Source organism: Ferruginibacter profundus, from assembly GCF_054783275.1.
In genome coordinates this window covers 1,463,130-1,520,800 of sequence record NZ_BAAGQW010000003.1, presented here as the reverse complement: position 1 = coordinate 1,520,800, position 57,671 = coordinate 1,463,130, and the positions used below count along the sequence as shown (strand labels likewise).

General features: G+C 39.3%; 49 protein-coding genes and 1 tRNA gene (2 of these 50 cut by a window edge). 33 read left to right on the top strand and 17 right to left on the bottom strand.

The genetic code is table 11. The features are described 5' to 3' along the window. The 7 genes from ACYVM0_RS26215 to ACYVM0_RS26185 form a co-directional block, all read left to right on the top strand. Positions 1-934, top strand: the 3' portion of a protein-coding gene (locus ACYVM0_RS26215) for an OprO/OprP family phosphate-selective porin (RefSeq protein ID WP_460562300.1). 428 nt of this gene lie to the left of the window's left edge; only the last 934 of its 1,362 coding nucleotides appear in the window; its start codon lies off the left edge, out of view; the stop codon is at positions 932-934. Between the two features lie 19 nt (positions 935-953). After that, the gene (locus ACYVM0_RS26210; RefSeq protein WP_460562298.1) at positions 954-1,784 is read left to right on the top strand and encodes a lamin tail domain-containing protein; all 831 of its coding nucleotides are present in this window, start codon (positions 954-956) and stop codon (positions 1,782-1,784) included. Between the two features lie 17 nt (positions 1,785-1,801). Beyond that, on the top strand, positions 1,802-2,443 hold the full coding sequence (locus ACYVM0_RS26205; RefSeq protein WP_460562296.1) for a hypothetical protein: 642 nt from the start codon (positions 1,802-1,804) through the stop codon (positions 2,441-2,443). A 10-nt stretch (positions 2,444-2,453) separates the two neighbouring features. Then, the gene (locus ACYVM0_RS26200) at positions 2,454-2,945 is read left to right on the top strand and encodes a CYTH domain-containing protein (protein WP_460562294.1); all 492 of its coding nucleotides are present in this window, start codon (positions 2,454-2,456) and stop codon (positions 2,943-2,945) included. A 167-nt stretch (positions 2,946-3,112) separates the two neighbouring features. Next, positions 3,113-4,723: an SLC13 family permease gene (locus ACYVM0_RS26195; protein ID WP_460562292.1), complete on the top strand. Its 1,611-nt coding sequence runs from the start codon at positions 3,113-3,115 to the stop codon at positions 4,721-4,723. Between the two features lie 81 nt (positions 4,724-4,804). Next, positions 4,805-5,797 carry an inorganic phosphate transporter gene (locus ACYVM0_RS26190; protein WP_460562290.1) on the top strand — a complete coding sequence of 331 codons (993 nt, stop codon included), beginning with the start codon at positions 4,805-4,807 and terminating at the stop codon, positions 5,795-5,797. Between the two features lie 10 nt (positions 5,798-5,807). Beyond that, complete coding sequence (locus tag ACYVM0_RS26185; protein ID WP_460562288.1) at positions 5,808-6,434, top strand: DUF47 domain-containing protein; 627 nt, start codon at positions 5,808-5,810, stop codon at positions 6,432-6,434. Between the two features lie 87 nt (positions 6,435-6,521). Here the strand turns inward: ACYVM0_RS26185 and ACYVM0_RS26180 are convergent, their stop codons facing one another. Further along, positions 6,522-9,683, bottom strand: coding sequence for a WD40/YVTN/BNR-like repeat-containing protein (locus tag ACYVM0_RS26180; RefSeq protein ID WP_460562286.1), 3,162 nt, complete (start codon positions 9,681-9,683; stop codon positions 6,522-6,524). Between the two features lie 204 nt (positions 9,684-9,887). Between ACYVM0_RS26180 and ACYVM0_RS26175 the strand changes: the two genes are divergently transcribed. From ACYVM0_RS26175 to ACYVM0_RS26165, 3 genes are all read left to right on the top strand, one after another. After that, positions 9,888-11,945 (top strand): transglutaminase-like domain-containing protein, encoded by a 2,058-nt coding sequence (locus ACYVM0_RS26175; protein ID WP_460562284.1) that lies wholly within the window; start codon positions 9,888-9,890, stop codon positions 11,943-11,945. Next, entirely contained in the window at positions 11,945-14,149 is a 2,205-nt protein-coding gene (locus ACYVM0_RS26170) for a DUF3857 domain-containing protein (protein ID WP_460562282.1), read from the top strand. The genes ACYVM0_RS26175 and ACYVM0_RS26170 overlap by 1 nt, the downstream gene beginning before the upstream one ends. A gap of 82 nt (positions 14,150-14,231) precedes the next feature. Beyond that, a complete protein-coding gene (locus ACYVM0_RS26165) occupies positions 14,232-14,735 on the top strand; it encodes an OmpH/Skp family outer membrane protein (RefSeq protein ID WP_460562280.1) in 504 nt (167 codons plus the stop codon). A 93-nt stretch (positions 14,736-14,828) separates the two neighbouring features. On the opposite strand, the gene msrB is transcribed toward ACYVM0_RS26165, so the two are convergent. Beyond that, entirely contained in the window at positions 14,829-15,368 is a 540-nt protein-coding gene (gene msrB / locus ACYVM0_RS26160) for a peptide-methionine (R)-S-oxide reductase MsrB (RefSeq protein ID WP_460562278.1), read from the bottom strand. 144 nt (positions 15,369-15,512) lie between these two features. Here msrB and ACYVM0_RS26155 point away from each other — a divergent pair, with 144 nt between their 5' ends. From ACYVM0_RS26155 to ACYVM0_RS26125, 7 genes are all read left to right on the top strand, one after another. Continuing rightward, on the top strand, positions 15,513-16,088 hold the full coding sequence (locus tag ACYVM0_RS26155) for an adenylate kinase family protein (protein ID WP_460562276.1): 576 nt from the start codon (positions 15,513-15,515) through the stop codon (positions 16,086-16,088). Positions 16,089-16,171: 83 nt separating this feature from the next. Then, entirely contained in the window at positions 16,172-16,639 is a 468-nt protein-coding gene (locus ACYVM0_RS26150) for a DinB family protein (RefSeq protein ID WP_460562274.1), read from the top strand. 18 nt (positions 16,640-16,657) lie between these two features. After that, on the top strand, positions 16,658-17,701 hold the full coding sequence (locus tag ACYVM0_RS26145) for a hypothetical protein (protein ID WP_460562272.1): 1,044 nt from the start codon (positions 16,658-16,660) through the stop codon (positions 17,699-17,701). Between the two features lies 1 nt (position 17,702). After that, the gene (locus tag ACYVM0_RS26140; protein ID WP_460562270.1) at positions 17,703-18,131 is read left to right on the top strand and encodes a type II toxin-antitoxin system death-on-curing family toxin; all 429 of its coding nucleotides are present in this window, start codon (positions 17,703-17,705) and stop codon (positions 18,129-18,131) included. 12 nt (positions 18,132-18,143) lie between these two features. Further along, positions 18,144-20,219, top strand: a complete 2,076-nt coding sequence (gene paaZ / locus ACYVM0_RS26135) for a phenylacetic acid degradation bifunctional protein PaaZ (protein WP_460562268.1) — start codon at positions 18,144-18,146, stop codon at positions 20,217-20,219. 19 nt (positions 20,220-20,238) lie between these two features. Next, positions 20,239-21,000, top strand: coding sequence for an enoyl-CoA hydratase/isomerase family protein (locus ACYVM0_RS26130; RefSeq protein ID WP_460562266.1), 762 nt, complete (start codon positions 20,239-20,241; stop codon positions 20,998-21,000). 1 nt (position 21,001) lies between these two features. Next, positions 21,002-21,688, top strand: a complete 687-nt coding sequence (locus ACYVM0_RS26125) for a DUF4197 domain-containing protein (protein ID WP_460562264.1) — start codon at positions 21,002-21,004, stop codon at positions 21,686-21,688. Positions 21,689-21,744: 56 nt separating this feature from the next. On the opposite strand, the gene ACYVM0_RS26120 is transcribed toward ACYVM0_RS26125, so the two are convergent. The 11 genes from ACYVM0_RS26120 to lptB all read right to left on the bottom strand — a co-directional run bounded on the left by ACYVM0_RS26120 (position 21,745) and on the right by lptB (position 33,737). Continuing rightward, positions 21,745-22,380, bottom strand: a complete 636-nt coding sequence (locus tag ACYVM0_RS26120) for a carbonic anhydrase (protein ID WP_460562262.1) — start codon at positions 22,378-22,380, stop codon at positions 21,745-21,747. Between the two features lie 2 nt (positions 22,381-22,382). Next, positions 22,383-23,945, bottom strand: a complete 1,563-nt coding sequence (locus tag ACYVM0_RS26115) for a SulP family inorganic anion transporter (RefSeq protein ID WP_460562260.1) — start codon at positions 23,943-23,945, stop codon at positions 22,383-22,385. A gap of 163 nt (positions 23,946-24,108) precedes the next feature. Further along, positions 24,109-24,411 (bottom strand): hypothetical protein, encoded by a 303-nt coding sequence (locus tag ACYVM0_RS26110; protein ID WP_460562258.1) that lies wholly within the window; start codon positions 24,409-24,411, stop codon positions 24,109-24,111. Between the two features lie 88 nt (positions 24,412-24,499). After that, positions 24,500-25,861, bottom strand: coding sequence for a TolC family protein (locus ACYVM0_RS26105; RefSeq protein ID WP_460562256.1), 1,362 nt, complete (start codon positions 25,859-25,861; stop codon positions 24,500-24,502). Positions 25,862-25,907: 46 nt separating this feature from the next. Beyond that, positions 25,908-27,215 (bottom strand): HlyD family secretion protein, encoded by a 1,308-nt coding sequence (locus ACYVM0_RS26100; protein WP_460562254.1) that lies wholly within the window; start codon positions 27,213-27,215, stop codon positions 25,908-25,910. A 21-nt stretch (positions 27,216-27,236) separates the two neighbouring features. Beyond that, entirely contained in the window at positions 27,237-28,898 is a 1,662-nt protein-coding gene (locus ACYVM0_RS26095) for a peptidase domain-containing ABC transporter (protein WP_460562252.1), read from the bottom strand. A gap of 85 nt (positions 28,899-28,983) precedes the next feature. Then, the gene (locus tag ACYVM0_RS26090; protein ID WP_460562250.1) at positions 28,984-29,166 is read right to left on the bottom strand and encodes a hypothetical protein; all 183 of its coding nucleotides are present in this window, start codon (positions 29,164-29,166) and stop codon (positions 28,984-28,986) included. A gap of 212 nt (positions 29,167-29,378) precedes the next feature. After that, positions 29,379-30,134: a beta-ketoacyl-ACP reductase gene (gene fabG, locus ACYVM0_RS26085; RefSeq protein ID WP_460562248.1), complete on the bottom strand. Its 756-nt coding sequence runs from the start codon at positions 30,132-30,134 to the stop codon at positions 29,379-29,381. A 9-nt stretch (positions 30,135-30,143) separates the two neighbouring features. Further along, positions 30,144-30,989, bottom strand: coding sequence for a DUF3667 domain-containing protein (locus tag ACYVM0_RS26080; protein ID WP_460562246.1), 846 nt, complete (start codon positions 30,987-30,989; stop codon positions 30,144-30,146). 8 nt (positions 30,990-30,997) lie between these two features. Further along, positions 30,998-32,506, bottom strand: a complete 1,509-nt coding sequence (locus ACYVM0_RS26075; RefSeq protein ID WP_460562244.1) for a GH3 auxin-responsive promoter family protein — start codon at positions 32,504-32,506, stop codon at positions 30,998-31,000. A 40-nt stretch (positions 32,507-32,546) separates the two neighbouring features. Next, positions 32,547-33,737, bottom strand: a complete 1,191-nt coding sequence (lptB, locus tag ACYVM0_RS26070) for an LPS export ABC transporter ATP-binding protein (protein WP_460562243.1) — start codon at positions 33,735-33,737, stop codon at positions 32,547-32,549. 129 nt (positions 33,738-33,866) lie between these two features. On the opposite strand from lptB, the gene ACYVM0_RS26065 reads away from it, so the two are divergent. The 5 genes from ACYVM0_RS26065 to metF all read left to right on the top strand — a co-directional run bounded on the left by ACYVM0_RS26065 (position 33,867) and on the right by metF (position 40,114). Beyond that, entirely contained in the window at positions 33,867-36,917 is a 3,051-nt protein-coding gene (locus ACYVM0_RS26065) for a ligand-binding sensor domain-containing protein (RefSeq protein ID WP_460562241.1), read from the top strand. A 54-nt stretch (positions 36,918-36,971) separates the two neighbouring features. Beyond that, a complete protein-coding gene (locus ACYVM0_RS26060; RefSeq protein WP_460562239.1) occupies positions 36,972-37,598 on the top strand; it encodes a response regulator in 627 nt (208 codons plus the stop codon). A 123-nt stretch (positions 37,599-37,721) separates the two neighbouring features. Next, positions 37,722-38,306: a hypothetical protein gene (locus tag ACYVM0_RS26055; RefSeq protein ID WP_460562237.1), complete on the top strand. Its 585-nt coding sequence runs from the start codon at positions 37,722-37,724 to the stop codon at positions 38,304-38,306. A 120-nt stretch (positions 38,307-38,426) separates the two neighbouring features. Continuing rightward, the gene (locus ACYVM0_RS26050; protein WP_460562235.1) at positions 38,427-39,077 is read left to right on the top strand and encodes a hypothetical protein; all 651 of its coding nucleotides are present in this window, start codon (positions 38,427-38,429) and stop codon (positions 39,075-39,077) included. Positions 39,078-39,160: 83 nt separating this feature from the next. Beyond that, positions 39,161-40,114 carry a methylenetetrahydrofolate reductase gene (metF, locus tag ACYVM0_RS26045; protein ID WP_460562233.1) on the top strand — a complete coding sequence of 318 codons (954 nt, stop codon included), beginning with the start codon at positions 39,161-39,163 and terminating at the stop codon, positions 40,112-40,114. A gap of 75 nt (positions 40,115-40,189) precedes the next feature. Here metF and ACYVM0_RS26040 read toward each other — a convergent pair whose 3' ends face one another. The 3 genes from ACYVM0_RS26040 to ACYVM0_RS26030 all read right to left on the bottom strand — a co-directional run bounded on the left by ACYVM0_RS26040 (position 40,190) and on the right by ACYVM0_RS26030 (position 44,387). Then, positions 40,190-40,879 (bottom strand): porin family protein, encoded by a 690-nt coding sequence (locus ACYVM0_RS26040; protein WP_460562230.1) that lies wholly within the window; start codon positions 40,877-40,879, stop codon positions 40,190-40,192. Positions 40,880-40,985: 106 nt separating this feature from the next. Then, entirely contained in the window at positions 40,986-42,935 is a 1,950-nt protein-coding gene (locus tag ACYVM0_RS26035; RefSeq protein WP_460562228.1) for a foldase protein PrsA, read from the bottom strand. A gap of 15 nt (positions 42,936-42,950) precedes the next feature. Beyond that, a complete protein-coding gene (locus ACYVM0_RS26030) occupies positions 42,951-44,387 on the bottom strand; it encodes a redoxin domain-containing protein (RefSeq protein ID WP_460562226.1) in 1,437 nt (478 codons plus the stop codon). Positions 44,388-44,516: 129 nt separating this feature from the next. On the opposite strand from ACYVM0_RS26030, the gene rlmD reads away from it, so the two are divergent. The 7 genes from rlmD to ACYVM0_RS25995 all read left to right on the top strand — a co-directional run bounded on the left by rlmD (position 44,517) and on the right by ACYVM0_RS25995 (position 51,482). Then, on the top strand, positions 44,517-45,995 hold the full coding sequence (rlmD, locus tag ACYVM0_RS26025) for a class I SAM-dependent RNA methyltransferase (RefSeq protein WP_460562224.1): 1,479 nt from the start codon (positions 44,517-44,519) through the stop codon (positions 45,993-45,995). 24 nt (positions 45,996-46,019) lie between these two features. Continuing rightward, positions 46,020-46,670, top strand: a complete 651-nt coding sequence (locus ACYVM0_RS26020; RefSeq protein ID WP_460562222.1) for a rhomboid family intramembrane serine protease — start codon at positions 46,020-46,022, stop codon at positions 46,668-46,670. A 67-nt stretch (positions 46,671-46,737) separates the two neighbouring features. Continuing rightward, positions 46,738-47,718, top strand: a complete 981-nt coding sequence (locus ACYVM0_RS26015) for a DUF6576 domain-containing protein (protein WP_460562220.1) — start codon at positions 46,738-46,740, stop codon at positions 47,716-47,718. A gap of 110 nt (positions 47,719-47,828) precedes the next feature. After that, entirely contained in the window at positions 47,829-48,896 is a 1,068-nt protein-coding gene (locus ACYVM0_RS26010) for an endonuclease/exonuclease/phosphatase family protein (RefSeq protein ID WP_460562218.1), read from the top strand. 211 nt (positions 48,897-49,107) lie between these two features. Next, a complete protein-coding gene (cysS, locus tag ACYVM0_RS26005; protein ID WP_460562216.1) occupies positions 49,108-50,598 on the top strand; it encodes a cysteine--tRNA ligase in 1,491 nt (496 codons plus the stop codon). 144 nt (positions 50,599-50,742) lie between these two features. Beyond that, positions 50,743-50,816 (top strand) — tRNA-Ile (locus tag ACYVM0_RS26000). 48 nt (positions 50,817-50,864) lie between these two features. Then, positions 50,865-51,482: an HAD family hydrolase gene (locus ACYVM0_RS25995; protein ID WP_460562214.1), complete on the top strand. Its 618-nt coding sequence runs from the start codon at positions 50,865-50,867 to the stop codon at positions 51,480-51,482. A gap of 6 nt (positions 51,483-51,488) precedes the next feature. Here the strand turns inward: ACYVM0_RS25995 and ACYVM0_RS25990 are convergent, their stop codons facing one another. Further along, positions 51,489-51,728 (bottom strand): hypothetical protein, encoded by a 240-nt coding sequence (locus ACYVM0_RS25990; protein WP_460562212.1) that lies wholly within the window; start codon positions 51,726-51,728, stop codon positions 51,489-51,491. Positions 51,729-51,963: 235 nt separating this feature from the next. Between ACYVM0_RS25990 and ACYVM0_RS25985 the strand changes: the two genes are divergently transcribed. The 4 genes from ACYVM0_RS25985 to ACYVM0_RS25970 form a co-directional block, all read left to right on the top strand. Then, positions 51,964-52,428, top strand: coding sequence for a ribosome maturation factor RimP (locus ACYVM0_RS25985; RefSeq protein ID WP_460562210.1), 465 nt, complete (start codon positions 51,964-51,966; stop codon positions 52,426-52,428). 55 nt (positions 52,429-52,483) lie between these two features. Continuing rightward, positions 52,484-53,734 carry a transcription termination/antitermination protein NusA gene (gene nusA, locus ACYVM0_RS25980; protein ID WP_460562209.1) on the top strand — a complete coding sequence of 417 codons (1,251 nt, stop codon included), beginning with the start codon at positions 52,484-52,486 and terminating at the stop codon, positions 53,732-53,734. 131 nt (positions 53,735-53,865) lie between these two features. Beyond that, positions 53,866-56,817: a translation initiation factor IF-2 gene (infB, locus tag ACYVM0_RS25975; RefSeq protein WP_460562207.1), complete on the top strand. Its 2,952-nt coding sequence runs from the start codon at positions 53,866-53,868 to the stop codon at positions 56,815-56,817. 173 nt (positions 56,818-56,990) lie between these two features. Then, positions 56,991-57,671, top strand: the 5' portion of a protein-coding gene (locus tag ACYVM0_RS25970; RefSeq protein WP_460562205.1) for a peptidylprolyl isomerase. 702 nt of this gene lie beyond the right edge of the window; the window shows 681 of its 1,383 coding nt (coding positions 1-681); it begins with the start codon at positions 56,991-56,993; its stop codon lies off the right edge, out of view.

Below are 57,671 nucleotides of genomic sequence, written 5' to 3'. Positions count from 1 at the left end.
CATGTCAGAAACATCTTCTTCCCGCTACCTCAATTTTATGGAAAGGTCGATGGTGGTTACAGCTTTTGCACCATCCCGCCACATTGGATGGGAAGCTAATTACAATGGTAAGTTATTTTTTGTAGCAGGGGGTATTTTTTTCCAGGAAATAAAAGACCAGGAAACACAAACTTATATTGAAGACAATAATAAAGATTACGGAAGAGACCAGGGGGTATCCCTTACCGGTAAGTTTGTATTACAACCCTTTGGCAGTAATAAAGATTATGGTGTGCATCTTGCATACGCCTATTCGCTGCGCCAACCCAAAACAGATGTTGACCCTGCTGAATATGGTGGCATACGTTACAGCACCCGTTCGCTTAGCAGTATTAACCGCAAGAAATTCCTGGATACAGATGTTATTCCTTACTTCAAACGCCAGCTGATCAGCAATGTGGAATTGGCTGCTTACTACAAAGGACTGGCAGTACAGGGTGAAATGATCAACAACACAACCCTGCGTACCAATAACCAGGAGAAGCTTTATTTTGGCGGCTACTACGCACAGGCTGTGTATATGTTGTTTGGCGGAAGACAGGTATACAATAAATCTGAAGGAGAGTTTACACAACCAGACAGAGGTAAAAAATGGGGAGATGTAGAACTTGCATTACGTTATGATTTTGTAGACCTGAATGACAGGACTGTTTATGGCGGATCTGCCGAAGCAATAACCGCAGGGGTCAATTTCTATACCTCAAAAAATGTAAAATTCCAGGTCAATTTCAGTAATATCAACCACGACAGGTATGCCAGCGGAAAAGGAAAATTATACGTGGGCCAGGATGTTACCGGAGCATTAACCAAAGACCCCACCAAAGTAGCCAATGCTAATGGTACTTCAGGTGAAGATTATAACCAGATAGGTATTCGTTGTGAAATTAATTTTTAATACTATTAAAAATACAATTATGAAACTCAGATATTTTTCACTCATTGCTTTAACGCTGGCCATTGCAGCCACATCATGCGTAAAAGATGAGATCTATAACGGGCCTGCGTCTATCGGAACAGTAACACTGCTGCCTGCAGCACCACAATCAACAGATAGTGCTGTTATTACTGCAAAGATCACCGATCTAAAGGGCATTATATCAGCAAAAGTAATGTACCGGACATCAGCTACGGGCACCTTTAACGCCATTACAATGACAACAGGAGCAGAGTTTATGTATACAGCAACTATTCCTGCTATGCCAATGGCAACCAGGGTGGAATATTATGTAGAGGTAAAAAATAGCGGAGGGTTTACCACTACTTATCCTGCAACAGCCCCACTGCAACTGGCTAACTATACGGTAGGTGCCTCAAATGTGATCAGACTTTTCATTAACGAAGTTTTATCTGACGGAACAAAGGATGTATCTGACCCGGATTGGGTTGAAATATATAACGGCTCGGATATTGCAGCAGACATAAGCGGGTATGCATTTTATGATGAAGGGATAAAAACTTCGGGCGGAACAAAGGCGAAAAGAATATTAAATGCCGGAACAATCATTCCGTCTAAAGGGTTTATCGTTCAAAAAACAGAATATACCGGTGGCGAATACACTGTAGAATTCGGTCTGAGTTCAACCGGGGATGCAGTATACCTTGAAAATACAGCAGGAGTATTAGTAACATCGCTGGATTTTCTTACTATAAACCTGGTAGGTAAAAAATCATACGGCCGCCAGCCTGATGGTTCTGCCAACCTGGTAATATTTACCACACCAACAAGAGGAACGTCAAATAATTAATAAGGAAAAGAAGTGAAATGAGCACAGCTGCATTACAAATAGGAGAACAATCTAAACCCCGTTTTGAATTTCGTACGTTTGGTCAGCATTTTGAGAATGCAGCCAAACGTATGGCCCGTTTGTCGGTACCCGTACCCGAAAAAGTATGGGAACGTAACAGCGATGAAATTTATATCCTGTCACGCACCAATAATATCAACAATACCAAGATACGTGATGGAAAAATGGATATTAAAACCTTTGTGCAAACGGTAGACGGACTTGAGCAATGGAACCCGTTGATGAAAGGAGAATTTCCGTTGGCTGCTGTGGTTTTAAGGAACGAGGTTTTTCCGGCTTTCGGGGTTGCCATGCCGGAGCTGACCAGGACAAGCTATACTTACGAAGAGTTTATGGCCATGGTTAGTGAACATCCCGACCTTGAAGCAGTAAGGGTACACAAACAACGCTTTGGTTATATGGTTAACAATACTATTTGCGAGACGGGTAATGTGCTGATCAATGGCGCCAATGTGTTTACCATTAATTCTGAATCGACAGAAATTGAGGATATAAAAAAAACCATTAAAGATATCGGGCTTGAAAATGTAGAGAACATCAATTACCTGCAGGCTATCAAAAGAGTAATTGGCATGATAGATAAACCATTGGCAAACTAAAAATTATATTATGGCACAGGAAACAGAAAAAAAATTTCTGGTTATCGCTTCAGACTTTAAAAACGAAGCGCAAAAGCATACCCGTATCACACAAGGATACCTGTCTTCTGTTCCGGAAAGAACGGTAAGGGTTAGGGTAAAAGGTGAGCTGGGATTTATTACCGTAAAAGGTATCGGTAATAATTCGGGGGCATCACGTTACGAATGGGAAAAAGAAATACCGGTAGCAGAAGCAAAAGAGTTGCTGAAAATTTGTGAGCCGGGTATAATTGATAAAACCAGGTACGAAGTAAAATCGGGTGATCATACATTTGAGGTAGATGAATTTTATGGTGAGAATGAAGGCCTTGTTGTAGCAGAAATAGAACTGAAAAATGAACATGACCATTTTATAAAGCCAGCCTGGCTTGGCACCGAGGTAACAGGGGATGTAAAATATTATAATGCTATGCTGATGAAGCACCCGTATACAAAATGGAAGCATAAACAACTGATCATGTAAGGTATAGTGCAACAGCTGGCCTGGTAAATGTATGGCAGGTTATAAAGTTATAGTACAGTGCTTGCTTTTTATGGTAGTTTATATCTTTCTGCAGCAAAGGAACTGATAGCGGCAAAGGCTACGAAGAATACACTATGCTATGGAGTGAATGAGAAAATTAAAATGAAATGGATACCGACCTGAAAAATGAAGAGGTTGCTTTTGATGCGCTGGATATGAATAATTACCGGGTGGAGAAGTTTAAAAAAATAGAAAAGGCCGGTTTTGAAAAATGGATGGAAATACTGGGTGGGCCATTGGCGATCCTTTCATTTATACTGATTTATTTTTTTGCCAATATCACTTTTCTCAATCACATTAACCCGGATATACTTAAAACAGATGGTGCACAGCGGCTGAAAGAACTGGGGGCTGATAAATTTATGCATATCAATTATGCCATGCTGGCCATCTTTGCTGCTGCTATCATTCTCTGGGTAACAGAAGCCATTCCCAATTACCTTACTTCGCTTATAGTAGTGCTTGCGTTGGTACTAACCGGGGTTACTACCGAAGAGGTTGCGTATGCACAATTGGGGCACCCGGTAATGTGGCTTAACATTTTGTCGTTTGTATTGGCAAGCATGCTGGTAACCACAAAAGTGGCCAAGCGTTTTGCTTTGTGGTTTGTAATTCGATTTGGAAAAAATGCCACCTGGATATTTTTTAGTTTTATCGTCATCAATATTGTGCTTTCGGTTTTTATTTCGGCCACTACGGCAAAAGCCACCATCCTGCTTCCCATCTTTATGGTAATTGCTGCCATATACGGGGCAAGGCCTGGCCACCGCAATAATTTTGGTAGAAATATTGTACTGCAAAATCTGTTTCAGATAAGTGTTGGCGCAAGTGGTTTTATTACCGGCTCCGGCGCCAACCTGCTGGCCGGATCAATAATAGCGGGGGCCATGGGTCGGAAAATTTTTGGCTTCCAGGATTGGTTTATTGCCGCCTTCCCGCTATGTATCATCCTTATTATAATCGGGTGGTTTGTGGGTACTAAACTTATTTTTCCCATGAAAAAGGATGAACAAAAACCACAGATTGCAGGTGGTATGGACAGACTGAGAAAAGAATATAGCCTGCTGGGAAAAATGACTGTTAACGAATATAAATCTATTGCCATTTTTGTGGTGGTGCTGGTGTTATGGGCAACAGATAAACAACATGGTATTTCTCAAACCATAGTGGCATTTATGGGGGCCGTGGTGGCATTAATGCCCGGCATTGGTGTGGTAAAATGGAATGATGTTGATATACCCTGGCATTTAATGATCTTTTCTGCCGGTGCCTATGCATTGGGTGCCGGGCTTGAAGCCACTGATCTTCCTGCCAGCATGATCGATGCTTTATTTACCCATTTCAATATTACCAAAGCCACCCCTTTCTGGATACTTTACCTGGGACTGACCTTTGTAATGCTGTTCAGTGCGGTGCTTTTTCAATCCAAAACCATGAGGGCATTGATCTTTGTTCCGATGGCCATTGGTATAGCACAAAAGTTTGGCTATCCCGTAATGAGCCTGGCATTTCCTGTAGCATTATTGATTGAGCATGTGTATGTGTTGCCCTTTAACAGTAAACCTGCTGCATTGTTGTATACCACCAATCAATACAGCATCAGTGATTCGTTTAAATATGGATTTATAATGATGGTTATTACCTGGATAATGATCATCATCTGGGGCGAGACGATGCTGCGGTACCTGGGCTATACATCGAACGGAGTATTTTTTTAAAAAAATAAAATAGATTAACATAAAGTATACACGAAGTACAAAATAAAAACAAACAGGCCGGTAATGCTTTAAAATAAATATATGACTCCCTTTTACTGGATGATATTATTAGGTGTAATTGCACTGGTATTCGATTTTTTAAATGGATTTAATGATAGTGCCAATATGGTGGCTACCCTTATCTCTTCAAGGTCTATGAGTGCAAGAAAAGCACTTACAATGGCGGCGGTGGCAGATTTTGCAGGCCCCTTTATTTTTGGTGTTGCTGTTGCCAAAACCATTGGCAGCGGTATTGCTGTTTCGCAATTTATTTCCATACAGGTATTGATTGCTGCATTGGTAAGTGCCTGCATCTGGAATGTTATCACCTGGAGTTATGGCATTCCTTCCAGTTCGTCTCATGCACTTATTGGCGGATTAATTGGTGCAGTACTGATCTGCGGTGGCGTTAAGGCATTAATGGCCAAAGGGCTAATTAAAGTATTTATTGCCTTACTTTTTTCACCTGTGGTGGGCTTGTTTTTTGGCTGGCTTACCATGAAGCTTACCCATACCCTGTTGAAGAATGCCACACCCAATGCCAATTATTTTTTTAAGCTGGCACAAATTCCTACTGCCATTGCGCTGGCATTAAGCCACGGTGCCAATGATGCACAAAAAACAATGGGGATAATGACGTTAGGCCTGGTTGTTACAGGCTATCAACAACATTTTGCAGTGCCGCTTTGGGTAATGCTGATGTGTGCCGGAGCCATCAGCCTGGGCACTTTTACCGGTGGCTGGAGAATAATACGCACCATGGGCACAAAGTTTTACAAAATAAAACCAATACATAGTTTTACTTCTCAATTGGCATCAGCTGCGGTTATCATTGTGTCGTCCTTATCTGGCGGCCCGGTAAGTACCACACAGGTGGTGAGTATGTCTATAATGGGTGCCGGCGCAGGCGAAAGATTATCCAAAGTAAGATGGCTGGTATTAAAAGAAATTTTTCTGTCGTGGGTATTAACCATACCTATTACTGCTGTACTGGCCATCCCGGTTTATTTATTAATCAAATTATTAGTGCATTAAATTATTTGTTATGGGATTATTTACAAATACCGAAAAAGAAGACAGTTTTATTATACAACTAAAACTGCAGGCAGAAAAAACTGTAAAAAGCCTTGAGTTCCTGGAAAAAAATATGGGCAATATCACCGAAACAACTGTAAAAGAAAACAAAGCTTTAATTGATGAGATCATAGATATAAAAATGGTATTGATGGACGATCTGCATAATACTTTTATCACAGCCATCGACCGTGAAGATATTTACCACATATCAGTCTCCTTATTTGGTATGGCTAAATACTCACACACCACACTGGAAGAAATGCTTTTACTTAACGTAAAACCAGATAAATTTATACAGGAGATGGTTGAAAAGGTTAAGCTGGAGGGCAATGAACTTTTTCAGGCTATCTGCAGGCTGATGAAAAATCCACGAATTGCCTATGATCATATTGTAAACGTTACCAAGCTCGAAAATAAAATTGATAAAATTTACAGGGAAGCCGTGAAAATATTGTTTGCAGATAAGGCCAGGCTTACCAACGACCTCCAAAGTATTTTACACCTGAGAGAGGTATACCGCCATATCTCTAATATGTCCGACACTGCAGATGCAGCAGCGGATGCATTAGGTATGGCAGTGATTAAACTTTCTTAAAGTATAATTACTGCAGTAGCGCTAGTTATCAAAAATAAAAAAGCAGCATCCAAAAGATGCTGCTTTTTAAACCCGGTGGTAATTTATTTATTCCACCACCTTATATTCTTTAAAAATTTTCACCGGTGTTGCTTCGGCTAATTTTTGATAAGCCATCCATTTAGTGGTAAAGAAAGTATTGGCTTTTTCAACAGCCTGTGCTATCAATGCTTCTGCAATTTCTACCTGGTTAATTTCCTGGGCATCGGGTATTTTGTTTTTGCTGGTAATAGCTCCTCTTGCAGTTTGCAGTTTTTCGTTTACAGTTAACTGGTAAGGAGAACCATAACCCTGCTTTTCCTGCGGCTTGCCAAAAATAAAATTGCGGATATTTTTTATGGAGTCTGTCATGGCTTTGCCGGTCTTCATTAAACTGTCAACTTCTTTACCCTCTGCATTTTTAAACTGGGCCTCAATTTTTGCAGTGGCTTCTTCTGCTTCTGTTAACCGGTCGGTTACATCGGTTAATCTTGCTGTGCTTTTATCCAGGCGTTTTAGTAACAACATTTTTGCATCATATACCTGTTTGTCGTTGGGCACATTAGGATCTGCATTTACCACCAGCATAGTAGAATCGCTTGTTGCACCAATCGTCATTACCAATTTATAAGTACCTGGATAAACACCCAATGAAAAGTTTACGGGTTCGGGCAAATCGCTTTTAGGTTTAGCAGAGCCCGGCTGACGAATGCCTTTGGTTTCGTAATTCCAGTAGTTTCTGTTAAAGCCGCTATCCACTTTCATTTTTATTGTTCTTATCAATTCGTTAGTACTGGTGTAAATTTTTACAGTAGCAGAATCAATTTTTATCTTTTTTGATGAATCAGCTTTTTCGGGTGGTTTTACAAAGAAAGAATAAGCTGCACCACGGTTCCTGTTTTGTCCTTCATACAAACCCCAGGTGCTCCATTCGTAACCCGGCGTCGATTTATAATTAGCCTGGTAAGATGCCGGTGCTTCAAACACAGTAAGTGTTTTGGTAAATGCGGCACCGTTATTGGCAGCCGCTTTTCTTAATGCCCTGATATCATCAATAATATATAATGCCCGGCCAAAACTGGCAATACAAAGGTCAGCTTCTCTTTCCTGTATTGCCAGGTCGTAAGTAGAAACAGAAGGGTACCCGTTTTTCCATTGCTGAAAACTGGTGCCATTATCAAAACTTATCCAAAGCCCCTGCTCTGTTCCTGCAAAAATTAAGTTAGGTTCTGTTGGGTCCTGAATCATACACAAGGCATAACCTTTTACTTTGTTTTCATCAAGCATTCTTTCCCAGGTTTGCCCAAAGTTTCTGGTGCGGAAAATATAGGGTTTAAAATCACCTCTCCTGTAATCATTGCAAACTACAAATGCTTCGCCTGCATTATAGCGGCTGGCCCTAATTTGCGGTACCCACGCACCTATAGGCATACCGGGAATTTTGCCCCTGAAATTGGTCCAGGTTTTACCTGCATCTTTTGATAATTGAACATTGCCATCATCGGTACCTACCCATATTATTTTATTGTCGATAGCAGAAGGTGCAATGCAAAGAATGGTATTATAATTTTCTGCACCGGTAATATCTACGGAAAGGCCGCCATTATTTTCCTGGTTTTGCTGCACTTTATTATCTGTGGTAAGATCGGGTGAAATAATTTGCCATGTTAAACCCTTGTTAGTGCTTTTGTGCAAAAACTGGCTGCCGAAATAAATAGCTTTTGCATCCACAGGGTCTTGTGCAAAAGCGGCATTCCAGTTAAAGCGTAAATAGGTTTTTGCATCAGGTGTGGGTGGTTTCAAATACATATCTTCCCCTGTTACCACATTGGTTTTTTGTAATTCCCCTTCCTGGCTCATCGCATACACCCAATCGTTATTATCCGGGTCAGGCGAAGCATCAAAACCATCACCACCACCAACATTGTTCCAGTAAAAATTTCTGATGCCGCTATTGGTCCAGGTGTAAGCCGGCCCACGCCAGCTGCCATTATCCTGCATGCCACCCATTACGTTGTAAGGAATTTTATTGTCGGTATTAATATGATAAAATTGTCCTACAGGAATCTGTTCGCTGAAGATCCAGTTTTTTCCCTTATCCCTGCTGATACCAATACCACCATCATTACCATCAATAATAAAATTGGGGTCGTTGGGGTTTATCCAGAAAGCATGATGATCGGGATGTATGCCGGCATAAGGAATTACAGTACGGAAGTTTTTTCCTCCGTCTTCACTCACGGTAATGGTTTGAGTGATATTGTATAACCGGTTTTCATTTTTGGGATCAACCCGGATATCCTGGAAATAAAAAGCCCTGTTGGTAACATCGCTTTTATTACTGTTTACCAGTTCCCATTTAAAACCACCATCATCTGTTTTATACAATCCATTTTTAGTAGCTTCCACCATGGCATACATGCGTTTAGGTTCGCTGTTGCAAATGGTTAAACCAATGCGGCCATAATTACCGTCGGGCAGGCCTTCTTCTTTACCTAATTTTTTCCAGTTTTTACCGGCATCGTAAGTAATGTATAAACCACTGCCTGCTCCGCCACTGGTAAAACTGTAAGGTGTACGGCGGTGTTGCCACATAGCGGCAATTAATTTATTGGGGTTTGAGGGGTCGATAATTAAATCGGCACAGCCACTGCTGTCATTGGTATGTAAAATTAAGTTCCAGGTATCGCCCCCGTCGGTGGTTTTATAAACGCCCCGTTCAGGATGTTCGGCGTAAGGGTTGCCAATAGCTGCAACATAAACTGTATTGGGGTTAACGGGATCAATAATAATACGGTGAATGTTCCTGGTTTTTTCAAGCCCCATTGCTTTCCAGTTTTTACCGCCATCTAAACTTTTAAAAATACCAGCACCGATGTTAACAGAGTTACGGGGGTTGCCCTCCCCGGTACCCACCCATAATACAGATGGATTAGATTGCTGTACCGCAACAGCGCCAATGTTTAAAATGGGTTGCTCATCAAAAATGGGCTCCCATTTGGCGCCACTGTTTTCTGTTTTCCAAACACCGCCACTTGCGGTACCCAGGTAAATGATGTTGGGGTTGCTGTACAAAGCATCTATTGATGTTACCCGGCCACTCATGCCTGCAGGGCCGATACTACGGGCTTTCATATTCTTAAACTGACCCGGATTTAATTTTTGTGCAGAAACTGCAGTATTTAATAACAAAGGCAACAAGAGGCCGTACAGCACGTTAGATTTATTCATGAATTGTAGTTTAGGTATATGAAGGTGCAAAAAAAATGCAGCTAATACAAAATAATTATACAGGCGGAAATTCTATGTAATTTTTGTGATGCCGCATCTGTTAATTGCTTATTTTCATATGTATATAATAACTGATCCTTTTGCCACCTGAAGTCGGGTGGCCATAGTTCATTTTATAAAATCATAACTCCCTAAAAAATCTGTATGCAAAAATTTTTTCTGTTACTCCTTACGGCCTTTTTATTTTTTACCCCGCCGGCAAAAGCCCAGGTAAGCGATGATGACGAGGCCACAGCCTATCGTTTAAAAAGAAAATACCCCGATGAAAGGTCAGCTGTACTTTCGGATATTGAAGAGTACGATTTTGCTGTTGGCAAAGGCGATGGCAACGGCCCGGTTGTAACCGCACTGATGAACCAGCGGGTGCAATTCATTTCTTTACGTGAAGCCACAATGGTGCAGTACGGCGAATTCTACAATAAGTTTTCTGCCATCACCAAGATAAAGCAGTATTACAAATCGGGTAATTCGTTTGTAAACTATACGGCTAAAAATAAACCGATTGATAAATCGGCAACATCCGGCGATATTTTTTATGATGACAGCCGCGTAAAATATTTCAACATCATTATTCCTAAAATGGGCATGGGTGCCATGGTGGAAGTAGAAAAAGAAATTAAAGATGCCAAGTATTTAACCCGGGTAATGTTTCACAGCCAGTATGCTACCAGCGAAAAAATAATCCGCTTTAAAGTGCCCTCCGATATTCAGCTTGATTTCAGGGAAATGAACTTTGCTGGTAACACCGTCACCAAAACCACCGAAACCGAAGGCAAGAAAACAGTGTACACTTTTAAGATGAAAGACCTGCCGCCATTAACCAGCGAAGACAATGCATTGCCCATCGGTTATACTTATCCGCATATTATTGTATTGGTAAAATCATTTACTGCAGATGGTGCACAACAAAAAGGATTTGAAAGCGCTGCCGATCTGTATAAATGGTATCAATACCTCTACTCCAAAGCAGATAATAAAACCGCAACTTTAAAACCTAAGGTAGATGAGTTGGTAAGAGGAAAAAACAACGACCTGGATAAAGCAAGAGCAATTTTTTACTGGGTGCAGGATAATATCCGCTACATAGCATTTGAAGATGGGTACGCAGGTTTTGTACCACAAACCGTACAGGATGTTTTTAAAAATAAATACGGCGATTGTAAAGGCATGGCCAATTTAGTAACCGAAATGCTGAAGCTGGCAGGCCTTGATGCACACATGACATGGATAGGCACCAAACATTTACCTTATACCTATGCCATTCCTTCATTGTGTGTGGATAATCACTGTATCTCTACGGTGTTTATCGGGGGCAAGACCTATTTTTTAGATGCTACCGAAAACTATGTTCCCATTGGTGAATATGCTTACCGTATACAAGGTAAAGAAGCCATGGTAGGCAAAGGCACCGAGCACCAGATAATAAAAGTACCCGTAGCAGATATTAACCAGAATAAAATTTTAACGCAGGCATCTTTTACTTTGAACGATAATATTTTAAAAGGCCATTTAAAAGTTACTTTTTCGGGAGAAGAGCGAACAGGTTTTCATCAATACTTCCAGGAATTACCGACCGACCGTAAAAAGGAAGTACTGCAGCGAATACTGGAATTTGGCAATGATAATTTAAATGTGAGCAATGTAAAAACCTCTGATTTAACCAACCGTGAAATTCCCGTGGTGATAGAAGGAGATATTGACCTGAGCAATAATATTATCAGGGAAGATAAAGAAGTGTATGCCGGTATAGATTTCTTTCCAAGAAAATTAACCGGCTTTACGCCAGACGAAAAAAGAGTTAATCCCTATGAGTTTGATCGTATCTATACTGCTGAAGATGAAATTGAATTAAGTGTACCAGGCTACAAAATTAAGGACCTGCCCGAAGCTTTTACGCAACAGGCAACCGATTATGGTTTTAGTGGCAGCTATACACAGCAAGGCGATAAAATTATTTTGAAAAAATCTTTAGCCATAAAAACAGGCACTATTAAAAAAGAAGATTTTACTAACTGGAAAGATTTTTTAAAAAAATTAAAAGACTTCAACAATAATATAGTGATGGTAGAAAAAGACCCTAACTATGTTGCACCTAAAGAAGTGCCGGCTGCACCGGCAAAAGCAGCGCCGGTAAAAACTGTACCTGCAAAAGCACCCGTAAAAACAACCCCAGCTAAAACCACACCCGTAAAACACCAGTAATGAAAAAACAACTCCTCAATATAAAATTTTTAATGCTTGCGGTATTGATCAATACTGCCGCATTTGCACAAACCATTAAAGAAGAATTTGCCAACCGGCTGCAATCAAATATGGATGCGGTATGGAAAGAGGCCGATGCTGATTTCAGCAGCAACCAGGTACCTGAAAAATGGAAAGGTTTCTCAGGCGTTATTATTGCACAAAAAGTAAAATTTGTTTTTGATAAAGGGTCCGGTGCCGATAAACTGAACGTGTATGAAACCACACACCGCAAAATTAAATTGCTGGATAAAGATGGCGTAAACAGTTTTTCTGAATTTTATTTCAGAAGGGGGCACGAAAATGATGGCTTTGCATTGCATATCATTAAAGCAGACGGAACAGTAGATACTGTTTCATTATTAACAGCAGTACTGGTAGAAGATAACGATGATGTACCTGGCACATTTACGCCGTATTTTGAAAAACAAAGCACCATTAAAAATAAAACCAAAAGCGAAAATATTTATTTTAAACTGGCGGTATCTAATTTAGAACCCGGCGACATTATTGATTATGCCAGCACTGTTTTTAATGATAACGATGTGGCTAAAATGAATTCGCTGGAATTTGACCCGGTTTATTATTTATGCCACAGGGGTTACCCGGTAGTAAGCCAGAAATTTGAAATTAATACTGACGAAAGAAGTTATGTAAATAGTAAATCCATCAATGGCGCACCTGAGTTTAAAGAAAGCAGCGCTGGTGGTTATAAAGTATTTACCTGGCAGGATAATGACAGGGAAAAAATAAAAGATACCCGCTGGGTAAATGAATACCTGGCTTTGCCAATGACCAAATTTCAGATCATCTACTCTAAAAACAATGATGCCACCGATTTATTTATTAGTGACAGGGGCGAATTAAAAAAATCTATCACCCCCGATGAACTGGCAAAAAAAGTAAATGGTATTTATGATAAGATGGACGCCGGCGCAGGAAAAAAATTAACGCAGGATAATATTTTAGCAGCATATACCACAGGTTTGCTAAGCCAGACAGAATATTACCTCCGTAAATACGAAGCTTACGATGCAGGCGATGAAGATTTTATCAAGCGGGTGTATTATGTGTTACGCCATACCAATGGTTTGTATGGAAGACGTTTAGGCAGCCAGTTTTTTGCTTACGTGATGCTGGAAAAATTAAAAAAGAAAGGCTTGCCTGCCGAATTGATCGTTACTACAGATAACAGTACTACAGGTATGGATAACGTAATTTTTGGTACCGAACTGCAATGGCTGGTTAGGGTTAAAAATAAATATGTATTCAACTTCTCTGCCAATTCCAATCCTTTTGATTTTAAAGATGAATATTTGGGAAACGAAGCGTATGTAATTACTTTGGGGAAAAACCCAACCGCCACTGCCATTACTTTACCGCTTACCACGCCGGAAGAAAATTATAATAATACAGTGATTGAAGCCAGCATGGATGCCAACCTGGAAAAAACAAATATCACCACCACATCTTCATTTAAAGGTATTTCCAAACACGATAATGAAGGCGCTGCACTGGCGTATACCAACGTGTATGATGTAGATTACCTGGCTTATTATGGTGATAACGATCTTGACCAGTTATCTGATAAAAAACGGGAAGAAATTGACCGGCTAATATTTGCAAAAAAAGAAGAATTTAAAAAACGCAAACCGGAATATATGAAGCGCCAGTTGCAGAACGAATACAGTAATGTGGTGAGCTATGATAATTTTACATTAGTAACCGATGGCAGAACATTTAATAAGCAGGAATTAAAATATACTGAAAAATTTGTACTGGGCGACCTTACCAGGAAGGCCGGTAAAAACTATTTGGTAAATGTACCGCTGCTGATGGGTGGCCAATACCAGGTAAAACCGGAAGACAGAACAAGAAAGTATGATATTGATGTGCGCTATCCGCATACACTTACCTGGGATATCAACTATACCATTCCCGCAGGATTTACTGTAAAAGGCCTGGCCGGTTTAAACCAGAGTGTGGAAAATGAAACCGGCGCTTTTATTACCAAAGCAACCATTGAGGGTTCGGTGCTTAAATTAAACATCAAAAAAATATACAAGCAAACCAAAGTAAAAAAAGAAGACTTTGGTAAGATGCTGGAATTTATTGATGCTGCTTATAATTTCAGCCAGCGAAAAATCCTGTTAAAAAAGAATTGATAGCTGTTGCACATCAAAAATTATCAATGGAATTTGTAGCTTTATTTATTGTTTAAAAATTCCTGTAAATAAAACAACGCTTATGAAAAGAATTATAATTGCAGTATTACTATTATTATGTGTTTGCTGCAGCAAAATAAGTACAGCACAATCAAAAGTAGCGGTAGTAAGTGTGGAAGATATATTTGGTATGATGCCTGAAGCTAAAAGAGCCGACAGTTCGCTGATGGTATTTCAAAAAGAACTGGCAGATAATTATGCGTACATGCAAAAGGAGTTAAGTGCCGATATTGAAAAGTTCTACATTGATTCTGTTAACATGACCCCATCATTAAAGAGTATCAAAAAAACAGATTTTCAAAATCGTATTGCTTCATTATCGGGCAAAGAGCAGCAGAATAACAGCGCCATTGATGCAGAAAGAGAAAAACTGGTAAAGCCTATTCGGGAAAAATTAATTAAAGCGGTGCAGGATGTTGCTAAAGAAAATGGTTATACCCATGTAGCCTATAAAGACCAGGTGATCGTTTATCCTCCCGGGGATGATATAACAGACAGGGTTAAAAAGAAACTGGGTATAAAATAACCGGTCTTTTATCTCTATTGCGTTTTAATACAACAGCATTAAAATACAAAACCCGGTTGAACACCGGGTTTTGTATTTTTTATAAGTCCACTATCACTTACTGTCTTCTTTCTTTTCAAAATCAAGAATTACTGAATTGATGCAATAGCGCAGGCCGGTGGGTGGCGGTCCGTCTTCAAATACATGGCCTAAATGGCTTTTGCACCTGCCGCACATTACTTCAGTTCTTTTCATGCCATAAGTATTATCGGGGGCATAAATAATGCTGCCTTTGCTGATAGGCTCAAAAAAACTGGGCCAGCCACAGCTGCTTTCAAACTTGCCATTACTGCGAAAAAGCGGGTTGCCGCAGGCGGCACAATGATAAGTACCTATTTCCTTGTGTTCGTAATATTTTCCGGTAAAAGCCCTTTCGGTTCCCTTTTCCCTGGCAATTTCATATACATCTTTAGGTAGTATCTTTTTCCACTCATCGTTGCTGATCTCTACTTTACCGGTATCAGTAGTGGAAAATACGGGGTTCTGTTTTTGCGAAGTATCCATCGTGTTTGTTTTATTTTTTTTGTCTGAATTAGTACTGCAGGCAGTTAACAAAACTACCATTACTAATGATAAGGAAAATATAATCTTCATACTTAATAACACTGCTGTTTATAAAAGGTTTTAAATATACGTAACAGGCATACCTAAAGATTTTCAACAGTTTCTTTCAATTGTTAAAGGATATTTAAAGTTCGTATATTATATTTGCTTACATCTTAAGGCAAGCAAGTAAATATGTTTAATTTAATACTGTTTGGTCCACCCGGAAGCGGCAAGGGAACGCAAAGCGAGAAATTAATTGCAAAGTACGGATTAAAACACCTGAGCACCGGCGACCTGTTACGCAGCGAAATTGCGAGCCAGACACCATTGGGTGTGGAAGCAAAAAAAATAATGGACAAAGGCCAGCTGGTACCGGACGAAGTGGTGATAGGCATGATAAGCTCTGCCCTGGATGCCAACCCCAATGCCAAAGGTTTTTTATTTGATGGCTTTCCCCGTACGCCTGCACAGGCAGAAGCGCTGGACAAATTACTGGAGCTTAAAAAAACTTCGATAGCTGTAATGCTGGCTTTAAATGTAAGTGAAGAAGAACTGGTGAAAAGATTAATGAAACGTGGCGAAACCAGCGGCCGCAGTGATGATACCAACGAAAGTGTGATAAGGGCAAGAATTACTGAATACCGTAACAAAACAGCAGTAGTGGCAGATTACTATTATAATTTTGATAAAGTGGTGATGGTAAAAGGAGAAGGATCGGTAGATGATATTTTTAAATCGCTAAGCGCAGAAATAGACCAGCGGATATAACGGTAACAACATTATTTTTACAAAGCATTCCCCTAATTGGCGGAATGCTTTTTTTATTTACATTGTGCTACTAAAGAAGCTATATGGATACCACAAAACTGGATTTTATACAACAGCAGTTTCCTTTGTTGCTGCATAGTTTATCGGCCAGTACACAGGGAAACTGGGGCAAGATGAATGCACAGCAAATGATTGAGCATGTAACTGGTTTTTTTAAAGTGTCTTCCGGTAAACTACATTTTCCTTTAGTATCACCATCAGAACATTTGCCCAAACTGAAAGCTTTTTTATTAAGCGATAAAGAATTCAGGGAAAATACCAAAGCACCTACTTCTGTAATTGGCGAAGAACCCCTGCCGGTAAGAACCAATACAATGGAAGAAGCCATTAACGCACTGCAACAAAGCATTGATGAGTTTGTGGACTATTTTAAAGGCGACGATTATAAGACCACATTACACCCTGTATTTGGTGAATTGAATTTTGAAGAATGGGTGTTACTGCATTATAAACATGTGGTGCATCATACAAAGCAGTTTGGGTTGATTTAATTATAATAAATTTGTAAGATGAAAAATTTAACCGTTTCTCAAATAGAAAGAGGGAACATTTTAAATAACAACTTTGCCATAAAAGAAATGTATGACAACCTTGGCTTTGTTGGAATAATGTTTGAAGGAAAATTTAGGTTTACCAGAAATATGGTAACTAATTATTTTGGGGTAGAAGAAAGAACTATTGATAGATATTTGAGCCAATATTCAACAGAATTAACACAAAACGGATATGAAATTTTAACTGGTAATAGATTAAGATTGTTTAAAAATCTGCATGTCACCGACATTAATGTCGGTGACATGTCTGTAGACTATGATAATCAGTTAATTAATGAAAAAGCCCCATCTATTGGGGTATTCACTTTCAAAGCATTTCTAAACTTAGGAATGCTGCTTACAGAGAGTGCAAAAGCTAAAGAATTAAGGTCTTTTATTCTAAACATTGTAATCGACGTGTTAAATAAAAAGATGGGGGGCTCTACGAAATTTATTAATCAAAGAGAAGAAGAGTTTTTACCAAGTGCTATAAGAGAATACAATTACCGCCAGGAATATACGAATGCCTTAGACAATTATATTGAACCTAATAAATTTAAATATGGTCAGCTGACAGATAAAATTTATGTAAGTATTTTTAAAGAAAAGTCAAAAGAGTACCGACAGATTTTAAACTTAAGCGCCAAAGAAAGTGTACGTTCTACAATGTATTCAGAAGTATTGGATTTAATTTCCAGTTATGAAAATGGCTTTGCAGATTATCTAAAAAAAGAATTCGAAAAAACTCAAACAAAAATAAAATTATCAGACGCCCATATTTTATTCAACCAGTTTGAACAAATAACCGAAAAGGTTTATGAGCCGTTAAGAGAAAAAGCCAGAACTCTGATGGCAAGCCGTGATATGGCTTTTAGAGATGCTTTGCACGAAAAACTTTCGGAGTATATTGACGTAGTAAAATCAGAAGATTTTCAAAAATTTTTAGGAGAAAAAAGCAAAACTCTTGAGGATAGGCTTGAAGAAAACAAAGATGTATTCATTCGTTTAAAAGACAGGTAAAATGGCTTTTTTATATTTCACAACAGAGTATGCTATTAAAACGCATGATAAAATTATTGAGATTTCCGGAGGTGCAAACGGGATTAAAGACTTAGGCAATCTTGAAAGTCCTTTGGAACATATTCAAAATGATGATTACTATCCGGATTTAGAAGACAAAATTACTCACCTTGTTTTTTCTATAAATAAAAACCATGCATTCACCGATGGTAACAAGAGAACTTCAATTGCCTTAGGCGCTTTTTTTCTTGAATTAAATGGTTTTGATATTATGGTTTCTAAATTTATTATCGAAATGGAAAATATTGCCGTAAATGTCGCCGATAACAGGATAGACAAAGATTTGCTTTTTGAAATTATTACCTCATTAATTTATGAAGAAGAATACTCAGAAGAATTGAAACTTAAAATAATTGGGTCACTTTCTTAACGGATTTGCAATATGAACAAACTAGGCAACTATATCACAGGCAACTGGATAACAGGCGATGGCGACGGACAACTTTTATACAACGCCGTTACTGCGGATGTAATTGGTGCAGCAAGTACCAAAGGATTGGATTTTAAATCCATTACAGCATATGCCAGGGCCGTGGGCAATCCTGCCTTACGCAAAATGACTTTTCATGCAAGAGGCAATATGCTAAAGGCACTGGCCTTGCATTTAAGAAATCACCTGGATAAATTTTATGCCATCAGTTACCAGACCGGTGCCACCAAAGCCGATAGCTGGGTGGATATTGAAGGCGGTATTGGAAATTTATTTGCCAACGCATCATTAAGAAGAAAATTTCCTGATGCAATTTTTTGCATTGATGGTGAAAGCCATAACCTGAGTAAGAATAATACTTTCATGGGCACCCATATTCTTACACCCAAAGAAGGTGTGGCCATACATATTAATGCATTTAATTTTCCCGTATGGGGAATGCTGGAAAAAATTGCGGTGAATTTATTAGCAGGCATGCCCTGCATTGTAAAACCTGCCACCGTTACCAGTTATTTAACCGAGGCGGTAGTTAAAGAAATCATTGCTTCAAAAATTTTACCCGAAGGAAGTTTACAATTGATCTGCGGCAGTGCAGGTGATTTGTTAGATCATGTAACATCGCAGGATGTGGTAACATTTACGGGTAGCGCAGCAACAGGCTTAATGCTGAAATCTAACCCTAATATTTTAAGAGAGAATACCCCATTTACCATGGAAGCGGATAGCTTGAATTGTATTGTATTAGGAGAAGACGCTGTACCGGGGACGGCTGAGTGGGATATTTTTGTAAAAGAAGTAAGACGTGAAATGACATTGAAAGCCGGGCAAAGATGTACCGGCATCAGGAGAATATTTGTACCTGAAAATAAAATGGAAGTCATGTGGACAACGATTGCCGCATCACTTGCACAAACCGCCATTGGTAATCCGTTGAATGAAAAAGTAAGAATGGGCAGCCTTGCGGGAGAAACACAACGCAATGAAGTAAAACAGCAGGTGCAAAAATTATTAGCTTCCTCGCAAATTGTGTATGGCAGTTTAGATAGTGTAGAAGTGATAGATGCCGATGCAAATAAAGGCGCATTTCTTTCGCCTGTTTTATTGATGAATGATACACCGCACAGTTCATTTGAACCACACAATATTGAAGCTTTTGGCCCGGTGAGTACCATCATGCCCTATAAGAATATTGATGATGCCATTGCTTTAAGTAAACTGGGCAAAGGAAGCCTCGTGTCTACCATTGTAACAGCCGATTATAAAACGGCACAACAATATGTAGTAGGCGCAGCATCGCACCACGGGAGAATTTTAGTTTTGAATAATGAATGTGCCAAAGAAAGTACCGGTCACGGCTCACCCTTACCGTTATTAGTGCATGGCGGACCGGGCCGTGCAGGTGGTGGCGAAGAAATGGGCGGTATACGTGGTGTGAAACATTATTTGCAAAGAACCGCAATACAAGGTTCGCCAACCACCATCACTGCCATTACTAATGTTTACCAGCCTAATGCCAAAGGAAAAGATCCCGGCAAACATCCTTTTAAAAAGTATTTTGAAGAACTGGAAATAGGCGACCAGATCATCACTGATAAAAGAATCATCACCAGTGAAGACATTGACAAATTTGCCGACCTGAGTGGTGATCATTTTTATGCCCATATTAAAACCACCGATTTTACAGGCACCATGTTTGAACAACAGGTGGCACATGGTTATTTTATCATGAGTATTGCAGCCGGCTTATTTGTGGATAGTTATGAAATTAACCCGGTGCTGTTGAATTATGGCATTGATGAATTACGTTTTACAAAACCGGTTTATCCCGGTGCAGAAGTGTATATCCGTTTTACCTGTAAAGAAAAATTACCCAACGATAAACGTGTAATTGAAAAACCGGAAGATTTTAAGCGTGGCGATGATATTGATAAAGGTATAGTAAAATGGCTGGTGGAATTTTTAGATGAAACCAATGAAATTACCGGCGTGGCAACCATTTTAACAATGGTGAAAAAGAAAAATCAGTAACTTTTATAAAAATATTGTTATGACAGAAGTATACGTAAAGAGCCATATTGAACACGGCATTAACACAATAGAATTTTTTCATCCGCAAAGCAATTCTTTACCCGGTAAAGTTTTAGAAGAACTGGCTAAAGAAATTCATTTTGCAGGAACACATGATGATACCAAAATAATTATTTTAAAAAGTGCCGGTGATAAAACTTTTTGCAGCGGAGCAAGTTTTGATGAATTGGTTGATATTAAAAACGAAGCGGAAGGTTTAAAATTTTTCAGCGGTTTTGCCAATGTAATTAATGCCATGCGTAAATGCCCCAAGTTTATCATTGGCCGTATACAGGGTAAATGTGTAGGCGGCGGCGTAGGCCTTGCGGCTTCGGTTGACTACGCTATTGCAACAGATAAAGCCGATTTAAAACTGAGTGAACTGGCCGTTGGTATAGGGCCTTTTGTGGTAGGACCGGCAGTGGAAAGAAAAATAGGATCGGCTGCATTCAGCGCATTGGCCATTGATGCTACCATGTGGCGCAATGCCGATTGGGCAAAACGCAAAGGCATGTTTGCCGAAGTGCATGAAAATATAGAGAACATGGATGAATCTATTCAACGGTTATCCAACACCTTATCCCACTCATCGCCGCAGGCAATGGCCGAAATGAAAAAAATATTCTGGAAAGGCACCGAACACTGGGATGAATTATTAAAAGAAAGAGCAGCTATCAGTGGCCGCCTGGTATTGAGTGATTTTACAAAAAACGCTATAGCGAAATTTAAAAGCAAAGTGTAACATGAAGAAAGTTTATTTGATGGTACTTGTTGCAGGTTGTTTTTTATTGAACTCCTGCGGCGGCGTTAAAAATCTATTTACAGCACAGGATGCAGAAAATGCCATACGTGAAATGTTATCCATCGGCACAACAAGTGGTGGAAATTTATTGGGCAAAAAAGGAATGATATCAAAGGAAACCCTGATGAGCGCTTTATTTCCTGAAGAATTAAAACCCGTGCTTAATACGCTGGAAACTTTAGGCCTGAGCAAAGAAGTAAGCCGCTTTACCACAACATTAGGTACAGCAGCAGAACAAACTGCAGAAAAATCAGTGCCCATATTTTTATCTGGTATTAAAAGAATGAATATAAAAGATGCCGTTGGTATTGTAAAAAACGGTGGTACAGCTGCTACAGATTATTTACGCAAAACAATTGGCGATACATTGCGTAACGCCATTACACCGGTAATGAACGGTGCATTAAACGAGTATAAATTAACCGGCGAATGGAATAAGGTGATTGCACCGGCACAATTATTTGCAGGCGATAAACTGAACCTTAACCTGGGAAATTTAATGAGCGGATTGGTAGCTAATTTAATGTTTAATAAAATTGCAGAAAAAGAAACCGAAGTACGAACAAATGCACAGGCAAGAACAAGTAGTTTATTACAAAAAGTATTTGCAGCAACAGTAAAAAATTAAGGTCGGATAATTTTTATAAAAAAACCGGAAGCTGATTTTCTTCCGGTTTTTTTTATTTACAGATCTTCGTAATGATACAAGGGGTCAATTGCGGAGCCCGGCGTCATTTCCATTACAGGTTTTATGATACCGTCTTTTAATCCATATACCCATCCGTGCAGGTGAGGGCCATTTTCATATTTCCACGCCCTTTGTATGATGGAGGTTTGTGCTAAATGGCTTACCTGTTCTTTCACATTCAATTCAACCAGCCTGTCGGTTCTTAATTCTTCATCGCCAATGGCGTTTAATTCGTCTTTATAAACATGATAAACGTCTTTGATATTTCTTAACCACATATTTAAAACGGGCTTAAAATCCTGGTTACCCATTGCTGCTTTAATACCACCACAGCCATAGTGGCCGCAAACAATCACATGTTTTACTTTTAAATAGTTAACAGCGTAATCCAATACACTTAAAAGATTTACATCGGTATGCACCACCATATTGGCAATGTTACGGTGTACAAAAATTTCGCCGGGCTGAGTGCCGGTAATTTTATCTGCAGGTACACGGCTGTCGCTACAGCCTATCCATAAAAATTCAGGTGTTTGTATTGCAGATAATCGTTTAAAAAAGTCCGGGTTTTCTTCATTCATTTCCTGGGCCCAGGCTTTATTTTCTAATAATAATTTTTCGTATGTGTTCATAGTTAAACTGCTTTTAATGGTTGGTTGAATAATAAATGTACTGCTTTATACTGACTGGCTTTTATTTCTACCCTGATGTTTTTTAAATGCGCATGTGTCATAAAATTATTTACTTCTTCTATTACATCTTTGTCAATAAAATCTGCCCGGGTGGCATCAATCAATACAAAAGCGTTTTCCGGAACTTCTTCCAGTTTTCTTTTAATAATGGGTTTGTTTAAAAAGGATACGTCTTTTCTCAGGCGGAATAAAAATTTATTCTCATCATGTACCACTAAAACCGAAGACCTGAAATTACTGCGTATCATATAAAATAAGCCTACTGCAATTCCTATAAGAATTCCCTTTAACAGGTCTGTCATTAATATAGCTGCTATAGTTACCACAAAAGGAACAAACTGATCCCATCCTTTCTGGTAAAAATTTTTAAACAACGATACCTTGGCCAGTTTATACCCTGTAAAAATAAGTATAGCCGCTAATGCTGCCAACGGAATTTTATTCAGGATAAAAGGAATGAACATGACGCATAATAACATAAACGCACCATGCAGTATTGCAGAAAGTTTTGTTTTTGCGCCTGCATTTACGTTGGCCGAACTTCTTACCACCACAGAAGTAAGCGGCAGCCCTCCAATTAAACCAGAAACAATATTGCCAATACCCTGTGCCTTTAATTCCCTGTTAGGCGGAGTTACCCTTTTCAGCGGATCTAATTTATCCACAGCCTCAATACCCAGCAAGGTTTCTAAACTGGCAACAATGGCCAGGGTTACTGCTGTTATCCAAACATCGGCATTGCGTAAATGTTCAATTTTAGGGAAGGTAAAAAATTGAAAAAACTCATTCATTGAACCTGCAACCGGAAGTGCTACCAGGTGTTTTATCTCCAAAGCATAATCGGGTTGATACACTTTAAAGATTTCATTGATAGCAGTACCTGCCAATACCACAATTAAAGGCCCCGGAATTACCGCCAGCCATTTTTGTGCTTTAATAAATTTTTGTTCCCACAGAAATAATAATAAAAGGGCAACAAGGCCGATAACAGCTGCCGATGGCGTGATATAATTAAAGGCACTCAGTAATCCTGAAAAGGTATTTTCCTTATCAGGTTGTTCAAAGCTTTCATCGCCGCCAAAGTTGGCATCATAGCCTACCAGGTGCGGAAATTGCTTTAAGATCAATATCAACCCGATAGCCGCCAGCATGCCTTTAATAACCGAGTTAGGAATATAATCACCAATAACACCGGCCTTAATAAAACCCAGTATCAGCTGAATAATACCGGCAATTACAACCGCCAGTAAAAAGGCTTCAAACACCTGTAGTTTTAAAATGGCGGCAGCCACAATAGTGGTAAGCCCTGCAGCAGGCCCGCTTACACTTAAGTGCGAACCACTTACAATGCCAATTACAATACCACCTACAACACCGGCAATAATACCCGAAAATAAAGGCGCACCGGAACCTAATGCAATACCAAGGCAAAGCGGTAATGCCACAAGTAATACTACAATTGATGCAGAAAGATCGGCAGTTATATTTTGAAAAATACGTTTCATTTTTTGGTTTAAGTTTATACAACACCGCCTGCCGCTACTGGTTACCGGTATTGCAAAGCAATAAATTGCAGATGCAATAACTACAGTAATAGCAAGCGGTGAAGAGTTCTGTAAATAATAGAAAAATAAATTTCTCCTGTAAAGAGAAAAAACAGCTTAAAAACTAAGCCTCGTTGGGTGGTGGGGTAAGAATTTCTGCGTTGTAAAGCGAGGGAAGCGTATCTGAAAAATGAAAAAATGCCTGTTTATTTAGAATGATGAATTCAGAAACAGCCATATCAAAATCATGCAACAACTTATCTTCATCCAGCTGGCGAAAGTTTTTGGTAGCGCCCTTGGCACCATCTGCCAGCTCTTCAGTAACCTGATTGTCAATAAAAAAATACCTGATCACTTGCCGTACAGGTAATAATTGTATGGCCAGCACCAGTATTAAAAAAATAGTTATAACTTTTTTTGCTTTCATCCGAAGCGGTAAAGATACACTAAGAAAATTAAAGCAAAAAACAATAGGATTGTAAACCAGTTAATGTTTTGTAAACATACATCATGGGTTAATACTGCCAAAGCTGACCTGCAGCCCATTGCAGGCTGAAGGCTGCTTTATTATATTTTACCACTGTTTCGGTTAGTTTAATACGGGTTTCCAGCGTTTTATTTTCCCTGCTGTTGATTAAAAACAAAGAACTTTCCCCGTTTAAAAACCTCGTTTCTTCTGCACGTTGCAGGTGCAAATAATTGGTATATGTTTTTTGTAAAAGGTTTACCTGTATTTTATAGTTCACCAGGTGGTTGTAATAATTTTTTATTTTAGTGATAATGGTAATTTCTTTCTGGTTTTTTTGCAGAACCGATTCAGTAATTTTTAGTTTCGCCATTTTGTATTCACTTCTGCCCTGACTTAACCTGAGCGGTACACTAAAACTAATACCAAATTTATAGTTGTTATCAAATAAAGATTTGCCGGTTGCCGAAATAAAATCAAATCCTTTGCCCAGGTAATTGTATTTAATATCTGCCTTTGGCAACAACTCCTGGAATTTTAATTTTTTTTCTACCTCTAAAGCTTTCAGTTTAAAGTTATACAATCTTAATTCGGGATGCATGGCTACTGCATTAGCAATAATTTTTTCCTTTTCCGGAAAAATAACAATATCAAAAAGATCTTCCAGTTTTTTATCGGGCGTTACCCCCTCAGGTAATTCGTATGGGTTGTTATTTTCTCTCCATAAAAATGCATTGAGCTGCTGGGTGGTGTTTTGCCAGTTTAACCATGCTTCGTTTTGCAGGTATTCAAAGTTTTGTAATTGTGATAATGCTTCAATAGTGTCTATTGCCGGCCTTTCGCCAAGCCGGAAAGCTGTGACCACCAGTTCCATTCTTTTTTTGTTAAGCTCCGTTACGGCCGAATAGGATTGATACACAAAAAAGGCTTGCGCCCATTGCCAGTAAGCATCTGCGGCATCGTACATTAAATCATTCAGCATCATCCGCTGTTCTTCTTCCGAAGCTTTTACCATTATTTTTGCCTGCAACAATGCTGACCTTCTTTTATCCATCAGTAAGTTTTTTGCAAGCGGAATGCTAATACCGCTAAAACTTGTTTTACCAGTGGTAGCTGTGGGGTCGGTTCTGGTACCACCAAGGTATTCCATACCGGCATTTAGTTCAATACCATACCACGCCGGGATAACCAGCTGGGTGGAATTGGACTGGTAATAATTGATACCGTCAAAGGTTTTATTGCCGGCGTTGCCAAGCAAAAGCGGGTCAAATGCGCCTTTGGAGCCCAGCAATACCGAGCCGGCTTTTTCTTTTTGTATGGCGGCAAGTTTTGCCATTGGATGATATTTTTTTACCACCTGCAGGTAATTGCCAGGCGACAATGTTTTTAAAGAATCATTAGCCTTTGCCATATGTAAAAAAAATAATGCTATAATTGCGATCAACAAACATTTCATGTTATTTTATTTTTTCATTTTCTAAACCTGCCTTATAAAAATCCTGTGGAAATCCGTTGACGTTTCTCCACAATTCATACCATACCGGAACATTTTTTAGCATTGCCATACCTTGTGCACCTGCACCAATCTTCAGGTTTAAAGGCCACCGCTTTTTTTCTGAAGTGTCTTCTTTTATTAATACCCTGAATTTGCCATTAGAACTTACAGCATTTTCAACAGCCACCACTTCGCCACCAAATGTGCCAAACGATGAGTTGGGCCAGCCGCTAAATACCACCGCAGGAAAACCATCAAACACAAATCTTATTTTTTGTTGTGCAGAAATAAGCGGAAGGTCCATCGGCTCCACATAAAGCTCTACGGCAAATTCGATATTATCAGGTACTATCTCTACCAGCATCTCGCCGTCTTTAATGATTTCGCCAATACCTGCTTTTTTGGCTTTTGTAATCTGGCCCGCTTGTGGTGCCGTGATGTAATACATACCATTGCGGATATTGTAATTACTATATTGGTTTTGCAATTTTGCAACATCTCCTTCGCCACCGGCAATTTGCGATAGGGATTGAAATTGATCGCCCTGTGCCTTGGATAGTTTTTCAGTAAAATCCTGGTTAATGGCATCCATTTCTATTGAAGCAATAACCAGCTCCTGGCGGGTACTGCCAATTTTATTTTCAGCACTTATTTTTTTTGCCAGTGCATTTTGAAAAGTCTGATTGCGTTGTTCCAATTGGGTTAGCGATACAAGGCCGCTGTCGTACAAAGCCTTTTGCCGTTTAAATTGTTGCGATGCTATTAAATAGTCGTTGCTGGCCGCAATATTTTCCATGCTGTCTGTTTGTAATTTCAATTGTAATTGCCGGATCTTGTTTTGCAGCTGCGTTTGTTTTAATACCCGGTTATTGCTTAAAGCATTCATTTGTGTTTGCGCTGCGGTGGCTTTGTTTTTATAATACACCACACTCTGCTCTTTGGCACTTAACTGTTCAGCAGTACGCTTTACCAGTTCGGGGTCCATGTACTCTTCTTTTATCTCGGATATTTGCAAAATGGTATCGCCTTTTTTTACAAAGTCCCCTTCCTTTACATACCATCGTACAATTTTACCCGGTATTATGCTATTGAGTTCCTGAGGCCGTTGTTCCTGTTTTAAAGTAGTTATTTTTCCGTGGGCCCTGATGTTTTGTGTCCACGGCAAAAAAAGGATGATCAGCAGCGATGCAATAAATCCTGCCGCCCAGTATTTGATATGACTGGTTTTATTGTGCCGGTAAATGTTGGAATAAGCGTTTAATGTTTTCATTGAATTTTTTTTGTAGAGTTGTTATTTACTTGAAAAGCCATCATTTTTTAATTCGATGATTTTATCACAGGCTTTTGCAAAAGCCTCATCTTTGGTAATTACAACAAGTGTGGAATCGACCATTTCTTCAAGTAATAATTGTTTTATTTGCTGCTGATATTTTTCTTCCAGCCCTGCCCAGGGTTCTTCCAGCAGTAACAATTTGGGGTTGTTGATTAAAGCCCTTGCCAGTAAGATCTTTTTTACCACATGGCCGGGCAGCTTTCTGCCGGCGGCAGATAGTGGCGTATCAAAACCATTTTTTAATGTGCTGATATATTGTGTTAACCCGGTTTTATTGCAGAGTAATAATACCTCTTCAATATTCACATCATCCAGGCCCATACAAATGTTTTCTAAAAGTGTGCCTTCAAAAATATCCTGCTGGCTGATGATGACACCCGTTTGCTGCCTGATCGATTGCAGGTTGTAATTGGTAATAGGAATGTTATTGAGTAATATTGCCCCGGTAAAGTCCTGGTAGCTGCCGGCAATTAAACGAAGCAAAGTAGATTTACCGGCGCCATCATCGCCCCTGATGCAAACCTTTTGGCCGGCACCGGCCGTAAATGATATATTATTCAGTGCCGGCAAAGCCGAGCCCGGATAAGTAAAGCTTACGTTTTGAACCGAAATGGCCGGTCCCTTTTCGGCAGCAGGTAAAATAATACTGCCGGTGCTTTCAATTTCTTTGTCAGTAATTTTTTCAATTTTTTCTACTGATGTTAGTATATCATATACACTATCTAAATTGCCGATCAGCTTTTCTACCGAACTGATCACTGTTAGTATCACAATTTCAGAAGCAATAAACTGCCCTACATTCAATTGCTGATCCAGCAGCAAAAATGTACCCACTACCAGCATAGCAGAAGTAACCAGTGTTTTAAAACCTATTAATGTTTTAAACTGCAGCTCCAGTATTTTAAAATGGCTGGTTCTTGCTTTTAAATATTCACTTACAGGCGCATCAACTTTTTGTAAAACAAAATCGGGCGACTTGGAAAACTTTACCGAGCGTATTGTCCGGGCCATTTCCTGGAGCCAGTTTGCGGTTTGGTATTTGTAATTACTTTCTTCAATACTGGTTTGTAACCCTTTGCTTCCCGAGAAATAAAGAATGCCTGAAATAACCAATAAAAGCAACAAGCCAAAAGCAATAAAAACGGGATGATAGAAGGACAACAATAGCAGCCCGAAAATAATTTGTATGATTGCCAATGGAAAATCGAGCAATAATTTGGCTAGGCTTTTTTGCAGGTTGGGGATATCAAAAAAACGGTTGAGCAATTCAGGAAGATAATAATTATCTACGGCACTTAATTGTATCTGCGGAATTTGCCTGGCAATATCAAATGAATAACGAACAAATATTTTTTGCTGTATTTTTTCGATGAGCTGCATTTGCTTTATTTGCAAAACACCTGCAGTAAAAACACTTACTACAATCAAAATAATCAATACAATTATTGAAGCCGATGCGGTATTGGTTTGTGCAAAACCAACCAGCGATTGAATGCCAACTGGTATGGCCAATAAAATAAGGCCGTTTAAAATGGCATAAAAGTAAACAGCTGAAATTTCTTTGCGCTCCAGTTTTACAAGGTTTAAAATCCTTGCAACGGGGCCGGGTGATCCGGTCATATGGATAAACATTTAAAAAGTAAAATAATACGGGTGTACCGGCCCTGTCGGGGCCTGGTGTATAATTTGCCAGAAGGCATAAAGGTTAAGCCAGATCGGGAGGTGGTGTTTCTACAATGTGCAGTAATGTAACTATGCAGGGGGCAGGATGAAGATGCGTAACCTGGCCATTACCTTCAATAAAAAATACCATGGGGGTAAAGCTAAAAAGATCTTTTACTTTTTCTTTTTTGCAAGCATCATCTTTGCTATCATCCGTATCAGCCATGCAAATGTGTTGTTTTTCGCAAAGCAGTTCTTTAACAGGCAGTACGTAAATACTGGTAATCAAAATTAAAAATATGGATAACACGATTCTCATACCGGGTGCAAATAAAAGAAAGCTACAGGCAAATTCACCATTGGCTTTGTAAAAAATTTGTAAAAAGAAAACGGCTGTTTATGATAAACAGCCGTTAGTACAATGTATAGTTAAACAAACTAGATATTCAGTCCCCCGCAGGCACTTATCGTTTGCCCGGTAACATAGCTGCTTAAATCACTCGCTAAAAATAAAGTAACGTTGGCAATATCTTCGGCAGTGGCAAAGCGGCCCAAAGGAATGCCCGCCTTGTATTTATCTGCAGCTTCGCCTTCTTTTAAGTAACTCGTCATATCGGTTTCTACAAAACCGGGAGCAATAGCATTGCAGCGAATATTGCGGCTGCCCAGCTCTTTAGCCACACTTTTTGTAAAACCAATTACACCGGCTTTGCTGGCAGCATAGCTGCTTTGGCCTGCATTGCCCATTTCGCCAATGATACTGCTCATATTAATGATAGAACCACTTCTTGCTTTCATCATTGGCTTTATTACCTGCTTGGTCATATAAAAAACACTGTTCAGGTTTACTTTAATTACTTCTTCAAATTGTTCGGGGCTCATGCGCAACAGCAAATTATCTTTACTGATGCCGGCATTGTTAACACAAATATCAACAGCGCCAAATTCTTTTAATACATCAGCTACAAAAATTTCGCAGGCAGCAAAATCGCTGGCATTGCTTTGGTAAGATTTAGCTTTTACGCCCAATGCCACCAGTTTTTCTTGTAACACTTTAGCTTTTTCAGCACTGCTGTCGCTTACGTAAGTGAACGCCACATTAGCACCATGTTCTGCAAATTTTAATGCAATTGCTTCGCCAATACCACGTGCAGCACCGGTTACTATGGCTGTTTTTCCTTCGAGTAATTTCATAGTTTTAGTTTATAAAAATAACATAATTGAAAAATACAATAACATCTTGTACAGGTCTACAATGATGAACATATAAAGACCTAAAAATAACACAGATTTTGTTATCGTCCACCACCAATTTTGATTATAAAACCTTTTTACTGCATTTACAATAACAAAAAGCAACAACGAAGTTTGAATAATAAAAAAAGCGCTCAGGTCATTATCAGCAAAAAAATTTGCTGCCGGGGAATAAATTGCGGTAGCAATAGTATCAAGCAAAGGCACTATTAAAAACTGTATGCAAATAAGAACAGCATTTAATTCCACTGCTAAAACAAAGTGGTCGAAAAATAATTTTCTTCTTTTAAAAAACAATAACCATAGCACAAATGCCGATAACGGGAGCAGGATGAGCAGGAAGGGCTTGGCAAATTTTTCTGACCTGGTATTGTAATGTTCAGCCAATTCATTGCCGCTGATCTTTAATGCGTCAATCTTGCTTTTTGCAACAGGTAAAGCATAAGCAGAATATTTGTTTTCTTTATTTACATAAGTTGAAAATGGCATATTCAATCCCTGGAATTTTGGGAATATTAAGTAAAGCACCACAACTACTAAAAAAAGAGAAAGCGGTTTAAAATATTTTTTTCTGATGCCGTTGCAATAGTCAAGAGAAAGCTTGCCGGGTTTTGTAATTATTGTTTTTAGAGTGGTAAAGAATTTTCCATCAAAATGGGTAATAAAATGAAACCCTTCTTCAAAAAAATGCCCTATTTTTTTATCATGATCGGTGTAAATTTTTTCACCACAATTGCTACAGTACCGGCCGGAGAGTTGTTGGTTGCAATTTTTACAGCTGGTGATATTTTCCATTATTAAATTTAGGAATTCATTTTTAATATTTCATCTATCAATGTCCTTTCGTTGCTGAGTCGTGGCACTTTATGCTGCCCGCCCAGTTTCCCTTTGCTCTTCAGCCATTCATTAAAACTTCCTTTGGGTAATATATGCACTATGGGCAGTCGCAAGGCAATATCTTTATACCGCTTGGCTTCGTAGTCGCTGTTGATATCTTTTAAAGCATTATCCAGTTCGTATGTAAAAGCAGTAATATTGTCGGGTACTTTTTCAAACTCTATCAGCCATTCGTGAGCGCCGTTGTTATTATCGCTGAAGTAAACCGGTGCGGCAGTATAGTCACTTACCTGTGCGTTGGTTTTTTCGCAGGCCCTGGCAATGGCTTTGTCCGTATTATCTACAATCACTTCTTCGCCAAAAGCATTCATATAATGTTTCAGCCTGCCACTCACTTTTATTTTATAGGGATTGATGGAAGTAAAAATAACTGTGTCGCCAATTAAATAGCGCCACAAACCACCGGTGGTACTGATGACTAAAGCATAATTTTTATTCAGCTCCACATCTTTTAAACCTACCGTAACAGGCTTTTCATTCCCGTATTCTTCCACCGGCATGAACTCATAAAAAATGCCATGCTCTGTAAATAACAACAAACCATCATCATCTGGCTTTACCTGGCCGGCAATAAAACCTTCGCTGGCATTATATATTTCCAGGTAGTTTATTTTTTCGCCAATGATCTTATCAAACTGTTCTTTATAGGGTACAAAAGAAACACCGCCATTAATATACAATTCAAGATTGGGCCATACTTCTTTAATGGTTTGCTTATTCTTTATTTGCAGAATGCGTTTCAATAAAATCAAGGTCCAGGTTGGTACGCCTGCCAGGGAAGTTACATTTTCTTCGGCTGTTATTTGTGCCAGTTGTTCAATCTTATTTTCCCATTCGTCTAACAAGGCAACACTTAATTCGGGGGTGCGTATCCACTGGCCCCAGAAAGGAGAGTTTTGCATCAGTACTGCACTCAGGTCACCTATCTGAATTTCTTCGTTTACTTTACTCAGCTGATGAGAGCCGCCAATTACCAGGCTTTTACCAGTAAGCAGGTCGCTGCTGGGAAAATTATTGTAATAATTGGTGAGTACATCTTTACTGGCTTTAAAATGATTATCAGCAAGGCTTTCGTCGCTTACCGGTATAAATTTGCTTTTATCACTGGTGGTGCCCGAAGATTTGGCAAACCATTTTACAGGTGTGTTCCATAAAAGATTATCCTCCCCGGCCATCATGCGGTTGATGTAGGGCTTAATATCATCATATTCCTGTATGGGAATATTTTTTTTAAATTCTTTAAGGGTAAACAGTTTTGCAAAATGATACTTTCTGCCAAACTCCGTGTATTGCCCGGCCGTAACCAGGTCTTGTAATACCTGCCGCTGTGCAGCCACCGGGTGATTGCTCCAGTTTTGAATACGCCAAAAACGGTTGCGGGCAAGCCTGGAAATTATGGGGGAGAGAAGTTTCATTCAAAAGCAAAATACAAAAAGCAAATCAAAAACAACTTTATTATTCAGGTGATATTAAATCATCCAATGACGGGTTCTCCACAATGTTCTTGCTTTTTGTAAGTAGCACTTTTGTGTCATCAAATATATCGGCCAGTTCGGATAGGCTGCTCAAAAAAGGAGTAAGCACAGCAGGCAATAAATTACCGGCAACAATATCCATAGTTGAAAGCTTTACTTTTTCAGGAATTTTCTTGTCTTCTATTTTCCCGGCTAACAGTGACAGGTTTTTTAAACTATTATCGGCAGCAAAGCGTTTTAATGCAAAAGTTGTTTCTTCAAAAGAAGCACCAAAATCTTTCAGGTCGTTAAATAATAAATAATCTGTTTTGCTCTCATTAAATAAGTGCATGCTTTTTCTGAAAAAATCTATTTTCTCAATAGCATAATCTAAAAGTGAAGCTAATCTTGCAGATGATATATCCTGTTGCGCATTTGCAGCTTCATCATGCAGGTAATCTTTTCGCTTCAATTCAAAATTTCTGCCCAGGTACCTTATTCTCACCTGTTCATTGGCGGCCAGTTCTTCAGCTGTTCCCTGTGTAAATATTTTTCCGTCAATTAAAAGATAAGCCCTGTCGCAGATAGATAAAGTTTCCGTTACATTATGATCTGTAATAAGGATGCCGATATTTTTATATTTCAGTTTGGCAATAATGGCCTGTATATCTTCTACGGCAATAGGGTCCACACCTGCAAAAGGTTCATCCAGTAAAATAAATTTAGGGTCCACAGCCAGTGCCCGGGCAATTTCTGTACGTCGCCTCTCGCCACCACTTAAAGTATCACCATTATTCTTACGTACCCGTTGCAAACGGAATTCATCCAGTAAACTTTCCAGTTTTTCTTTTTGTTCTGCTTTGCTCAACCTGGTCATTTCCAGTACGGCGCTGATATTATCTTCCACACTCAACTTTCTGAAAACACTGGCTTCCTGCGGTAAATACCCGATACCCATTTGCGCCCTTTTATACATGGGCAGTTTGGTAATATTAATATCGTTTAAAAATACTTCGCCTTCGTCGGGTTTTACCAAACCCACCACCTGGTAAAACGACGTGGTTTTACCGGCACCATTGGGGCCCAGTAAACCAACGATCTCTCCCTGTTTTACATTAAAGGAAACATTATTTACCACAGTGCGGCTGCCGTAAATTTTTACCAGGTTCTTTGTTTGTATAGTTAAACTCAAAAAAAATATTTGCTACAAAAATAAGCGATTCATGTAATTACATTTTTTAAATTATCATTCTTAACAGTTTATTGCCCATTTTTTATTTTATCATACATAAGCCTTAAAAGCGTACTATTGTGATAACACATGCTGCATCCTAAAATTCCGTTGTTACTCCTGCTCTGTTTTGCATGTGGCAGAATGGTTACGGCGCAGCCTGCACCGGCAATAAGGTTTGAAAAAGTAAATGGCCTTTCGCAAAATACGGTGTACTCCATCATGAAGGATAAGCAGGGCTTTATGTGGATAGCCACGGCCGATGGATTGAACCGGTTTGATGGTGTGGAAATGAAAATTTATAAACCTGCTCCGGAAAAGAAAAATGGCCGGTTAAGAGGAAGAACAATACGTACCATTATACTGGAAGATGATAAAGAGCAGTTATGGTTTTCCACAGAATTGGCCGTTTTTAACTTCAATAAAAAAAGCAATTTTTTTACCGAGTATTCTTTTGGGAAAAAAAATGGTAAGGTTATAGGTCTCATGTCTGAACCTGTTTTACAGGAAGGCTGCCATATCTGGTTTGCCAACAGCAGCTATGGTATTGTTGAATTTGATACCGAAACCAAAGCAATTACAAGACATGAGTTGACAGACAGCAGCGGCAAGGCTTTTATGATACAAACAACCGGTGTATATGATAAAAAAAACAGGTTGTGGTTTGCCGGCAATAAAGGGCTTTTTGCTTTTAATATCAGGCAAAAAAAATGGCAGCAGTTTTTACCGGGCAAACACCTGTACAAAATAACTTTATGTGCAGACACTGTTTATGCCAGCTCAGGCGGGGAGGTCTATTTTATCAGTACAAGTAATCAACAATGTGGAAGCTTAGGATTTGATAACGCCAACAATACTATAGATAACATTGTAACAAGGGCATTGTATACCGACAGGCATCAAAATATATGGGCAGGTGATGAAAAAGGTAATGTGTATTGCAAAGCAAAAACCGAAACTGTTTTTAGGTGGAAGGGAAATATCAACGGAAAAAAAACAAATGAAACAACTTACCCTGTATATTGCTTTTATGAAGATGAACAGGGAACACTGTGGGTTGGTGCCGATGTGCTGGGGCTGTTAAGGGCCACCATTTCTTCTGCCGGATTCAGTACGTATCCGGTAACTGCCGAAAAGAAAAAAGCAGCTAATTTTTTTGTTACCAGTATTTATGAGGACGAAAATGATAAAGTGTTGTTGGGCACTTTTCAAATGGGTTTGCTGCAACTGGATAAAAAAACAGGCACTGCTGTACCGGTTCTGTTACCCGGCATTGCAACAAAGCCTGCTGCAGAAAATATTGTTAGCCTTATAAAAAAAGACAATGACCAAAACACCTGGATAGGAGCTGCGGGAGCTTTATTTGTAAAAGAGCAGGCGGCAGGATCCTTTACAGCATTGCAAATTCCTATGCCGCCAAACACATTGGCATCTGGTATTGTAGCCACCGCAATAACAAAATATAAAAATGGCTGGCTGTTGGGCACATCTTTAGGATTGTACTTGGTTATTAAAAATAAAAATAGCTATGTATTTACCTATATGCAGGAAACCGGTCAGTCTAAAATTTCAACAATGTGGGTTGATGACAATGATGGGATATGGATAGGTTTTGAAAGTTCGGGTTTGTTTTTTGCAAAAGACCTTGACCATTTAAGAGAAAGCTCCACAATGTTTTCAGAATCGGGGGTTAAATCTTTTTTTTACGATAAAGAATACCAGCTACTTTGGGTAGCTACGCAAAGCGGATTTATTGCGTATCATTTACCCACCGGTAAAAACAGAATTTTTAATGAGGCAGATGGTTTGGGTAACAGTTATGTTTATGGTGCCTTAAAAAATGGTGCTACACTATGGTTAAGTACCAACAGGGGATTATCTAAAGCGATAGTAAGTTTTAAAAAAGGCGATGTACTGCCACAATTAACCTTCACTAATTTTACCAGCAACGATGGCTTGCCCGATGATGAATTTAATACCGGGGCATTTTACAAAGGTAACAGCAATACTTTTTACTTTGGTACTATTAAGGGTGTGGTATGGTTTAACCCGGATGCCATAAAGCCTAACAGATACCTGCCCGAAATGGTAATGACGGAAATACTGGTAAATGGTGAAATTGCAGATAGCAACGTTGCTGCTGAATATCTTCACAACATAATATTGCCTTATAACAAAAACAGCCTCTTCTTCCGCTTTCGCGGGTTAGAGTATAGCAATGCCGTCAAAGTAAATTACGCTTATCAATTAAGTGGATGGGATAAAGATTGGGTGCTTAGCGGAACATTGAATGAAGTACGGTATAACAATCTTCCGCCGGGTAATTATTTTTTTAAGGTAAAAGCTGCAAACGCATCAGGTATCTGGAATGAAATAGTTTATACAATACAGGTAATAATACATCCGCCATTCTGGAAAACCTGGTGGTTCTATTTATTCGAAGTATTACTGGCTACGGGAGTAATTATCATTATCACCAAAACAATAGCCACCCGTAAATTAAAAACTGAAATTGAAAAATTAGAACGGCAGAAAGCGTTGGAAGAAGAGCGGCATCGCATATCGCAGGAAATGCATGATGATATTGGCGCCGGGCTTACACAAATTTCTCTCATCAGCGAAGCGGCAAAAGACCATTCCAGGTCAGGTACAGAGATTAAATCGGAGCTGGATGATATTTCTTCTACCTCAAGGCAGCTGGTAGATAATATTGGTGAAATAATATGGGCCCTAAACCCTCAACATGATACATTGGATAAACTGCTGGCACATTTGAGGGAACAACTGAATAAACTTTTGGAATATACAGCTATTGATTATAGTATTCATTTTCCGGTAAATACACCGTCGATAAAACTGAATGATAAGCAACGGAGAAATATTTTATTGGTTACAAAAGAAATCGTTCATAATGCGCTTAAGCACAGTAAGGCAGAGTCACTAACTGTAACTGCAACACTTAAAGGTAGCCGGTTACAGTTTATTGTAGCAGATTACGGAACGGGATTTGATAAAGCTGTAGCATATAAAGGTAATGGCCTTAAAAATATACGCCGGCGTATAGAAGAACTGCAGGGCAATTTAGTAATAGAAAGCGAGACTGGGAGCGGAACTGTATTTACTTATTCTTTTATGCTTTAACCATACTACTATTTTAATATTGTTGTACTTAAAAAAAATACAAATATTTACCGCATGCTCAGATCAATTGCTGTAATAGAAGATGATGAAAAGATACGCACTTACTTAGTAAAGCAGATGCGGCTGAATATGGAAGTAGAAGATATTTTTGAATTCAGTAATGGAGAAGCGGCTGTAAAAGAATTGTCATCAAATCCGGTAGAAATTGCATTATTCGATGTGCAGCTACCCGGCATTGATGGTATTGAATGCATCCGTAAACTTAAACTCATCCATCCCCGGATGCAGTTTATGGTATTAACAGTATACGATAATGCCGATACTATTTTTAAAGCATTACGGGCTGGTGCCAATAGTTATATTTTAAAGAATACACCTTCCGAAAGAGTGATAGAATCTATACAGGAATTGTATAATGGCGGTTCGCCTATCAGCAGCGAAATTGCAAGAAAGGTAATTGATGCTTTTCAACTTAAAGAAAATGGCAATGGCTATTTTCAGCACCTGAGTAAAAGAGAACAGGAAATGCTGGAACAACTTTCTCATGGTTTTCGCTATAAAGAAATTGCAGATAATCTTTTCATTAGTACCGAAACGGTACGTACTCATATCCGTAACATTTACGAAAAGCTCCAGGTAAACTCCAGGGTGGAAGCTTTAAAAAAGACAGGCTTACTGTAACACAAAGCCAAAGCATAAACGCACTACTACTTTTTTCACATTCATTGCCCGGTGCATCTTTGTTAGCTTGCCTCAGGTTAACAAGCTAATTATTATACACCCTTTACTATTAAACTTTTTTTTATGAAAAAAAATCTTTTATTACTGCTGGTTGTCTTTTCAGCACTTTCCTGTAAAAAAAACGAAGATACCGGCACACCCGCCACCGGCGATTTTAAAACAGGCACGGCATGGGTGTATAAATACACTACGTATAATGCAGCAGGAACTATTCTTACTACATCAAATATCACCCTTACTATTACAGGGCAGCAAACCATTGGCGGCGAAACCTGGTGGGTGGCTACCGGCGGCGGTTCCCCATCTTATATCCGCAAAACTGCATTGGGTTACTATACTATACAAAATAGTGTATCGCAACTGCAGTTTAAAGTACCTGCCATTATAAACGATACGTGGAGGGTTACCTATAGCAATACAGCCGGAGATTACAGCGATTTTAAAGTAATAGCTATAAATCAAAGTGTAACTGTGCCAATGGGTGCCATCAGCTGTTATTATGCCGAAGGCTACGATAGTAACAGCCTGGAAGATAAGGTATGGTATAATGATGCTGATATGCTGGTAAAGCAACTGGAATATGACCAAACAGGTACAGGGGCGCTATATGTAAATTTTTCTCTTGAATTGGTGAGTTTTACACCTTAAAATGCTTTCTTCTGCTGAGTTAAAAGCCCTTTATTAAAAAAGGGCTTTTTGTTTTACGGACCTGCTGATGTAAATTTACTGACAGGCATCTCATATTATCTCCGGTAAAACACTTCATACATGACATTACTTAAACCCTTTAACAGGATAAAAACTGTATTACTTTTATTGCTGACGGGTTTTTTATGCAGCTCATGCCAAAAGGAAGTGAATGGATTAATAGATGGCGGTGGCAGTGTTATACCGGTTAAGCAAAAACCTAAAGTAGGCACGGTATGGACCTACCATTATTACACTTACAATACTCCCGGTGCAGGCGGGGGCATTAAAACCTCCATCATATTAACATTAAAAGCAAAAAGTGAAGATGTTTTAGGAGGAGAAAAATGGCTCAACATTGTGGATGTGGCAACCGACACCACCGTTTTTTTATTGAATGAAAAGCCAGGAGGATTATATCAATACACCAACAATAAATCTTATTTGCTTTGTAAAGATCCGGCTGCAGTAAATGATACTTACAATACTTTTAATAATGGATCTGCAGAGGATTTTACAGTAAAACTGGTAAAAGATACATTGCCCACCGGTATAGGAGATATACCTGTAAACTATTATGAGGGTGTTAAACTTACCTACCTTGTTGACCAGGTATGGTACAATGAATATGCATGGATAGTAAGAAAACAATATTTTATATCAAAACCAGGCATTGGCACCTGGGTTTATTACCGCTTCAGCACCTTATTTCTTGATAAAATTGAATATTGATCTTTCCCTTCACAACTTTCTTTTACCATTACTGTTTTGATAATGTTGCCAGCTTACTTATGTTTGCACATTAATTGAAATAAATGAAAGTAATAGATCATATCAGCGGAGCAAAAGGTACTTTAATATCATTTGAAATTCTCCCTCCTTTAAAAGGAAAAGGTATACAATCCCTGTATAAACATTTAGATCCCCTGATGGAATTTAAACCATCTTTTATAAATGTTACCTACCACCGCAGTGAACATGTTTTTAAAAAAAATGCAGATGGCAGTTTTCAAAAAGTAGTGGTGCGTAAACGTCCCGGTACCGAAAGTATTTGTGCGGCTATTATGAATAAATACAGCGTAGATACAGTACCGCATTTAATTTGCGGGGGGTTTAATATCAGCGATACCGAGGATGCTCTAATCAACCTGAATTACCTTGGAATTGATAATGTACTGGTGCTGCGTGGGGATGCTGCCAAAAATGAAGCCGCATTTGCTCCCGAACCCGGCGGTCATATTTACGCCAGCGACCTGCTGAAACAGGTTGTGGATTTAAATGCCGGTATTTACCAGGAAGAAGAATTGAAAAACACCAGCCAGACAAAATTTTGTATCGGCGTTGCAGGATACCCTGAGAAACATTTTGAAGCACCAAACATGGATAGCGACCTGCAATATTTAAAGAAAAAAGTAGACATGGGTGCTGATTATATCGTAACGCAAATGTTTTTTGATAATGAAAAATATTATGCATTTGTAAAATCCTGCAGAGACATTGGTATCACTGTTCCGATAATACCGGGTTTAAAACCGATCTATAATAAGAAGCAACTTACCATGTTGCCTAAAGTATTTCATATTGATTTACCTGCAGCGCTCAGCAACGAAGTAGCAAAATGCAAAACGGATGAAGAAGTGGAAAAAGTGGGAACAGAATGGTTACTGTATCAATCAAAAGAGTTAAAAAGTTTTGGTGTACCGGTATTGCATTATTATACTTTGGGCCGGCCAAATATTATTGCTGATGTAGTAAAAGAATTGGTTTGATAAATTACAGCATTTCATAAAAACAGAATGGCCGCTGAATCAGCGGCCATTCTGTTTTAGTATACCCTCAACTATTTATTTACCTAAAGGAATACCCACAGAAAAACTTAATGTGCGGTATTTATTTTTATCGTTAGCGGTGTTATTACTTTCGGTAGAATTTATTTTAGCCAGGCCAAAACCATAATTTACTTTCAGTAATAAATGTTCCAGCTTAAAGCCGCCGCCAATATTAAGGCCATAATCAAAACGTTTCAGTTTATCATACGCCGCATCATCCTGTTGAGAGGTGAACGGATCATCATTACTGAATTTAATAGACGCACTTGATGATGATGTTAAAGGTCCGAATTTAGAATCGGTTTTTGATTTACCCCCAACGCCTACGGCAATATACGGCCCTGCATTAAAAAATATGCCCGAAGTTTTTTCAAGAGGCACAGTTACCACCAGGTTCAATGGCAACTCTACATACAATGGATTAAAGGTTGATTTTACATAATCACTACCACCATTAAAATATGTTTCGGCTTTTGAACCATGACCGGTTAACAATAAACCAGTTTCAAGGTCTACAGTTTTAGATAAACCAAACCTGCCCATAAAACCGGCATTAAAAGTGGCCAGCAAATTATTTTTTTCTGTGTGGCCGTCATTGGTTTTGGTGATGTTGGCAAGGTTTAATCCGCCCTGGGCGTAAAACAACTGTGCATTGGCGTTGGCACAAATAAACAACACTGCCATACCGGTAAGTACTTTCTTCATTTTCTTAAGTTTAGATTAAATTAAAAACATTTATAAAGCTGTATAGACGCAAAAAGCCTGCCATTGGATTCTTTTGGCAGGCTTTTTTTCTGTAATAGTATTGTCATTATTTCAATAAAGACTGAAAAACAGTCTCATCTACCTTAACAGGATATTTATTTTTTAATTCCTCCATCCACTTTTCTTCCAATATGCTTTGATAGTCGTTGATCACTAATCCCCTCGCTTCTTCAAATGTGCGTTGCTCATTGGCAGGATGCAGTTTTAAAATTTTAATGAAACTTGCAGTACCGTCAGATGGATTAACATTAACAGGGGTTATCATTCCGGCTGTTGCTTTTACACCATCAGCAAATGCAATTTGTACTAATTCATACCGGCCCGAATCTGCCTGTAAAGTATTATTACTTTCTTCTGCAATTTTTTTCCAGTACCTGCCTTGCTTTAATGCATCAAGTGTGGCATCGGCAACTTTTTTAGTATTACAACTAAAAATGATTACATCTGCGCTGGCACCCCATTGGTATTTATTTTTATGTGCATTATAATAGTTTACCAAACCGGTGGTGTCGTTGGCGGCACTGCTCCATACTTTTCTTTCCATTACCTCAAATAATAAATTGCCTTCTTTAAACTCTTCCATCTGGTAGCGGAATTCAGGGTTATACTCTTCTAAATTATTTTTATAATATTCCACTGATTTTAAAGTAACAAATTTATCAAGCAATGCGGCATTGCTTTCGCCTTTATAAATTTCAGGGTTGGTTTTATATTCTCTTATAAAACTTAACCAATCACTTCCTTTAATATTGCCTTTGGCCGAACTGTAAATCACTTTACTGCTTACCGGAAATTCCCTGGCGCCGTTTAATGCAGGATTGGCCACCACGCTATCAGCATAGCGAAACAGGTCAGCATCTTTCACTGCGGTATTTTTTTTATACCCTACCAGCTTAACTACAGATTTTGTAAATAATTCTTTAGCCGAATTCACCCTGCTGTCCTGCAATACCTTTTGTTTTATTTCATACATGTAGGCGGCATCGCTTTTATTAGTTTGTACAGGCTGAACACTTATTCTTTTTACAATGTGAAACCCGTATTGAGTAGGGAACGGCCTTGATACTTCTCCGTCTTTAGCCAGTTTAAATACTTCCTGTTCAAAAGGCATTTCATATTTTCCCACGGTAAACTCCGGCATAAGGCCACCAGACATATAGGTGAGCTTATCATCGCTGTATTGCTTGGCCAGTTCTCCAAAATCTTCACCCGCTTTTATTTTTAAATATACCGAATCGGCTTTTTGCTGGGCTATCCTGGTATTTGCCGCTGCATCACCACCGGGAGGCGTTGCTATCATTATTTGTGCAATTCTCCACCTGCCCACACCTTTTCGTTCATCAACAACCTTAAAAATATGTAGCCCGTTTTTTGAGCGGTAGGCTTTACTTGCCTCCCCGTTTTTTAAAGCATAAATAATATTTTCATATTCGTAGGGAACAGAAAAAGCAGTGATATAACCAATATCGGCAGTCTTTACATTTACAGTTACATATTTTGAAGAGATATCTGCTGCCAGTTTTTCGTATTCTTTTTTGCCCCCCTGCAGGCCTGTATACACTTCCTGCATAGCCTTAACCACTTTTAAAGAATCTTCAGCAGCCGGCTTTTCAGGCAGCGCAGCAAAAAAATGAATTACATGAAGGTCTTTTTGCGAACGTATAAACGCTTCTTCTATCAATCCATTCAAAGCATCATCGTTATTCAGGTAGGTTTCATCAATCTGGGTACGAAAATTTTGCAGGTCGCTGGTCAGCTGCTGCAAGGTGTCCAGTTTCATATCCTGTGCAGCTTTTACCTTCAACTTAAACTTAGAGTAAAGATCAAGATATTCCCTCAGTGCTTTTTCTTTATCGTCGGTGGCGCTTTTATTTTTGTTGTAAGCCCTTAAAAATTCTTCTTTGGTTACGGCAGTACCGCCATAAGTAAAAAGAGTTTGGGAAAATAACAAAGAAGCATTAAACGCAAAAGCCGAGAGCAATAAAATTCTTTTCATCAGTAGTTACTTTTTTTAAGGTTTGGTTTTCCATTTTACTTCAAGCAGGTCGTTGAGCTGAAATATGGTAAGCTTTTTACCAATGATATGTTTGTCTTTGTCTAATAAATATAAAGTGGGAGTTAGGGTAATATCATACAATTGCCTGAAGCTTGGCTTTTGTGCAGCATAATCAGCATCTTCCATGGCCTTGGTTTTATACACGTGTGTCCACTCACCCAGCTTATGCTCGTTAATAAATTTTTCCCATTCCGGCTTTGCATTTTCTTTATCATCGGGAGTAAGCACACCATAAATTTTTACATTATGATTTTTCCAGCTGGCATGGTAAATAGAATCCAAACGGGGCACTTCTTCTTTACAATGCCCGCAGTTAGGGTCCCAGAAACAAATTACCGTATAGTCTGCATTTACCTCATAAAGGGGCGCAGGTTTACCACTGCTGTCAATCATTTCCAGGTTAGCAGCTTTTTCACCAATTAAATTTGCCATCAGCATATATGCCCTTCTGCTGATAGATTCCATTTGTTTTTCGTTGAGCCAGTTACTTACGCCCTGGCTATGGTATTTTTCAAACAGGTGAACAAATACTGCATCCTGCCCCATGTATTTAGGATTGATATATTCATCCGTTACCCAGTTCAATAAAAATTTAAACATTTCTGGATTGCTTCTCGCCAGCAATAACTTGTAATCAACGTCTTTAATAATACTATCAGCCGATTGTGGCACCACTTCCTGGTAATAACGCTCCAGTCTTTTTAAAAAGAAAGGTGTGCGGATGATCCTTTCATCCATAAAAGTTACCCCATCCCAGTAATGGGTTTTATAAAAATTATAATTTTTCAGGCTGTCTTCTCTTGTTTGCGGCATAAGGATAGGTACCGCAGGTTCTTTCATGGCTTTCAGCAAAACTGCCATCATAGAACCGGGTTGATTTTTAACGATGCCTTCCCTGTAGGTATTTAATTCGCCATTGTACAAATTGTAAGTTACCTCGTGCTGTAAAGAATCCAGTTTATTGGTAGATGTGATGTAAGCTTTTCTTTCATCTTCCAGTTGTTTGCCTTTTTTAGCAACATATTTCTGGTACTGTACGTACAACACATTCTCTTTTGAGCCGGTTACAATGGTCTTATTGAGAAGATCGGTGGTATCCGTCTTTACATTGATCCTTTGCTCTTTATCAATTAAAAAATCAGTTCTTAAGCGTTTACCGGGCAATACAATCACATAAATACCACCGGGCAACTTTTTGTTGCCTTTAAATATGGCAGTTCCGGTATTACTCATAGCGGCAGAATCGGCCACATTTAAATTAGGCCCCATATAATAGGTAAGGTAAGCAATGCCACTTTTAAACTGCGGTGCCTGCAAAGTAATCTGATAGCCCTGGGCCATAACACGGCCTCCGGCAACAATTGCAACAAGAAAAAGGATATATTTTTTCATACTTATTTTAAGGATAGCAAATGTATTTAAAATCGCTGACTAATGTACCACCAGCCCCTAAGGCCAGTTTTAACAATTACAAATCGTTAACAAACCAATAATGACGATTAATAAGGTATTTTTGCTGCCGTGAAAAAAGAAAAAAAGAAAATCATACTCGAAAATGTTTTAGTTACCGATTATGCGGCAGAAGGAAAGGCGTTGGCCAGGCAGGATGGTAAAGTGATCTTTATTTCCGGTGCCGTGCCGGGAGATGTGGCTGATATATTCCTTACCAAAAACAAAAAAGACTGGGCCGAAGGCAGGGTACAGCAAATAAAAGAATATTCAAAAGAAAGGGTGGAACCGTTTTGCCGGCACTTTGGTGTTTGCGGCGGTTGCAAATGGCAGATGTTGCCTTATGCAAAGCAATTGCAGTATAAACAGCAGGAAGCCGAGCAGAATTTAAGACGTATCGGAAAAGTGGCATTGCCCGAAATGCTGCCCATTATTGGAGCAGATGATGATAAACACTACCGCAATAAACTTGAATTTACCTTCAGCAATAAAAGATACCTGTTGCCTGGCGAAATGGATGATAAAAATATTGTTCAGGCGGAGGAAGATTCAGAAGATGAAAATATTTTACCGGTTACAACATCTGAAACTCCACCTGTAACGGGTTGGGGTGCCGGTGCCCTGGGTTTTCATGTACCCCGCCTGTTTGATAAAATCATTGATATCAGCGAGTGTTATTTAATGGAGGATGTGAATAATACTATCCGTAATACCACCAGGGCATTTGCTTTGGAAAACGGGTATTCTTTTTATGATATCAGGCAGCACACGGGGTGGTTACGCAATATTGTTATCCGCAACTGTACCACGGGAGAACTGATGGTAAATATGGTATTGAATTATGAAGATGAAACCGCAAGAAAAAACCTGCTGGACCACCTGTTGCAACAAGTGCCGTCGATAACTACGTTATTATACACCATCAATCCAAAATGGAACGATAGTATTTACGACCTTACGCCGCAGGTATATTCCGGAAAAGGGTTTGCATTGGAAAAACTGGAGGATTTTACCTTTAAAATTTCGCCCAAATCATTTTTTCAAACCAATACGAGGCAGGCAGAAAAACTATATACCGTTACAAGGGATTTTGCAGGCTTAACCGGTAATGAAGTGGTGTATGATCTGTATTGTGGTACAGGTAGCATTGGCATTTTTGTAAGTAAGCTGGCTAAAAAAATTATCGGGGTAGAAGTAATTGAAGAAGCTATTGAAGATGCCAAAGAAAATGCGGCTTTAAACAATATCACCCATGCCGAATTTTTTGCAGGCGATGTAATTAAGATATGTAATGACGATTTTTTTACAACGCACGGCAAACCGGATGTGATCATCACCGATCCGCCACGGGCTGGTATGCACGACAAACTGGTAACTAAACTTTTAGAGATTGCGGCCACTAAAATTGTTTATGTAAGCTGTAATACGGCTACCCAGGCAAGGGATATTGCCTTGCTGGGCGAAAAATACACGGTGGAAAGAATTCAACCGGTAGATATGTTTCCGCATACCCACCATATTGAATGTGTGGCACTGCTGCAATTAAAATAATTTTTTTACAATTAACTTTACAAAATGGCTTATAATAATTCGGGTAACAGTATTCAACGCATACCACCGGTAGTGTTGAATTTATTAATTATTAATATTTTGGTTTGGCTTGCCCAGTTAGCACTTGACAAATCAACGGAGCATCCGTTTTGGCTTACTGAAAAAATTGCGCTGTTTTCTTTTAATACCGGTGAATTTAAACCTTACCAGTTAGTTACTTACATGTTCGCTCATTCTTCCTATGATATTTCCGGTGGTGTGGTTTTCTCTCACATTCTTTTTAATATGTACGCTTTATGGATGTTTGGTACTGCACTAGAAAGAGTTTGGGGGCCAAAAAGATTTTTGATCTTCTATTTGATCTGTGGATTGGCAGCAGGCGTTACACAACTGTTTTTATCAAATGGAATAGCTGTAGGGGCATCCGGAGCAATAATGGGTTTGTTAGCTGGGTTTGGTTATTTGTTTCCTAATACAGAGTTTTTTATTATCCCGGTTCCCTTTCCCATAAAAGCAAAATACATGGTAGCAATTTATGCAGCTATAGACCTCTTTGGTGGGTTTCATCCCGGTGGTGCCGATAATGTAGCACATTATGCACATCTTGGCGGCTTAGTAATGGGTTTTATACTGGTCATCATCTGGAATAAAACAAATAAAAAAACGTTCTACTAACTCTTAACAATCTTTTGTTATAATTGTTAGTAAATTTAACCTGACGAAAAAAGACAGCAAAACTATCATGGGAGAGTCCGACCGGTACCAGGAATATAAAAAATTATCAAGCCGCAGCAGGTTTTCTTTTACGCTGGGGCAACCGGGTAATGCATTATTTGCTTTGGCGGCAATAAATATTATCGTATTTTTTTTAATCCTCCTCACCAGGGTTTTTTATCTGTCAACACACGAAGGTGGTAATATGGAAGTGCTGGCTTTTGATGCCATACATTGGGTGGCATTGCCGGCAAGCCTTACCGAACTAAGTAAAGCACCATGGACAGTTTTTACATTTATGTTTTCGCAGGGCGGAATTGTAGATACGTTTCCATTAATGCTTACCATGCTCAGCAGCATGCTTTGGTTATGGGCTTTTGGTTATATACTGCAGGATCTTTCGGGTAACCGGCTTATTTTTCCCATCTATATTTACGGCAGCATACTGGGGGCAGTCTTTTATATCACTGCAATGTATACTATTCCTGCATTCAGGTCGCATATCCCTACCTGGTACCTGGCGGGTTCGCAAACAGGTACAGCTGCACTGGCCGTAGCAGTAACTACACTATCGCCTAACTATCGCCTGTTCAGGCATCTCGGTAACGGAATTCCGGTTTGGGTTTTAACAGGCTTGTTTATTCTGATCAACCTTATTTACGCATTTTCTTTAACTGACGATGCCAGGAGCTTTGCTGTTTTAGGTAGTGGCCTGGCAGGCTTTTTATTTGTTATTTTATTAAGAAGAGGAAAAGATCTGAGCGCATGGCTGATCAATTTTTACGAATGGATCAGCACCGTATTTACACCCGGCAAAAAAAATAACGATAAAGGGGTGAGAGAAAAAGTATTTTACAATACCGGCAACCGGCAACCATATAACAAAACTGCCAACGTAACGCAGCAGCGCATCGACGAAATTTTAGATAAGATCAGCCAGCGTGGTTACCATTTTCTTACCGATGAAGAAAAAAACATTTTAAAAAGAGCTGCTGAAGAAGATCTGTAGTTAACTTTTCATTTGAAATTTTTCAGGGCACTAAACGTTATCTTTATGCTATGCCCAACAGCCTATTCCGCAGGTTAACAAAAAAGTTTTTCATTATCTCCAATATAATTTTGGCGGTATTGTTTTTATTGGGGTGCTATGGAGGCTTATTCAATCCGCAATACTGGTGGCCGTTTGGTTTTCTTACGCTGGCCGCATTTTACTTACTGCTTTTATTAATTGTTTTTATTATTTTCTGGTTTTTTGTAAAGCCCAAATGGTGTTTAATTTCATTCGTTGCAATTATACTGGCATACAAGCCCGTTACCCATATTATTCCTTTACGGTTTTCATCGTCATTTACGCAGCAAAAGCAGGCTGTTGCTATACGTATAATGAGCTGGAATGTGGAGCATTTTGATATCCTGGAACATAAATCACATCCCGAAATAAAGCAACAAATGCAGGACCTGGTAAACGATTACCAGCCCGATATTGCCTGCTTCCAGGAAATGGTGGGCAGCGATAGTGTACCCAACGCTATTAATTATGTTCCGGAAATGATGCAGCAAATGGGTATGCAATATTTTAACTACAGCTACAACCGTAAGGTTGATTTTGATGGCAATCATCACTTTGGCATTATCACCTTTTCAAAATATCCCATCATCAATAAACAAACCATCAGTTATTATCCTTACGACTATAACTCTATTTTTCAGTACACCGATATTGTAAAGGAGACCGATACTTTCAGGGTGTTTAATATCCACCTGCAATCATTAAAATTCAGCAACGATAATTTAAAATTTATCGATAATCCCGAAATAAAATCCGAACAGGATGTGGCGGAATCTAAAAACCTTATCTATAAACTCAGGATCGGCTTCTTAAAAAGAAAAACACAATCGGAGAGAATTAAGGAGGAGATGAATAAAAGCCCCTACCCGGTGATGGTATGTGGCGATTTTAACGATGTGCCTAATAGCTTTGCCTACACCACTATTGGCAAAGGCCTGCAAAATGCTTTTGCCGAAAAAGGAACCGGTATCGGCCGCACTTTTACCGGCATATCTCCTACCCTTCGTATCGACAATATATTTGTAAGCGATATTTTTTCTGTTGAGCAGTATACACGAATCAGCAAACGGCTAAGTGACCATTTTCCCATTTTTGCCGACATCCAATTAAAAAAATAATTGTATTTTTGATTTATCAGATGAACAAATTTGCTCCATATCATTTTTTCTGTTGCCCTTGGGCATAGTATAATATCTTTGTACCCCATCAACTACGGGGATGAATAAAAAATAGAAACTTTAATTTTAACGGGCTGAATACAGGTAAATACCATTGTTATTGGTATAATGCCTGAAAGTATTTTAAACGCTTGCTACAAAACATAAAATAATGGCATTAAAAATTTACAACTCCTATACACGACAAAAAGAAGAATTTAAATCTATCACTCCCGGCCATGTGGGCATGTATGTTTGCGGACCAACAGTAAGCGGCGAAAGCCACCTGGGCCACGCAAGGCCTTACATTACTTTTGATGTATTGTACCGTTACCTTACTTACAAAGGAAATAAAGTACGTTATGTTAGAAACATTACCGATGCCGGCCATTTTGAAGAAGAAGGAAGAGAAGCCGAAGATAAAATTTCTAAAAAAGCAGTTTTAGAAAGATTGGAACCCATGGAACTGGTACAGAAATATACCAACCTGTACCATTGGGCCATGAAGGAATTCAATTGTGTGGAACCCAGCATTGAGCCCACAGCAACCGGTCATATTGTAGAGCAGATCAATATGATTGAAAAGATCATTAAGGAAGGCTATGCTTATGAAGTAAACGGTTCAGTGTACTTCGATGTAAAAAAATATGCCGCCACACATGATTACGGTAAGCTGAGTGGCAGGGTAATTGACGATCTGTTAGAAACAACAAGGGAACTGGACGGCCAGGAGGAAAAAAGAGACCGGGCAGATTTTGCGCTCTGGAAACATGCCGCACCTGAGCATATCATGCGCTGGACAAGCCCCTGGGGCGAGGGCTTCCCGGGCTGGCATATTGAATGCTCGGCCATGGCAACAAAATACCTGGGCGCCGAGTTTGATATTCATGGCGGTGGTATGGACCTTCAGTTTCCGCACCACGAAAGTGAAATTGCACAAAGCACTATTTGCAACCACCACAGCCCGGTTAGGTACTGGATGCACAATAACATGATTACCATCAATGGAAAAAAAATGGGCAAGAGCTATAACAATGTTATTAAGCTTACCGAGTTATTTAGTGGTAACCATCCATTGCTTACGCAGGCTTTTCATCCCATGGTCATCAGGTTTTTTATCCTGCAAAGCCATTACCGCAGCCCGCTGGATTTTAGCAGCAGTGGCCTGGAGGCCAGTGAAAAAGCATTGAAAAGATTGTGGGAAGCCTATGAAGTGTTGAATAAACTTCAACCTACAGGTAATAATAGCGAAGCAGGTAATGCAGAACTTGAAGCCAATACCTTAAAGCTTGTAGCCGAATTTGAGGAATTTATGGATGATGATTTAAGCACAGCAAAAGTATTAGCCAACATGTTTGAGCTGGCGCCGGTAATCAATTCTATAAAAGACGGATTGATAAAGATTGATGCCATTTCATCAACCACGCTTTTAAAAATGCAGGCTGCATTCAAAACATATTTAGAAGATATTTTTGGATTGAAAGCAATGACAGCAAATAATAACGGTGCATTAAGCGGTGTAATGGACCTGCTGATAGAGATACGTAAAGAAGCGAAATCAAGAAAAGACTTCGCCACGTCTGATAAAATAAGAAACCAGTTAGGCGCTATGGGCATTAATTTAAAAGACGAAAAAGACGGCGGCGTAAGCTGGAGTGCTTAATTTTTTATAATGACGCTACATAATCAAACAGCTTTGATTATATTTGCAGCCTCAAATATGTTTTTGAGATAATAGCTCTTGCAATTTCGTTTACTGCAACCAACAGTAAAATGTTTTAAAATAATTTCTTTAGAAATAGAGAAAGGGCCTATAGCTCAGTTGGTTAGAGCACCTGACTCATAATCAGGGGGTCCCAGGATCGTGCCCTGGTGGGCCCACAAAATGCCCTCCCCAACTGGTTGGAGAGGGCATTTTCATTTTATACCATGGCAAATATCAAAAATATCATCTTCGATCTGGGCAATGTGTTGCTGGATATAGACTACAGCAAAACTATCCGGGCTTTTGAAGCATTGGGATTTGAAGATTTTAAAAGCAACTACTCTCCCTTAAAAATGGATCCGGTATTTGAAAACCTTGAAATGGGTACAATAACAGGAGAAGCTTTTTGCGACAAGATAAGATCCATCAGTAACAACCCCGTTACCAATGAACAGATAGAAACAGCCTGGAATGCATTATTTCTCAATTTCAGAACGGAAAGCCTTGCTTTTTTAGAAAAAATAGCTGCAGAATATAAACTGTATTTATTCAGTAATACCAATAGTATTCATCTCTCCGCTTTTAAAGCAATATTTACAAAAGATACCGGCAAACCCAGCCTGGATGCCTATTTTACCAGGGCTTACTATTCACACCTTATTGGTTTTCGTAAGCCTTATGCCAATGCTTATACATTTGTGCTGGAAGATGCAGGTATAAAGGCTGAAGAAACCTTGTTTATTGATGACCTGCCCAATAATATTGAAGGTGCCAAATCTGTTGGAATACATACACATTTGCTGCTGCCCCACGAAAGGGTAGAAAAACTATCATTTATTTAACCTGGGTTACTTCACTTCCTCAAACTCAATATAATCGTCGCTTTTAGGCTTGGTTGAAGCTGACTGGCTGGTAGTTGAAGTATACTGGCTCCTTTGCTGCTGTTTAGCCTGCTCATTCATATTGTGCTGCATTTCATTCACCTTTTGCTTCACCTGTTTGGTAGTTTGATAAACAGGAATAACGAAGTCGAAGATAAATTTATATGCCAGGTACAATATAAATAATTCAAATAATGCTTTTAACATAATAACACAAAGTTATTAAACTCACCAATGCAAGGCTGTTAAAATTTATGCCGGGTAAAATTCCTCTTTAAAAGGTTACCGGTCCTGCCTCAACACCTTACCGGAAAAAGTACAATATACCCCGGCACGAAAGCTTTTACAGCTACAGTTTGGCAGTTACATAGCTATTGCATATATTTGCACCGGACAATGACGCAAATGAAGGGAACGAGGATCGTTCCCTTCTTCTTTTACCATGACAGCGGAAACACAGATACAGACAGTAGAAAAATTAATTGCACCATTGCTGGTAGATGATATTTTTTTGGTGTCCATTAAAATAAAACCTACCAATAATTTTAAGATATACTTAGATGCAGATAGCGGTTTAGGTATTGAAAAGTGTATAAAAATTAACCGGGCATTGTATAAAGTGATGGAAGAAATGGGCTTGTATCCTGATGGGGATTTTTCCCTGGAAGTATCCAGCCCCGGAGTGGATGAGCCGCTGAAATTGTTGCGGCAGTATAAAAAAAATATCGGCAGAAATGTGGAAGTAACCACCAACGACGATGAAAAGAAAGAAGGCATTTTGAAAGAGGTTACTGATGAAGCGATAACCATCGAGTATACAGAAGGCAAAGGAAAAAAAGCAGTTGTAGTAAACCCGGTTATCAATTTCAACGATATTAAACAAACCAAAGTGCTGATTAAATTTTAATTATATAACAAAAACCCATACCGGCTGGGAAAGTAAAAGTGAGCCGGCGAGGAATATGGCAAGTATTAACTTAATCGACTCATTTCAGGAGTTTAAAGAAGCAGAAAACATTGATCGTCCAACGTTGATGAAAGTAATGGAAGATGTATTCAAAACACTGATTCGAAAAAAGTATGGTAGTGACGAGTGTTTTGATGTAATCGTAAATGATCAGAAGGGTGACCTGGAAATTTTCCGTCGCCGTACTATTGTTGACGATGATGATCTGTATAATACCCTTACTGAAATTGAGTACAAAGATGCCATTAAGATTGAGCCTGATTACCAGGTTGGTGAAGAGTTATACGAAGAAGTTGATATACAGAAAGAGTTTGGCCGTCGTGCTATTTTAGCCGGTAAGCAAACCCTTGCTGCACGTATCAACGACCTTAAGAAAAACATACTGGTTAAAAAATACGAAGACCGTGTAGGTGATATAGTTAGTGGTGAAGTGTACCAGGTTTGGAAAAAAGAAGTATTGTTACTGGATGAGGAAGGTAACGAAATGTTATTGCCTAAATCTGAACAGATACCAAGCGACTATTTCAAAAAAGGCGAAACTGTAAGAGGTGTTGTAAAAAAAGTTGAATTAAAAAATAACCAGGCGGTAATTATTATTTCAAGAACAAGTCCTTCATTCCTGGAAAAATTACTGGAAATAGAAGTACCGGAAATATTTGACGGCCTTATTGTGGTGAAGAAGATTGTACGTGATCCGGGAGAAAGAGCCAAAGTAGCTGTTGAAAGTTATGATGACAGGATTGATCCGGTAGGTGCCTGCGTAGGTATGAAAGGTAGCCGTATCCATGGTATTGTAAGAGAATTGAAAAATGAAAATATTGATGTAATTAACTGGACCGCTAACACGCAGTTATTAATTCAGCGTTCTTTAACGCCTGCTAAAATTACCAGCATGGATGTGGATATGGAAGCTAAGCATGCCAATGTTTATCTTAAACCAGACCAGGTTTCTTTAGCAATCGGCCGCAGGGGTGTTAATATTAAATTAGCTTGTGAATTAACCGGTTTTGAAATTGATGTATTCCGTGATAACGAAGGTGAAGTTGAAGAATTTGATATTGACCTGGATGAATTTACAGATGAAATTGAACCATGGGTAATTGAAGCGTTGAAAAAAGTGGGTTGCGATACCGGCCGTTCGGTTTTAGACCTTAGCGCAGAAGAACTGGAAAGAAGAACCGATCTTGAAAAAGAAACTATTGAAGATGTAAGAAGGATTTTGAAAGAAGAATTCAGTAAAGAATAATGAAAACCGGGCAAAGCGATATTGTTAGAGTAATATATTGGTTAAATCAAAACGATATGCCAATGAATTAGCACCAGTACAACGCTGTCTGATAATTTAGAAAAGCAAAAAGCACAGAATAAAACAAACGAATGTCAGAAGTAAATACACCAAGGTTGATGGCTGCGGCCAAAGAATTTAACATAGGAACGGCTACCCTTGTAGACTTTCTTGTGTCCAAAGGATTTAGTAGTGATGAATTAAAACCTACTTCAAAACTTTCGGAACCCATGTACCGTGTTTTGCAATCCGAATTTCAACAGGATAAGGCAGCAAAACAAAAAGCAGAACAGGTAGAACTATCAAAAGGATCGGCAGAACTGAAAAAGAAAAAAGACGAAGAAGATCTTTCTATAAAGAAAAAAGAAGCGGCTAAACCGAAGGCCGAAGAACCTAAGCCGGTTGAACCTGTAAAAGCTCCCGAACCCGAACCGGTGGTAGTTGAAGTTGTGGCAGAGAAAGAGAAAAAAGAAGAGGTAACCGCCAAGACTGAAGTAACAAAAATAGAAGCCCCCGAGCTTGAAGCACCAAAAGTGCTGGATAAAATAGACCTTGATGCTATAGATTCATCTACCAGGCCTAAAAAATCAACTAAGAAAAAAGAAGAGGAAGCTCCTAAAGCAGAAGAACCTAAACCTGCTGAAGCTAAAAAAGCTAAAAAACCTGCAGAACCGGTAAAAGAAGAACCCAGGGTGGTGGTTGCTCCCCCGGTTGCAGAACCAACCCCTCCGGTAGAAAATCTTGCGCCAATTATTGAGAATATCCAGGCAGATAAATTAACCGGACCAAAAATTCTGGGAAAAATTGAATTGCCTGTAGATAATGATACCAGGCCCAAAAGGGAAAGCGAAGACAAACGCAAGCGCAAACGCATCCCTATTGAAAAGAAAGGCGGCGGGCAACAGCAAGGAGGCGGTGGCGGTCAGCATCAGCAAGGGCAACAGGGCGGTGGCCAGCAACAACGTCCGCAGGGACAGGGCCACGGCGGACCACAACATGGCGGCGGACAGGGCCAGAATACTCAAAACAGGAGGCCTCAAGGCGGACCCGGACAAGGACAGGGCAGCCAGCAAGGTGGTGGCAACAGGTTTAACAGGGGCGGCAACACCGGTGGCGCACAAGGTGGCCGCAGAGAAGATAAAGTAATTGACGCTAAAGAAATTCAGGATAAATTAAGAGAAACACAGGCCAAACTGGCCGGTGCAGGTGGCAGGGGTAAGAGCCTGAAAGCAAAATACCGTAAAGCAAAAAGAGACGAACAGGCTGAAAATGTAGGTGGCGGCGAAGAAAGCAACAAACTGCAGGTAACAGAATTTATTTCTGTAAGTGAACTGGCTAACCTGATGGATGTAAGCTTTGCAGATGTGATCAGCAAGTGTATGAGCCTCGGCATTATGGTATCTATTAACCAGCGCCTGGAAGCCGATGTTATTGAACTGGTGGCCAGCGAATTTGGATACGATGTAGAATTTATCGGGGTAGATGATGCTGCAGAACTGGAAGTGGATGAAGAAGAGGACAACGAAGATGACCTGAAACCAAGAGCACCGATCGTTACCATCATGGGCCACGTAGATCATGGTAAAACATCTTTACTGGATTATATCAGGAATACCAACGTAATTGCCGGTGAGGCCGGGGGTATTACACAGCATATTGGTGCTTACGAAGTAACCCTGGCTAATGGCCGTGCCATTACTTTCTTGGATACACCGGGCCACGAAGCGTTTACCGCTATGAGGGCACGTGGTGCAAAAGTTACCGATATTGCAGTAATTGTGGTAGCAGCAGATGATGCTGTGATGCCGCAAACCAAAGAGGCCATCTCTCATGCACAGGCAGCTAACGTACCTATGATCTTTGCCATCAATAAAGTGGATAAAGATGGTGCTAACCCTGAAAAAATTAAAGAACAATTGTCTACAATGAACATCCTGGTAGAAAGCTGGGGTGGTAAATACCAGAGCCAGGAGATCAGTGCAAGAAAAGGTTTGAATATCGATTTATTACTGGAAAAGATATTGCTGGAAACAGATATACTGGAACTAAAGGCCAACCCTGAAAAAGTGGCCAACGGAACTGTAATTGAAGCTTCGCTGGATAAAGGCCGTGGATATGTGGCTACAATACTGGTACAAAACGGTACCCTTCACCAGGGTGATATGATCGTTTCCGGTCAGAACTTTGGTAAGGTAAAAGCCATGTACAACGAGCGTAACCAGCGTATTGAAACTGCTCCGCCATCTACCCCGGTATTAATACTGGGACTGAACGGTGCGCCGCAGGCGGGTGAAACCTTTAAGGTATTTGCCGACGAAGCAGATGCAAGAGAAACCGCTTATAAACGTGGGCAAATTTTGCGTGAACAAGGTATGAGGGCTAAAAAACACATTACCCTTGATGAGATCGGACGTCGTTTGGCATTGGGCAACTTTAAGGAACTGAATGTAATTATTAAAGGTGATGTGGATGGATCGGTAGAAGCATTGAGTGATAGTTTACAAAAATTAAGTACCGAAGAAATTGTGGTACGTGTAATTCATAAGGCCGTGGGTGCCATCAGCGAAAGTGATGTTACTTTGGCTAACGCATCAGATGCTATCATCATTGGTTTTAACGTACGCCCTTCAATACAGGCTGCCCGTTTAGCTGAGAATGAAGCGATCCAGATCAAACTGTACTCTATTATTTACAACGCTATTGAAGAGATCAAGAGCGCCATGGAAGGTATGCTTGAACCAACGGTGGAAGAGAAAATACTGGGTAATGTGGAGATCAGGGAAACTTACCGCTTTGACAAAGCTACCGTTGCCGGCTGTTTTGTACTGGATGGTAAAATTGCCCGTAACAACCGCATCCGCCTGGTACGTGATGGTATTGTGATCTTTACCGGCGAACTGCAAAGCTTAAAACGCTTCAGGGACGATGCTAAAGAAGTAACCAGCAGTATGGAGTGCGGTTTAACCATTAAAAACTACAATGACATTAAAGTAGGTGATATCGTGGAAGCATTTGAAGAAGTGGAAGTAAAGAGAACATTGTAACCAGCCGTAAGGGTAAAGCCACAAGGGGTTACTATTCAACTTGATATTTTTCTCCCTTGAGGCTACTCTCCTTGAGGTGCTTTCTTCCTGCTCTCTCCAAACATTTGTTAAATAAACTATTAAAAGGAGCCTGCATTAAAAGGCTCCTTACTTTTGAAAATATATTGATACGCATGAAAAAAAGTTACGCATTTATCATTGCTGCATTGCTGATGTTTACTTCAGCTATAGCACAACCACCGGTATCACAAGCTAAAAGAGTAGTAGCCGATAAGATCATTGCCGTGGTGGGAGATAAAATTGTTTTGAAAAGTGATATCGACAACAGCCTTGCCGATATGCAGCGCCAGGGTGTGGAAGTACCCGCAAATGCCTATTGCCTTACTTTAGAGCAAGCCATGGGTATTAAAGCATTGGTATTGCAGGCCGAAAAAGATTCTTTGCCTATTACCGAAGAAGAAATTGAGACCGATATCGACAACCGTATCCGTAATTACATCAGCCAGTTTGGTTCAAAAGATGAGCTGGAAAGAATCGCCGGTAAATCGGTATACCAGTTAAAAGAAGATTTTAAAGAAGGTATCAGGGACCAGAAGTTATCCCAGGCCATGCGTAACAAAGTGGTGCAGGATATTCGCATAACACCAAAAGAAGTACAGGAATATTTTAATAAGATACCCACCGACAGTTTACCACTATACGAAACTGAAGTGGAAGTGGGCCAGATTGTTGTTTTTCCCAAAGCCAGCCGTGAGGCAGAAGAATACGCTGTGGAGCAGTTAAAAGAGTATAAAGAACAGATTGAAACTAAAAAGAAAGACTTCTGTACTATTGCTAATAATTACACAGAAGAC

Excerpts from the sequence above, each read along its gene's own strand:
- ACYVM0_RS26210 (WP_460562298.1), top strand. The coding sequence starts at position 954 with ATGAAACTCAGATATTTTTCACTCATTGCTTTAACGCTGGCCATTGCA.
- ACYVM0_RS26205 (WP_460562296.1), top strand. The coding sequence starts at position 1,802 with ATGAGCACAGCTGCATTACAAATAGGAGAACAATCTAAACCCCGTTTT.
- ACYVM0_RS26200 (WP_460562294.1), top strand. The coding sequence starts at position 2,454 with ATGGCACAGGAAACAGAAAAAAAATTTCTGGTTATCGCTTCAGACTTT.
- ACYVM0_RS26195 (WP_460562292.1), top strand. The coding sequence starts at position 3,113 with ATGGATACCGACCTGAAAAATGAAGAGGTTGCTTTTGATGCGCTGGAT.
- ACYVM0_RS26190 (WP_460562290.1), top strand. The coding sequence starts at position 4,805 with ATGACTCCCTTTTACTGGATGATATTATTAGGTGTAATTGCACTGGTA.
- ACYVM0_RS26185 (WP_460562288.1), top strand. The coding sequence starts at position 5,808 with ATGGGATTATTTACAAATACCGAAAAAGAAGACAGTTTTATTATACAA.
- ACYVM0_RS26180 (WP_460562286.1), bottom strand. The coding sequence starts at position 9,683 with ATGAATAAATCTAACGTGCTGTACGGCCTCTTGTTGCCTTTGTTATTA.
- ACYVM0_RS26175 (WP_460562284.1), top strand. The coding sequence starts at position 9,888 with ATGCAAAAATTTTTTCTGTTACTCCTTACGGCCTTTTTATTTTTTACC.
- ACYVM0_RS26170 (WP_460562282.1), top strand. The coding sequence starts at position 11,945 with ATGAAAAAACAACTCCTCAATATAAAATTTTTAATGCTTGCGGTATTG.
- ACYVM0_RS26165 (WP_460562280.1), top strand. The coding sequence starts at position 14,232 with ATGAAAAGAATTATAATTGCAGTATTACTATTATTATGTGTTTGCTGC.
- msrB (WP_460562278.1), bottom strand. The coding sequence starts at position 15,368 with ATGAAGATTATATTTTCCTTATCATTAGTAATGGTAGTTTTGTTAACT.
- ACYVM0_RS26155 (WP_460562276.1), top strand. The coding sequence starts at position 15,513 with ATGTTTAATTTAATACTGTTTGGTCCACCCGGAAGCGGCAAGGGAACG.
- ACYVM0_RS26150 (WP_460562274.1), top strand. The coding sequence starts at position 16,172 with ATGGATACCACAAAACTGGATTTTATACAACAGCAGTTTCCTTTGTTG.
- ACYVM0_RS26145 (WP_460562272.1), top strand. The coding sequence starts at position 16,658 with ATGAAAAATTTAACCGTTTCTCAAATAGAAAGAGGGAACATTTTAAAT.
- ACYVM0_RS26140 (WP_460562270.1), top strand. The coding sequence starts at position 17,703 with ATGGCTTTTTTATATTTCACAACAGAGTATGCTATTAAAACGCATGAT.
- paaZ (WP_460562268.1), top strand. The coding sequence starts at position 18,144 with ATGAACAAACTAGGCAACTATATCACAGGCAACTGGATAACAGGCGAT.
- ACYVM0_RS26130 (WP_460562266.1), top strand. The coding sequence starts at position 20,239 with ATGACAGAAGTATACGTAAAGAGCCATATTGAACACGGCATTAACACA.
- ACYVM0_RS26125 (WP_460562264.1), top strand. The coding sequence starts at position 21,002 with ATGAAGAAAGTTTATTTGATGGTACTTGTTGCAGGTTGTTTTTTATTG.
- ACYVM0_RS26120 (WP_460562262.1), bottom strand. The coding sequence starts at position 22,380 with ATGAACACATACGAAAAATTATTATTAGAAAATAAAGCCTGGGCCCAG.
- ACYVM0_RS26115 (WP_460562260.1), bottom strand. The coding sequence starts at position 23,945 with ATGAAACGTATTTTTCAAAATATAACTGCCGATCTTTCTGCATCAATT.
- ACYVM0_RS26110 (WP_460562258.1), bottom strand. The coding sequence starts at position 24,411 with ATGAAAGCAAAAAAAGTTATAACTATTTTTTTAATACTGGTGCTGGCC.
- ACYVM0_RS26105 (WP_460562256.1), bottom strand. The coding sequence starts at position 25,861 with ATGGCAAAGGCTAATGATTCTTTAAAAACATTGTCGCCTGGCAATTAC.
- ACYVM0_RS26100 (WP_460562254.1), bottom strand. The coding sequence starts at position 27,215 with ATGAAAACATTAAACGCTTATTCCAACATTTACCGGCACAATAAAACC.
- ACYVM0_RS26095 (WP_460562252.1), bottom strand. The coding sequence starts at position 28,898 with ATGACCGGATCACCCGGCCCCGTTGCAAGGATTTTAAACCTTGTAAAA.
- ACYVM0_RS26090 (WP_460562250.1), bottom strand. The coding sequence starts at position 29,166 with ATGGCTGATACGGATGATAGCAAAGATGATGCTTGCAAAAAAGAAAAA.
- fabG (WP_460562248.1), bottom strand. The coding sequence starts at position 30,134 with ATGAAATTACTCGAAGGAAAAACAGCCATAGTAACCGGTGCTGCACGT.
- ACYVM0_RS26080 (WP_460562246.1), bottom strand. The coding sequence starts at position 30,989 with ATGGAAAATATCACCAGCTGTAAAAATTGCAACCAACAACTCTCCGGC.
- ACYVM0_RS26075 (WP_460562244.1), bottom strand. The coding sequence starts at position 32,506 with ATGAAACTTCTCTCCCCCATAATTTCCAGGCTTGCCCGCAACCGTTTT.
- ACYVM0_RS26065 (WP_460562241.1), top strand. The coding sequence starts at position 33,867 with ATGCTGCATCCTAAAATTCCGTTGTTACTCCTGCTCTGTTTTGCATGT.
- ACYVM0_RS26060 (WP_460562239.1), top strand. The coding sequence starts at position 36,972 with ATGCTCAGATCAATTGCTGTAATAGAAGATGATGAAAAGATACGCACT.
- ACYVM0_RS26055 (WP_460562237.1), top strand. The coding sequence starts at position 37,722 with ATGAAAAAAAATCTTTTATTACTGCTGGTTGTCTTTTCAGCACTTTCC.
- ACYVM0_RS26050 (WP_460562235.1), top strand. The coding sequence starts at position 38,427 with ATGACATTACTTAAACCCTTTAACAGGATAAAAACTGTATTACTTTTA.
- metF (WP_460562233.1), top strand. The coding sequence starts at position 39,161 with ATGAAAGTAATAGATCATATCAGCGGAGCAAAAGGTACTTTAATATCA.
- ACYVM0_RS26040 (WP_460562230.1), bottom strand. The coding sequence starts at position 40,879 with ATGAAGAAAGTACTTACCGGTATGGCAGTGTTGTTTATTTGTGCCAAC.
- ACYVM0_RS26035 (WP_460562228.1), bottom strand. The coding sequence starts at position 42,935 with ATGAAAAGAATTTTATTGCTCTCGGCTTTTGCGTTTAATGCTTCTTTG.
- ACYVM0_RS26030 (WP_460562226.1), bottom strand. The coding sequence starts at position 44,387 with ATGAAAAAATATATCCTTTTTCTTGTTGCAATTGTTGCCGGAGGCCGT.
- ACYVM0_RS26020 (WP_460562222.1), top strand. The coding sequence starts at position 46,020 with ATGGCTTATAATAATTCGGGTAACAGTATTCAACGCATACCACCGGTA.
- ACYVM0_RS26015 (WP_460562220.1), top strand. The coding sequence starts at position 46,738 with ATGGGAGAGTCCGACCGGTACCAGGAATATAAAAAATTATCAAGCCGC.
- cysS (WP_460562216.1), top strand. The coding sequence starts at position 49,108 with ATGGCATTAAAAATTTACAACTCCTATACACGACAAAAAGAAGAATTT.
- ACYVM0_RS25995 (WP_460562214.1), top strand. The coding sequence starts at position 50,865 with ATGGCAAATATCAAAAATATCATCTTCGATCTGGGCAATGTGTTGCTG.
- ACYVM0_RS25990 (WP_460562212.1), bottom strand. The coding sequence starts at position 51,728 with ATGTTAAAAGCATTATTTGAATTATTTATATTGTACCTGGCATATAAA.
- ACYVM0_RS25985 (WP_460562210.1), top strand. The coding sequence starts at position 51,964 with ATGACAGCGGAAACACAGATACAGACAGTAGAAAAATTAATTGCACCA.
- nusA (WP_460562209.1), top strand. The coding sequence starts at position 52,484 with ATGGCAAGTATTAACTTAATCGACTCATTTCAGGAGTTTAAAGAAGCA.
- infB (WP_460562207.1), top strand. The coding sequence starts at position 53,866 with ATGTCAGAAGTAAATACACCAAGGTTGATGGCTGCGGCCAAAGAATTT.